A 57,179-nucleotide genomic window follows, 5' to 3' on the forward strand; every position below is an offset into this window, starting at 1 on the left:
CGATTCTAGGCGATGGCCCTCCCTTGCTTCTTACACCACGACTGTGCGCGCTACCTAACTAAGCATCAGGTTGGCGACTCTGAGCGCAAAATCTGTCCGAAAGGCCAAAATTGCCTGTTACTAAATTGGTGACAGTACTCATATTTGCCATATTTTGGCCGGGGCACCCTAAGAAGGGTGCCCCGGAGCTCCCCGTAGGGGAGCTCCGGGCTTCATAGGGGCACGAATAGCCTGCTCCGACCTGCGAAATCTGTACTCGCGATGCGAATGACGCCCCTAACCTTAAACTTTAGCTTGAACTTAGCTATAATGCGCTTCGTTCCTACCAGGCTGTGGTTGCGGACGGACGAAATGCCCGTCCTAGTCCAAGACAGACGCGGTCAAAGGGATCCACGTAAGCGACCGCGTGCGCGCGGCGCGATCATGGCGCGTCCTAGATGTAAGCCGCACCGTCCGTTCTACTTTCTTTGGGGCAATACCGCCTCGCGGGCGAGCGGGTCAGTCGTGAAGGTGGCTGCGGCCTCCCGAGCAAACACCCCGGTGCGCAAGTGTGGGGTCAAATACCAGGTCAGCTGGTGGGAACAATCTGATATTCCGCGCAACGCACGGATTGTATACGACACAGAAGGCAGGGTAGTGGACATGGTGAGGGGCAGCTTGATGCACGCGGCTCGGTTAGGTGCTGGGACCGCAGCGGTCATTGCCGTTTTGGGCCTGAGCGGATGCGCGTTCAACCCGCTGTCTACGTTCACGACTCCCACGATCGACCAGATCGAGTACGAGACCGTCACCCCTACGGTGTCGGACGATGCCCTGGTCACTTCCGGAACCCTGACGGTCGCCCTCGACACTTCCGATGCCCCGCAGGCCATGCAGGGCGCCGATGGCAACCTCACGGGCTACGCAGTTGACGCCGCCCGCGCCCTCGCAAGCCGCATGGGCCTTAAGGTCGCCTTTGTCGATGCGTCCTCGGCAGGTTCCGCGCTCGGCGACAAAAAGGCTGATATCTTTATCGGCGAGATCAACTCCACAGACGGGGACGTTAGCTCGCTCGGCACCTGCCTGTACGATGCCGCTTCTGTGTTCGGTAAAACCAGCGATGGTGGGTCGCTAAGCGTTTCCACCGATACCCTTAACACGTCTACCCTGGGTGTCCAGATGTCCTCGGCCTCGCAGGAGGCGCTTGCTAAGCAGAGCATCACCGCCAACCAAAAGACCTACTCCAACATCAACGAGTGCTTTGAGGCGCTCGAGTCCGGCGAGGTCGACTATGTGATCTGCGACTCCACAGCCGGCGGCTATCTTGCACGCCTGATGAGCGAGGTCTCCTATGTCGGTGCGCTCGAGGCGCCCTCGACGCTTGGTGTTGCGGGCCTCTCGTCCAATGACGAACTGTGCCGTGCCGTGAGCGATGCCCTCGACGGCATCACGGTCGACGGTACGCTCGAGGCAGTCCACTGCGTCTGGTATGGCAGGACGCCCTACGACCTCACCACTAAGACGGTTTCGGGCGCTAACGTGCAACCGGGCGACTCTGAGTCCAGTGAGACCACGTCCTCCGGCAGCGAGTCTTTCGATTCCAACAATGAGACCGCATCCTCCGAGGACAAATCGTCCAGCCAGGAAGGCACCATCACTGACGATGACATTAACAAACTCAATAGCTAGTTATTGCCAGGGGTGGTGTCTCCTATACGTTGGAAAGGACACCTCTTCACGGTTTCAACATGCACTGCCGGGCTTCCCCAATAGGGGAGCCCGGCTTTTTCATCCCTATAAAACCAGCAGGTCAAAGCCAATTTTCGGGACCAAATACAAATCTGTCGGCTCCCTCCTATAGCGCACTTTGCCATGGAAAAGTACGAGACTTCGGTATGCGGTATCAAGCAATCGTTATTCGGGTCTTTAGGAATCCGCGTGATTAAATGCACGGCAATGGGTACATAGCCAGTACAGTAAGTCCCCGAGGCAGATTGGAGCCACGTATGGATATCAAGGTTTCTGGACGCAAGACGACGGTAACCGATGCTCTGCGTGCGCATGTGGATGAGAAGATCGGCGAGGCGCTCAAGGTTTTCGATATCGAGCCCATGACGGTCGACGTTGTACTTCGCTATGAGAAGAACCCCTCGAACCCCAACCCGGCAATCGTCGAGGTCACGGTTCGTGCCCGCGGTTCGGTGATTCGCGTTGCCGAGCACGGTGCAGATATGTACGCCGCCATCGACCTCTCCGCCGATAAGGTCACCCGCCAGCTGCGCAAGTTCAAGACCAAGGTCGTGGACAACCGCCAGGGCGGTGCCAGCGCCGCGGATGTCGTGCCGGTCGAGCGCGTCGAGGATCTGGCCGACCTGCTGCTGCCCGAGGAGGAGGACGACCTGCTCGTCCGCGAGAAGGTCATCGACGTCACCCCGATGACTGAGGAGCAGGCGCTGGTGCAGACCGATCTGCTGGGCCACGACTTCTACGTGTTCGAGAACGCGACGACCGGTCTCATCAATGTGGTGTATCACCGTAAGAATGGTGGATATGGCATCATCAAGCCCCGTATCGAAACACTTGACGAGTAAAATACGTTAACTTGCATGAGTTAACGGTTGGCGGCCATCCCATGCGGGTGGCCGCCTTTTTACGTAAGGAGTCGCTTTGATGGACAAGGCCGCATCTACCGGTCATTCGGACCGTTGCCGCATCGTCGTCGATACCTGCTGCGACTTTAGCCCCGAGGTCGCCGCGAACCTCGATGTCGATATCCTGGGTTTCCCCTTCATTATCGATGGCGAGGAGCGCACGGATGACATCTGGTCGAGCATCACGCCCAAGGAGTTCTATGACCGCATGCGCGCTGGCGCCCGCGTGTCCACCTCGGCTGTGTCGCTCGGTCGCTATATCGAGTTCTTTACCGAGTGCGCCAAAGAGGGCACGCCCACGGTCTACCTGTGCTTTACCTCGGCGCTGTCGTCGAGCTACAACTCCGCGTGCCAGGCGGCGGACGCCGTGCGTGCCGAGTATCCCGATTTTGAGCTCTACGTGGTCGACAACGCTCTGCCCTGCGCGACTGGCGCGCTCTTGGCGCTCGAGGCCGTGCGCCAGCGTTCGGCGGGATTGATCGCCAAGCAGCTGGTCGATTGGGCAAACGAGGCAAAGACTTATGTCCACGGCTACTTTACGCTCGAGAGCTTCGATGCGCTGGCTGCCGGCGGCCGCATTCCGCCCGCGGCGGCGCAGCTCACGGCAAAGCTCGACGTCAAGCCCGAGCTCTCTTACGACCTTGCCGGCTCGCTGTCGCTGATCGGCGTCAACCGCGGCCGCAAGAAGGCGCTCAAGTCCATCCTCAAGTCGTTCCGCGAGAACTACGTGCCCGATCGCACCATGCCCATCGCCATCATGACGGCCGATGCCGAGAAGGACGGCGACTGGCTCGAAGCTGCCATCCGCAAGGAGGAGGGCTGCGCCGACGTCACGATCATTCGCAGCTCCGTGGGCCCTACTATCGGCTCGCACGTGGGCCCCGGCATGGTGGCCTGCGCATTTTGGGGTAAGAACCGCGCCGACAAGGCGTCGCTTTCCGACCGCATCGCCCGTCGCGTGCGCGGCCAGTAGGCAAACGTTGCGGCCGTAATCGACCCCAACTCACTGCCCAAACGCTGGCACCGAGTATTCAACCTGGTAACAACACCCAACCCAAAAGGAAAGGTTTCATGGCAAACAAGCTCTCTGTCGCATTTATCGGCACCGGAATCATGGGTGCCCCCATCGCCGGCCATATCCTGGATGCCGGCTATCCCGTCACGGTCAACAACCGCACCAAGTCCAAGGCCGCCGCGCTTATCGAGCGCGGTGCCGCCTGGGCCGATACGCCGGCCGATGCCGCGGCGAACGCCGATGTCGTCTTTACCATGGTGGGCTATCCCTCCGAGGTCGAAGAGCTCTACCTGGCGGGCGACGGCCTGCTCGCATGCACCAAGCCCGGCGCGGTTCTGATCGACCTCACCACGAGTTCGCCCGAGCTCGCGCGCGATATTGCCGAGGCCGCCCAGGTCACGGGCCGTATGGCGTTTGACTGCCCCGTCACCGGCGGCGAGTCGGGCGCTATCGCCGGTACGCTCACGGCTATCGTGGGCGCTACCGAGAACGACATCGCGCCGGTCCGCGACATCCTTGCCACCTTTGCGGCCAACATCTGCTGCTTCGACGGCGCCGGCAAGGGCCAGGCTGCCAAGCTCGCCAACCAGGTGTCGCTGGGCGCCTGCATGGTCGGCATGGCAGACGCCATGGCATTTGCCGAGTTGAGCGGCCTTGACCTGGAGAAGACCCGCCAGATGATCCTGGGCGGCACCGGCAAGTCCGGCGCCATGGAGAGCCTGGCGCCCAAGGCGCTCGACGGCGACTACAAGCCCGGCTTTATGGTCGAGCACTTCATTAAGGACCTGCGCTTGGCGCTCGCCTATGCCGACGACCGCGAGCTTGCGCTGCCCGGCGCCGACGTGGCCTTTACGCTCTATGACATGCTCGACGCCATCGGTGGTGCCAAGCTGGGCACCCAGGCCATCACGGTCCTCTATAAGGAGGAGGCCGACGCCATCGCCGCCGGTCTGGACTGGTCGCAGTATCGTCCCGAGGAGCATGGTGCTCACGAGGAAGGCTGCGGTTGCGGCGAGCACAGCGACGACCACGAGTGCGGTTGCGGCCACCACCATGGCGAGGACCACGAGTGCTGCGGCGGCCACGGCCATGACGACGGCCACGAGTGCTGCTGCGGCCACCATCACGGGGAGTAGCGCCCATGAGCTGGACGTTCGTGGTGCTTGCGCTGGTGCTCTTTCTCTTTGCGATCTACATTGGCTTTTTGTGCGGCCAGTGGGCGTGCGAAAAGCGCGTCATCACCAAGCGCGACTACTGGATTGCCAACTTTGCAGGAGCGGCGGCAGTCGTTCTGCTGACCTGGGTGTTCTCGCTGTTCCCGCTGGTGCAGTTTGCGCCGATCGGCTGGCTCGGCGGCTTTATCGCCGGCCTTAAGATGAGCTTTGGCGAGTCCGTCGGCCCGTGGCGCAAGCACGACGAGGTCTTTAACGTCAACAAAGCACACCGCGCCGCCGCCGACGCGGGCGATGCCGAGGAACGCCGCCGTGCGCGTCGCAATGGCGCTGCCGACCGACAGCTCATCTCGGTCACCGATGACAGCAAGGGTGCTGGCAAGCACGCTAAGAAATAGTAAGAAGAGGTAACTATGGCAGAAAACAAAGACGAACAGCTCACCGACGAGGAGCTGGCACAGCTTCAGCTGGCAGAGGAAAACGAGAACGCCGTCGACCGCCTGGTCAAGGAGCTCGGCTGCCCCACGCGCCGTATCCGCCAGTTTGCCGCCCGCGTGCTGCACCTGCTTGCCGAGCGCGATTCGCAGCGCGTCGTGCCCTGCGTGCCCGCGCTGATCGAGGCACTCGACCGCCCCGAGGCTCAGACCCGCTGGGAGGCCCTCGATGCCCTGACGGCGCTCGCCACCACCTGCCCCGAGCGGCTGGGCGATGCCTTTGAGGGCGCCGAGACCGCGCTGTTCGACGAGATTTCCTCCACGCTGCGCTATGCCGCCTTCCGCCTGCTGTGTGTGTGGGGCGCCACGAGCGTCGAGCGTTCGCGTGAGGCTTGGTCCATCCTGGACGAGGCCATCCAGTGCTACCACGGTGACCTCGAGTATCGCGACATGCTCGGTTGCCTGTACGAGTTTGGTCAGGGCGAGATTGACGCCGAGGTCGCCGAGAAGCTCGCGCTGCGCCTTAAGTTCGATGCCGAGAACGGCAAGGGCAGCTATCTCAAGGCCCGTTCGAGCGAGATTTGCGAAATGCTTGTTAAACGTTTTGGCCTGGATCTCTCAAAAAAGAAGAAGCGTGCTAGCGTTAAAAAATCTGACGACGCCGAAAACGAGGAGTAACAGATTATGGCGCACGATGTAGTCCTGATTCCCGGTGACGGTATCGGTCCCGAGATTACGCAGGCCATGCGCCGCGTGGTCGAGGCCGCCGGTGTCCAGATCAATTGGAATGTCCAGGAGGCCGGTGCCGGCGTCATGGACGAGTTTGGCACGCCGCTGCCCCAACATGTGCTCGATGCGGTCGCCGAGACCAAGGTTGCCATCAAGGGTCCCATCACCACGCCGGTCGGCACGGGTTTCCGCAGCGTCAACGTGGCCCTGCGCAAGCACTTTGACCTGTACGCCTGCGTGCGCCCCTGCCTGTCGCAGCCGGGCGACGGCTCGCGCTTCCGCGACGTCGACCTGGTCATCGTGCGTGAGAATACCGAGGACCTCTATGCCGGCATCGAGTTCGATGAGGGCGCTGCCGAGGTCGAGGAGCTCTCGCAGCTTGTCGAGCGCTCGGGTCAGAAGGTCTTCGCCGCCGATTCCGCCATCTCAATCAAGCCCATCTCTATCGCCAAGAGCCGCCGCATTGTGGAGTATGCCTTTGAGTACGCCCGCCGCTGCGGCCGCAAAAAGGTGACGGCCGTGCATAAGGCCAACATCATGAAGGCGACCGATGGTCTGTTCCTGCGCGTTGCGCGCGAGGTGGCCGCCAACTATCCCGATATCGAGTTCAACGACAAGATTGTCGACGCCACCTGCATGGGCCTGGTCCAAAACCCCAACGACTTCGATGTCCTGGTACTGCCCAACCTGTACGGCGACATCGTGAGCGACCTGTGCGCTGGCCTGGTGGGCGGCTTAGGCATGGCTCCCGGCTCCAACATCGGTGCCGATTGCGCCATCTTCGAGGCAACGCACGGCTCCGCGCCCGATATCGCTGGCCAGGATATCGCCAACCCCACGGCCGAGATTCTCTCTGCTGCGATGATGCTCGATCACCTGGGCGAGAACGACGCTGCCAATCGCATTCGCGCCGCCGTCTCTGCCACGCTCGACGAGGGCGAGCAGGTTACCGGTGACGTGCGTCGTGCTCAGACCGGCTCCGTCGAGGGCGCCGTGGGCACGCAGGCCTTTGCCGATGCCGTTATCGCGCACCTGGCCTAAGGCATGCGCGCTGCAAACGCCTAAATAGTACTTAAGTGTTTGCGTATAACCTAAGAATCAATACGCCCGGCGCTCTGTCGGGCGTATTCTATTGGGGACTATGTTTCCTAACAAGGAGTAACCGATATGGGTCTGATTCAAAAGAAGGACGAGAAGGACGAGATCGACGGCATCCAGATTATCGAGCGCGGCGAAGGCCCCGACGGTGACGAGGGCGAGAAGATCGATCTGGTCGCCGGTACGTCTGCCGAGCACATTGCCGCCGGCACGACGGCCGAGGAGGAGGACGCCCGTCTGGAGGCTCAGATTGCCGCGGACGCCGCTGACGAGAATCTGATGCCCGAGGCCCAGGATGAGGACGACTCCGATGAAGACGACCATGCATCCAAGCACAAGAAGACGATGATTGCCGCCTTTGTGGTCGCTATCGTGATCGCTGCTGTGGTCGGCTTCTTTATCGGCAACGGTGGTTTTGGCGGCAAGGGCGTCGGCTCGGCGACCCTGACCGAGGACCAGCTCGATTCGACCGTGGCAAGCTATAGCTACAACGGCAAGAAGAGCGATATCACCGCGCGCGAGGCCATCGAGAGCCAGTACAGCCTCGATACCGTCAAGGATAGCGATGGCAACTACACCGCTCCCTCTGCCGACGTCATCCTGTCCTACGTACGCAACAAGATTCTGCTCGATGCTGCCGAGGACGAGGGCATCACCGTCTCCTCTAAGGAGATGAAGAAGTACGCCGAGGATTCTATCGGCACTTCGGACTACGACACCATGGCCACGCAGTATGGCGTGTCCAAGGACCAGGCCAAGCAGATTGTCCGCCAGTCCGCGACGCTGCAGAAGCTCTACAATAAGAAGGTGGGTGATAGCTCCGCGACCATGCCAACTGCCCCGACTGAGCCTTCTGACGGCAACGAGGACACCGCGAGCAAGGACTACGCCGATTACATCATCAACCTTGCCGGCGACGAGTGGGATAGCGAGAAGGGCACTTGGAAGGACGCCGATAGCGCCTACGCTAAGGCCTTTGCCGACGATGCCTTTACGGCCGATAGCGCTACCTATAAGCAGGCCATGACCGCCTATTACACCGCCTACCAGCAGTATTCCTCGCAGGCTTCGAGCGCCAGCTCCAAGTGGACCGAGTACGCCAACGGCCTCTACGCCAAGGCCAACATCAGCATCTACGGCCTGTTTGCGTAAAGAGTTGCACGGCTCATCGAGCATCTAGCCGATAGACAGCAAGTAGCCCGCCAGTACGGAAGTCGTTCTGGCGGGCTATTTGCGTTGAGAGCGTGATCGGCAGTTTAATTATGGCTATTCATCTTTAAGCCCAAAAAGGCTATCGGCTTCATCGTCGGATATATATTCCAGTACATCGCCTGGTTGGCAGTCGAGTGCCCGGCATATCGCGTCAAGAGTTGAAAAACGTATGGCAGAAACCTTGCCCGTCTTAATGCGTGACATATTGACCTGGGAGATGCCCACACGTTCCGCAAGCTCTTTGGATGAAATCTTGCGTTCGGCGAGCATGCGGTCAAGCCGCAGAATAATCATGGATTCCCCCTAGAGCAACTCGTCATCTTGTTTTTGCAGGATATACCCGTAGCGGAAGATGCTGGCAATCAGGCAAATAATCAGGCCTGCAAAGAGCATGGAGGGCTCGAATAACTGGCCGACGAACGCATCCGTAAAGCTGCCGCCAAATCCTGAGAGTATCATTCCCGTGATTACGGCGCCAAGAAGCCTCACGGCAACGCCGCCGATAAGGAATAAATGTCCTACTCGACGAAGTGTCTGGTTACATTCAAGGTCAAAGGGCCTGCCTTCCTTTTCAATGTTGAAGAAAAGCCTGCGCACGCTTATCGCGATGGTAAGCGCGAGGCATGTCATCAAGAGGCTCCCTATGGCAGTGTGACCATCGTGTGCGACGAGCATAAGTGGGGCCTGCACATCGGTACCGACGATAGCAAGGCACGGCCCTTCGCCGGCTTGAAGTTCTACGGATTGGAGACACGGGCCTTGGGAGAGGCCAGGCAATATGAGTAGAAGGTCAATCGCAATGACTGCGAGGAGCCCCAGAGCGAGCGCGGTGGTAATGCAGATCGTGGCCCATTTGCAGATGCGAGCGAGCTTCCTCAGTTTGGCTATCGTCTGTTCGCGGCTGATGGTTTCATTCGATATAGATGCGTTTCGATGGACCATAACCCCTCCAATCGGCGTTTGGGATGAGACTTGTATCATATCAGAATTAACGATAAACGATAAATAATTACGGATACTGAGTATGTAATGATTGAAAACGATTAGCGTGAGCTATTAGCTCATTTTGGATGCCGGAGTTTGGCGCGTGGGGGATAAGGACAAATGCCAAAATTTCCTGTGATCGCGCAAGCGCTCCATCGCGTTTCCCTAATTCATCTGGGAAAACAACTGCAAACGATTGCAAGTAACCGGTGAACGGTCGAAAACTACCGTTCACCGATAATCTCAAAACTGGTTCTAACTGGTATTAAGTCAAAAAGACCAATTCACATATCTTCACAATGACCTGCAATTTTTCTACATGCTATTTTTAGCCGCCCTGCGTTGTTTAGACACAGGAAAAGATCCGATTTTTTGCCAAAGCATTTCGAAACGGTTTCAAAACCGCAGGTAGAAGTGTTAACGACCGGTAAACGGTCGATTTATCACCGTGAGCGGTGCAAAAACGTTTTACCGTATGAATCAACGAAAGCGACCTCTTCTGGGGTGATATAGTGACAACAACACGTCACGTGGTTATTACCAGTTTAGAAACCACTGGTCTTCAAAGAACGCTTTCTAAGAAGCTTTAAGGGCGAGTGCCCGCTGGCTTCCGAAAATCATCGGACTCAGATTGTACACACCTTCGGAAGGGAAATTTGAATGGTTGGCTTTATTCTTACCGGTCATGGACAGTTCGCACCCGGCCTTGCAAGCGCTATCGCTATGGTTGCCGGCGACCAGCCTGCTTTTACCGTCGTTCCTTTTGAGGGCGACCAGGCCGCATCCTACGGTGAGGATCTCCGCGCCGCTATTACCGCCATGCGCGAGGAGTGCGATGGCGTGCTCGTCTTTACCGACTTGCTCGGTGGTACCCCGTTCAACCAGTCGATGATGATTGCTCAGGATGTCGACAACGTCGAGGTTCTGACTGGCACCAACCTTCCCATGGTTATTGAGCTTCTGTTCCTCCGCGGCAATGCCACGCTCGCCGAGCTTGGCGAGCAGGCCGTGACCGTTGGCCAGACGGGCATCACCGCCCAGACGGTCGCATCCGTTGCCGGCTCCGACGAAGAGGATATCTTCGGCGACGAGGACGGCATCTAATGGCCGATTTCGGAGCCAACGTCCTGAGCTCCTCGGTCGCCCTTTTAGGCCTGCTTGTCATCATGGGCTTGATTTACACCATCTGGTCGCAAATCAACATGAAGAAGAAGCAGAAGTACTTCAAGGAGCTGCACACCGAGCTCAAGCCGGGTCAGGAGGTTCTTTTCGCCGGCGGTATCTACGGAACCGTCAAAGGCATCGAAGGCGAGAAGGTCCAGATCAAAGTCCGATCCGGAGCCGTCGTAGATGTTTCGCGTTACGCGATTCAGGAGATCAAGTAACTGTCGTCAGCAAATATCGAAAGGAAGCTGATCAACATGGCAGAACCCAACATTCTTCTTACCCGCATCGATAACCGACTGGTTCATGGTCAGGTTGCCACCCAGTGGAACTCCACTCTGGGCTCCAACCTCATCCTCGTCGCCAACGACGACGTGGCGTCCAACACCATGCGCCAGAACCTCATGAAGATGGCCGCTCCCGCCGGCGTCGCTACGCGTTTCTTCTCCCTGCAGAAGACCATCGACGTCATTGGCAAGGCGAGCCCGCGCCAGAAGATCTTCATCGTGGCCGAAACACCGGAAGACGTGCTTACGCTCGTCAAGGGCGGTGTGCCTATAAAGAAGGTAAACATCGGCAACATGCACATGTCGGAAGGAAAGCGCCAAGTCGCCACCTCCGTCGCAGTTAACGACGAGGATGTCGCTGCGTTTAAAGAGCTGCAGGAATTGGGGGTGGAGTTGGAGATCAGGCGCGTTCCGAGCACGCCTGTTGAGGACACGAGCAAGCTCTTCTCGTAATCCTCGTGATCCACGTTGTCAGGAGTGAAACCCTGACGTTCTGTACGTGATATCCAAAGTGCGTACATTCATTTTGAAAGGAGGAGCAAGATGGAATACTCGATCATCCAGATCGCTCTGGTCTTCGTCGTCACGTTCATCGCGGCAATCGACCAGTTTGACTTCCTCGAGTCTCTCTATCAGCCCATCGTCACCGGCGCCGTCATCGGTCTTATCCTTGGCGACCTCAACACCGGTCTTCTCGTGGGTGGTACCTATCAGCTCATGACGATCGGCAACATGCCGATCGGAGGCGCTCAGCCGCCTAACGCCGTCATCGGCGGCATCATGGCAGCCATTCTCGCTATCGCCACGGGCCTCGAGCCCAACGCGGCAGTCGGCCTCGCCATTCCGTTCGCTCTGCTTGGCCAGCTTGGCGTTACCCTGGTCTTCACGCTTATGTCCCCGCTTATGTCCACGGCCGATAACATGGCTCACAACGCGGACACCAAGGGCATCGAGCGCCTGAACTACTTCGCCATGGCTCTGCTTGGCCTGATCTTCGCTGTCGTCGTCACCCTGTTCTTCATCGCTGGCGCTACCATCGGTCAGACCATCGCTTCTGCCATCCCGACTTGGCTGCAGACCGGTCTGTCCGCTGCAGGCGGCATGATGCGCTTCGTCGGCTTCGCCGTCCTGCTCAAGGTTATGATGAACCGCGATATGTGGGGCTTCTTCCTCATGGGCTTTGGCCTCGCGCTCATCACCGTTGCCAACGATTCGCTGGCAACCCCTGCTCTGCTCATCCTCGCTCTCATCGGCTTCGGCATCGCTTTCTGGGACTTCCAGCAGCAGACCGAGCTGAAGGGTGCAGCTGTTTCTGACGGAGGTGACTTCGAAGATGGCATCTAATGAGTATGTGATCCCGGAGCACTACGAGGATCTCACTCCTGCTCCGCAGCTCGACCAGAAGACCCTCAACAAGATGGCTTGGCGCTCCTGCTTCCTGCAGGCATCGTTCAACTACGAGCGCATGCAGGCCGCTGGCTGGCTTTACTCCATCATCCCCGGTCTGGAGAAGATCCACACCAACAAGAACGACCTCGCGGCTTCCATGAGCCACAACCTGGAGTTCTTCAACACCCACCCGTTCCTCGTCACCTTTGTTATGGGCATCGTGCTTTCGCTCGAGCAGAACAAGGTTGACATCCCCACGATCCGCGCCGTCCGCGTCGCCGCAATGGGCCCGCTCGGTGGTATCGGTGACGCCCTGTTCTGGCTGACGCTCGTGCCTATCACGGCCGGCATCACCTCCAACATGGCCATCAACGGCAACGCCGCTGCGCCGATCATCTTCCTGGTGATCTTCAACGCCGTCCAGTTCGCTCTGCGCTTCTGGCTCATGAACTGGTCCTACAAGCTTGGCACCAGCGCTATTGACGCTTTGACCGCCAACATGCAGGCCTTTACGCGTGCCGCTTCCATCATGGGCGTCTTCGTCGTCGGTTGCCTGGTCGTCACCATGGGTGGCACCCAGATCAACCTCGAGATCCCCAACGGCACCACCCGTGGCCTCTCCGCTACGACCGTGATCGTCTCCGAGAAGGAGGCCGAGAACTTCACCGGTATGGAGGGCATCGATACCGAGACCGCTGAGGCCGGTACCATCGCCATGACTAATGAGGACGGCGACGCCCTCACCGCCACCGATGCCGACGGCAACCCTGTCGAGTGCGGCGTCACCGATCTGGGCAACGGCATGGAGTCCGTTACCTACGGCACCGTTACCGAGGATCCGGTCAACTTCTCTGTTGCCGACACCCTCAACACCATCGTCCCGAAGCTTGTCCCGCTTATGCTTACGCTGCTGCTTTACTACATGTTCGCTAAGCACAGCTGGACCCCGACCAAGGGCATTCTGCTGCTCTTCGTCCTTGGCATCCTGGGCGCTGGCCCGCTTGGTCTCTGGCCGAGCATCTGGTAAGGCTCTAGCTTGAGGGGTGTGTCCCTACGCGGCTCACACCCCGACCCCTTAAGCCATGTGTATGTTAAAAGCCGCGTGCTCGAAAGAGCGCGCGGCTTTTGTTTTCTTGATGATTCGGGTGTGGCAGACAGATAATGCTAAGCACCCTAGGTAGCTAGCCGAATTCGAGCAAAAGGGAGGATAGGATGGCGATCGGAGCGCGTAAGCAACCGCTGTACGATCAGCTGGTCGATATTCTGACCGAAAAGATCGACCATGAATATCGCGCCGGTGACATGATTCCTTCCGAGCGCGAACTTTCGGAGCGCTATGGTCTCTCGCGTACTACGGTACGCCTGGCTCTGCAGGAACTGGAGCGTTTAGGACTGGTGGTTCGGCAGCACGGTCGCGGTACCTTTGTGACCGACCGTTCGGCAAAGGCAACCAATCTTATGCAGTCCTACAGCTTTACCGAGCAGATGCGCGCGATGGGTCGCGACCCCGAGACCACGATTCTCGAGTTTTGCGAGATGGAGGCCGATAAAAATCTGGCCGAGCATATGGGATTGCGTATAGGTGATCGCATTTTTAAGCTTAAGCGCCTTCGTTCTGCCGACAACATGCCCATGATGGTCGAACGCAGCTATCTACCAGTTCGTCAATTTTTGTCCCTAAAGCGACCGCTGCTGGAGCGTAAGCCGCTTTACGATGTGATTGAGCAAGACTTTCAGCAAAAGATACGCGTGGCCGAAGAGGAGTTCTATGCGAGCATAGCCCGTCCCACCGACGCCCACCTTTTGGGAATTGTCGAGGGCTCGCCTGTGCTCGATTTGGTCAGGACTACGCATAACGAGTCAAACGAGGTTGTGGAGTATACACTCTCGGTTGCTCGTGCCGATCAGTTTAAATACAAGGTTTACCACCAGCGTAGCGACTAGTGTTCGCATCGTATCCATATGATGATTCTTTGCATTTAACTGGTTACTACCAGATAACCAACTGAAGTGTATAATTGCACGTCAGAGGATTACTTCTAGAGAGAGGTATTAGAAATGTTCGAGAAGAGTGTCGAGGAGCTCACCGAGCTCGGCGCCCAGATCACCACGGCCGAGATTGCTCAGCAGCCCGAGCTTTGGCGTGATACGCTCAACATCTATCGCGAGAACAAGGAGGCCATCGAGGCCTTCCTGGCCGAGGCTCGCGCTATGGGCGAGGGCCGTCTGTCCGTTGTCTTCACCGGTGCCGGTACGTCCGACTACGTTGGCGATACCTGCGCCCCGTACCTGCGTCACGCTGGCAACACTGATCTCTACGACTTTAAGCCCATCGCCACGACCGACATCGTGAGCGCCCCGCGCGACTTCCTACGCGCCGAGGATCCCACGCTCGTGGTTTCCTTTGCCCGCTCTGGCAACAGCCCCGAGAGCCTTGCCGCCGTTGCCGTTGCCAAGGAGCTCGTCCACAACGTCAAGTTCCTCAACATCACCTGCGCTCCCGAGGGCAAGCTCGCCGTCGAGTCTGCCGATGATCCCAACGCGCTGACGCTGCTCATTCCGCGCGCCAACGACAAGGGCTTCGCCATGACCGGTTCTTATTCCTGCATGACCCTGCTCTCCACCCTTATTTTTGACACTGCCTCTGACGAGCAGAAGGCCGAGTGGGTCGAGACCATCGCCAAGATGGGCGAGGAGGTCATCTCCCGTGAGCCCGAGATCGCCGATTACCTGGCTGGCGACTTCAACCGCGTGACCTACTTGGGTTCTGGCTCCTTCGGTGGCCTTGCCCAGGAGAGCCAGCTCAAGATCCTTGAGCTCGCTCACGGTCTGGTCGCTACTTCCTACGACACCTCCATGGGCTATCGTCACGGACCTAAGTCCTTCGTCGACGATAAGACGCTCGTCTTCGTGTTCGTCAACAACGACGCCTACACCCGTCAGTACGACATCGACATCCTCAACGAGATCGGTGGCGACGAAATCGCTCAGCACACCATCGCCGTTCAGCAGGAAGGTGCCACCGTCTACGAGGGCGAGTCCTTCACCTTTAAGGGCTACGAGGCACTTCCCGAGGGCTACCTTGCTCTGCCGTTCGTGATGTTTGCCCAGGCTATCAGCCTGCTCAACTCCGTGCGCGTGGGCAACACGCCCGACACGCCGAGCCCCACTGGCACGGTCAACCGCGTGGTTAAGGGCGTGACGATTCACCCCTTCACCGCTTAATCGCGTCCCCCTGTAAGGGCGCCCGTCCGCTCATAACGGCGGGCGGGCGCTTTTTGTTTTACGTGAGCTGGGTATAAGCATCACCACAGTCAACTGCTTTAGAAGCGAGGAGTGCATATGAGCACGTACGCAATTAAGGCTGACAAGTTCTTCTTGCCGGCAGGCCCGCAACTGGGCGGCTATCTTATGGTCGAGGATGGCGTCTTTGGCGCCTGGCAGGCCGACGAGCCCTCTTGCGAGATTAAGGACTACACGGGATCGTGGATCGCACCGGGTATGGTCGATACTCACATCCATGGCTTCTACAACCACTCAACTACCGATAACGATCCCGAGGGCATCAATATCAGCTCGACCGAGCTCGCCCGTCGCGGTACCACCAGCTGGCTGCCCACGACGTTCACCGATGGCGTCGAGCAGATCAAGGACGCCTGCGCCGCCATCGCTCAGGCGGACGAGGGTCGCGGCCCCGACTTCTGCGGTGCCCGCATTCAGGGCATCTACCTGGAAGGCCCCTTCTTTACCATGAAGCACGTGGGTGCGCAGAACCCCGCTTACCTGATCGATCCCTCCGAGGAGGTCTTCGATCAGTGGCAGGAGGCTGCGGGTGGTCGCATCGTTAAGAGCGCCATGGCGGCCGAGCGCGACGGTGCCGCTGCTTATGCGGCTGCTCTGAATGCCAAGGGTGTGGTGACCAGCATCGGTCACTCCGACGCCACCTACGATGAGTGCATCGCCGCCATCAACGCCGGTGCCAGCTGCTTTACGCATACCTATAACGGTCAGCGCGGGCTGCATCACCGTGAGCCCGGTGTCGTGGGCGCTGCCATGTCCACGCCCGAGACCTACGCCGAGATCATCTGTGACGGCAAGCACGTTAACCCTGCCGCCATCAAGGCGCTGCTGCAGGCAAAGGGCTGGCAACACACGGTGCTCATCACTGACTGCCTGGGTTGCGGCGGCATGCCCGAGGGCAGCTACACCAGTGGTGGCATGGACGTCATCATGAAGGACAACCTGTGCTGGCTCGCCGACGGCAAGAGCATTGCCGGCTCGGTGCTCACGCTTGCCCAGGGCGTCAAGAACATCGTTGACTGGGGCATCGCCAGCGCCGATATCGCCATTCGCATGGCAACCGAGGTGCCGGCACGCTCCGCGCACATCGAGGATAAGTGCGGCAGCATCATGCCGGGTCGCGACGCCGACTTTGTCGTGTTCGACCATGAGCTTACCCTCGTCGAGACGTATGTTGGCGGCCAGAGCGTCGGCAACGCCTTTACCGAGTAACGATAGAAAAAGACGGCGGGCCCGAATCTGCTCGGACCCGCCGTATGGGTTAAACGCTCAAAAGCACCTTCACAGTTACAGCTTGTTAGCGATCTTCTTTGCCGTGCGCTTGACGCCGGCCACCAGGCCTCCTGCAGGATGCTCCTTCTCGTATGCTAGGCGCTTCTCGCGCTTGGCGTACTCTTCGACGATGATGTCGCCATACTCGTCTTCGATCTTGTCGAAGAAGTCGACGGCGCCCTTAATTTCCTCAGCGGTCGGGTGTCCCTTTTGGACACCGCCGGTGAGTTTGAACGGCCCCCACGTATCAAAGCCGGGGCAGCCGTAGACACCCATAAAGATGGCCTGCCTCATGCGGCAGATGCCATCGATATCCTTGCCGTACCACTTGTTTTTGCCACCGTAGGTCATAAGGCCAAACACCTTGTCCTGCGGCTGCAGCACGTTCGTGAGCACGCGTGCCATGTCCTTGTCGATCTCGGAGTAATAGATGCCCGTGGCGACACCGATCAGATGATATTCGTGCAGGTTGGGATACTCGTTTTTACCGAGCGTCTTCACATCGAGGGTATCGATCTCGGGGTGTGCCTCGACGATGGCGTCCACGAGCTTTTTCGTATTGCCGTGATGGCGCGAGGCGTAGAGGATGATGGTTCGCATAAGAAGGCCTTTCAGCTGTAATTGCATCAATGTCTGTATGGTACCCCGTTACATGGCTGGGATACCGGACGCATCGATGAACGTGCGGGTTTGTCCTTTGGTTAGGGCCGAGACGGGTACTTGCGAGCAAAAAGCAGTTGTTCGAAAGGATGGGCAATGGAATACGCTCTCTCCAACGATTCGATTTCTATTAAGGTGTCCACGGCCGGTGGTTCGTTTACCTCGATCGAGGCCGGAGGTCGCGAGTATCTGTGGCAGGGCGATCCCGCCGTGTGGTCCGGCCAGGCACCGATTTGCTTCCCGATTTGCGGAGGCTTGCGCGATAACAACGCCATGACGTTTGCCGGGCATCATGTAAAGCTCGCCCGCCATGGGTTTGCGCGCAAACAGGAGTGGAAGCTGCTGAGCCAGAGCGAGAACGAGCTGGCGATGTGCCTGGCTTCGGAGGATAACGCCGCGCTGCTGAGCGATTATCCGTACCCGTTTAAGCTTGTCGCTCGTTATACGCTCGAGGACGCTGCCGTGCGCGTTTCCTACGAGGTCACCAACGAGGGCACCGAGGACATGCCGTTCTTTATTGGCGGTCATCCCGGCTTTAGGTGTCCGCTCGATGAGGGCGAGGCCTATACGGACTACGAGTTGCGCTTTGAGAAGGACGAGGCTGCGGAGCTCTGCACCGCTGTCCCTTCGACTGGCTTGATTGATGTGGACAGGCGCTCCAAGAACCCCATGGTGGGAAAGACACTGCCTCTGTCGCATGAGCTCTTCGATTTTGCGGAGACCATCTTTGATGTGCTCGAGAGCCGTCAGGTCACGCTTTCCAAGAAGGGCGAGGACAAAGGCGTTTGCCTGAGCTTTGAGGGCTTCCCGTATCTCATTGTGTGGAGTAAGCCCGAGGGCGATTTTGTGGCAGTTGAACCCTGGGGTGGCCTTTCGACCTGCTCCGATGAGGACGACGTGCTTGAGCATAAGCGCGGCTGCCTTGTCGCCAAGCCCAAGGAGACCGTCGTTCGCTCGTTCACGATTGAGATTCTGTAATTCCGTTTTGTCGACTCGTATCGCGAGGCACAAGGAGCCTGCGAGATAAGGAGCTAAAAATGATCCTCACCGTTACGATGAACCCGTCTGTCGATACGCGCTATCAGCTCGATGAGCTCATTATCGACGACGTTAACCGTGTGAAGCCCGAAAAGACCGCTGGCGGCAAGGGCCTCAACGTGGCCCGTGTGCTGGGTCAGCTGGGCGACGACGTTGTGGCAACCGGTCTGCTCGGCGGCCACATGGGCGCCTTCATGGCTGAGCTCATGGACGCCAACGGTATTAACAACGACTTTGTGCCCATCAAGGGCGAGACTCGCATTTGCCTCAACATCCTCCACGCCGGCAACCAGACCGAGCTGCTCGAGAGTGGCCCGACAATTGCCCCCGAGGAACTCGATGCCTTTACCGCCAAGTTTACTGAGCTTGCGGGCAAGGCCGACGTCGTCACCATTTCGGGTTCTCTGCCCCGCGGTGTCGAGGCAGACTACTATGCCAAGATCACGGGCATTGCCGAGAACGCCGGCGCCAAGGTATTGCTCGATACCTCGGGTGCCTCTCTCGAGGCTGCGCTCAAGTCCGAGGTCAAGCCCGAGCTGGTCAAGCCTAACCTGACCGAGATCAACGGCCTTCTGGGTACGAGCTTTACCACCGACGATGTGGATGAGCTCCGCGCCGCGCTCGCCTCTGACGCCCGCTTCTCCGATATCCCCTGGGTCGTCGTATCCATGGGCGCTGCCGGCTCCGTTGGTTTCCATAACGGCCGTGCGTTCCGCGCCAAGACGCCCGACATCCCTGCCGTTAACGCTACGGGCTCTGGCGATTCGACCATTGCCGGCTTCGCACATGCGATTGCTGCCGGAGCCGACGACGAGACGGTGCTGCGTACCGCCAACACCTGCGGCAAGCTCAATGCCATGGATCCCATGACTGGCCACTTGGTTATGGATCGTTGGGACGAGGTTTACAACGGCGTTGTCGTGACCGAGCTGTAGGAGCTTGTGCTGCGGCCCCGGCATCGGTTGCTAGCTCATGTCGACGACAAGTGCAGTAGCATTATGCCGGGGCGCGACGCCGACACTGTCGTGTTCAATCCCGACCTTACCCTGGTCGAGACGCATGTGGGTGGCAACAGCGTCGGTAATGCGTTTGCCGAGTAGCCGCCAAAGAAACGATCCGAGAGGGGATTTAGATGATTTACGGTGCATTGGGCGATATCGAGGAGTACCGTGGAATGCTCAAGGGCCTCGACGTGCTGATCGATTGGCTCGAGGAGAACGATCCGGCGAAGCTCGAGGTCGGCAGCCATCCGATTCTGGGCGACAAGGTCTTTGCGAACGTCATGGCTCCCACGACGCGTCCCGAAGCCGAGGCTCACTATGAGACGCATCAGCGCTATCACGACCTGCAGATCGACGTCGAGGGTCGCGAGGCCTTTAAGGTTGCCACGGGCAGCCTGACGCTGGTTCAGGAGTTTGACGAGAAGGACGACTACGATCTGGTCGATTCCGACGCCTCGATCGCCGGCGATCTTGCTGACGACAAGTTTGCGCTGTTTGTTGCCGGCGAGCCTCACATGCCCACGCTCGAGTTCCCGGGCGATGGCGCGCAGCCGGTCAAGAAGATCTGCTTTAAGCTGCTTGCAGACGCTTACTGGGAGGAGTAGCGCACTGCTCGTGAGCTAGCGTGGTTCCCCTTGGGGAGCGCGTTTAAGCCCTGCTGATCGTGGTTCCTTTGGGGATTGCGGTTGACGGGGCTTTTTGTTGAGTAGGGGAGTTGCCGGCGGCGTTGTGCCTGGATTGGCGGATGTGTGCCCGAAATCGGCAACAAAAAAGCCGCCCGAGGGCGGCTATCTTGTGCAATGGAGCCAGCGACCGGGCTCGAACCGGTGACCCCCGCTTTACGAGAGCGGTGCTCTACCAACTGAGCTACGCTGGCGGCCATATGATGACGCAACTGAGGCGTCAACGGCTGTCTATGATACGGGACATCGCACATCCGCGCAAGTGTTCTGACGGCTTTTCTCACTTTAAATGCACTAATATTGGAGACGCGATGTCTTGCTCTTACGGGTCTCAAACAGAATGGGGTGGCGATGGCTCAACCCAAGATTCTTCTCACACGCATAGACGACCGGTTTATTTGCGGGCAAGACATTGAGCTGTGGAACGAGGCGACTGGTTCCAACCTTGTCCTAATCGTCAACGATGAGATCGCGGCGGATTCGCGCCAATGGGCACCCATGAGGGTGGCGGCGCCAGAAGGCGTTTGGACACGGTTTTTCTCGGTGCAAAGGACCATCGATATCATTCATACCGCAACGCCGCGTCAATGGATTCTGGTCATGGTGGCCTCACCCGCAGATGCGCTCGCGCTGGTTAAGGGTGGTGTGCCGATCACCAAGATCAGCATCGGCCATATGCAGGCAGGGGAGGGCAAGCGTCCCATAACGCCCGCGGTTGCCGTGAGCGACGCAGATGTCGCTGCCCTCAAAGAACTGCAGGCGCTCGGCATGGAGCTAGAAATCCGCTATCTCCCCAGCTCCAATCCCGACCCCATCGGCAATCTGTTCAACTGATCCCTTGGGGACGGAGGAAAACGGATCATTTTGCCCTTGCGAGGGACGCGCGCGATGCCGCCTGTCAAAAACTATGTCCATTTACTACGTTTGAACGGCAATCGCCGAGCATGTCGAATTTGAGAAAAACAAAACCGCAGGTAGACGGCTCGCGAATTTAAAAAAACCGGTGCATGGTCGAGCCTCCCGGGCTAAACGTAGTAAATGGGCATAGTTTTGATATGTCACTCATACAGTCACAGCGAAAATGATCCTAAAAGATGGAAAAACGCCCGTCGGCGGTGGTGTCGGCGGGCGCTACTGTGCGATTTATTGCGTTATGGGCTTAGTGCCTCATAAAGTGGTACTCGATCACATTGCTATAGGGGTGACCCGGGCCCACAATGCCCTGTGGGAACAGCGGCTGGTGCGGCGTGTCGGGGTACATCTCGGCCTCGAGGGCAAAGCCGGCGCCCCAGCCATAGTTGGCATCGTCCTTGGCGTGCTCGTCGCCCAGCCAGTTGCCGGTGTAGAGCTGCACGCCCGGTGCGGTGGTGTAGTAGTCCAGCTCGCGACCGGTCCACATCTCCTCGACGTGCATCGCGCGGCGCAGGTTGCGACCGTACTGATAGCCATCGATGCACAGGCAGTGGTCGTAGCCACGGGCCTGCTTAATCTGCGGGTCGTCGGCCTCCATGCCAGGCGCGACGGGACGAAGCTCGCGAAAGTCAAACGGCGTGCCTTCGACCGGAGCGATCTCGCCGGTTGGAATGTTCTGGTCATCAATGGGCAGGTAGTGGGCAGCGTTGGTAACAAAGAAGTGCTCGCAGTCCATGCCGGCGTTATGGCCGGCAAGGTTAAAGTACGTGTGGTTGGTCATGGACACGTAGGTGGCGCGGTCGCTCTCGCAGCCATACTCGACACGAAAGACGCCGGTGCGCGTCACGGTAAACACGGCCGTAAAGGTGCGGTTGCCGGGGAGGCCCAGTTCGCCATCCTCAAGTGAGGTGGTCATGCGCACGGCGTTGTGGACCTCGTCGAGTTCAACATCCCACACGCGTTTATGCAGACCGTGCTCAAGATCGCTGTGCAGGTTGTTGGCGCCCTCGTTGGCGGGCATATGCCAGTCCGTGCCGTCGATGGTGATCGTGGCGCCCGCGGTGCGGTTTGCCACGGGGCCGATGGTCGCGCCAAAGCAGGCGGGGTTGTCAAAGTAATCCTCGAGCTTATCGAAGCCCAGCACCACATCGCGCACGTTGCCGGGGATGTCGGGCACGTCGATGCCCAACACGGTGGCGCCATAGTCCATAATGCGAACGCAGATCTCGGGCCCGTTGAGGGTGTAACGATGAACGGGGGTACCGCACGGCGCGGTGCCGAAAAGCTCGGAAGTGATCATTTGGTTCCTAACATCGAGGTATTTCCGACAAACTGTAACGCGAACAGGCAAGATTATCACTACACCCCACTAAAGCAGGGGGTATTTTTCTCAAAAAAGTGATGATTGGAGCTGTGCGGGCGTTCATTTCTGACGCGCGCGAGTCTGATACAATTTGTTCGTTATTGTTTGAATTGACGTGAGCGTGGAACAGCGAGGACTCATCGTGATTAAAGCGGAGCGACAGGATAAGGTTCGGCAGCTGCTCGAGGAACAGGGAACGGTCTCGGTCAAGGAGATTTCGGATGCGTTAGGTGTCTCGGATATGACGATCCGCCGTGACCTTGAGGAGCTTGCGAGCCTGGGCGAGATCGAGCGCGTGCACGGCGGAGCCCGCAGTGCGCAGGTCCGTCCACACGCTATGCTGCGCCATGAGTATTCGCACAGCGAAAAGCGCACGAAGCATGCCGAGGAAAAGTTGCAGATTGCGCGCCGTTCTGTGGAGCTTATCGAGGAAGGCTCGACCATCTTTTTGGGCACGGGCACCACGGTTGAGCAGATGGCCTCGATGCTGCCGGCGTTTCGCCTGCGCATCGTGACCAATTCGCTTTCGGTGTTTAACCTGCTCGAGGCGCGCGAGGACTGCGACCTGTGCCTAGTGGGCGGCATGTACCGTCGCCGCACCGCCGCTTTTGTGGGACCAACGGCCGAGGATACCCTGCGTGCGCTGGGCATCGACGCGGCGTTTATCGGTGCCAACGGCATTCTGGACGGCGACGTGTCTACATCCAATATGGAAGAGGGCCGCATCCAGCAGCTCGCCTTTAGCAAGGCCGACTCGCGCTATCTGATCGCCGACTCCAGCAAGATCGGCAAGCGCGACTTCTACACCTTCTGCCGCCTGGACAATTTGGACGCCGTGGTGTGCGAGCCGGGCATCGCCGCCGAGGATCGTGCCGCCATCGAGGAACACACGCGGGTCATCTGCTAGCTAATGCTACAGACGATACTTCTGCCCCTGCCGGCGCAGGGGTTATCGCTTCACAATGACGCGTAAATAACTTTGGGCAACAAGGATGAGGCTATTCTGGGATATGACTAGACTCCGTATTTCGTCTTTATGTCCCTTGAGAATGAATCGTAGTCTTCATAGAGCCCCTCTCTGCTTTCATCCTCGGCGTGGTTTACACGTTCAAGGAGCTTATCCTTTGGAGCCTCTTTTGTTATTGCGGCCTCGCTATCGGGTATTGTGGATTGCAAGAATAGTTCTAGAGCATGGACGTCTTTGAGTATGTAGCCCGTCGAACGACCCGCTCCTGTTTTTTCGATTGCGCTGCAACTAACAAGCTGACCGAGGGTTCGTTTAACGGTAACCTCGCTGATATCGGGGCAGTTGGATCGGATGTCGGATTTCTTAATGACGCCGGGTCTCTGTTGAAATAGAACGGCGATGCGCGCTTGCTTCGACATGGGACGAGTGCTTGATTCAATTAGGGTACGCTGCTCGAGCTGTCGGTAGGCGGCCAGGGTTGTTCCGAGCATGAAACGGATAAAGGGTGCTTCGGTGTTTTGATTTTCATTCCATCCAATGGAGCTTGCAGCGAGGGCGTTGTAGTAGAGCGCCTTGTTGTCTTCAATAAGTCGTTCGATGCTGATGTAACGCGCAACGTCGTATCCAGTCTTTTCGAGTAGCAGCGTTGTAAGGAGCCGGCTCATCCTGCCATTGCCATCGTTGAAGGGATGAATGCTGACAAAATCGAAGATGAAGCGGAATGATATAAGGAGGGGGTCGCAAACTTGACGAGATAAGGCGTCGTTGAGGGACCGACAGGCTTCTTCGATAAGTCCGGGGGTTGCTAGGGCCGAAGGCGGCCTAAAGCGCACAAATCGATTGCCTTGATCGTCGATGGAGATGATTTCGTTATCGCTATCTTTCCAATGGCCCCCATACGAGATTGCTGTGTGTACCATGAGGTCACGATGCAACTGCAAAATGACCGATGGCGTTACGGGAATGAAATCGTGCTGCTCGTGAATAAGCGACAGCGCATCTCGGTATCCAGCGATTTCTTCCTCTGCGCGGGAGCTTGGCTTGGCGGAATACGCCATGATTGCTTTGAGTCTTTTTTGGGTGGTAACAATTCCTTCAAGTCCGTTGGAGGATTGGGTGCTTTGGATCTTAGCTTCCTCCATAAGTGACGATAGAAGTTCGGGTTTGACTTGACTCAGAGCAAGCTGTCGGCCTTTATGCTCGCGTATCGAGAGGAGGAGGTTGGTGATTGGAGTTGCTTCGAGTTCCGCTGGGACTGTGGTGTAATCGAACTGGCGCATGCGGCTCCTTTCGGTATCACGAACATACTTTCGATATCATAATACCATTAAATGATACCGAAAGTATGTTCGTGATACCGAAAACTAGAAACCATGGTTCATAACTGCTTGGAAAGTTTGGATTTGACTATCTTATGGTCTTGATCTGTAACAGGTAGGCGGTCGAAAGTGGGCTACGTGTTACAGATTGAGATCTTTCAGCCCTGGTCGCCCGTTCGTCTAAATCTATAACAGTTAGGATTGAAAATCCCTGCTAGATGTTACAGATCGAGACAAATGATCCGCTCGGGCTCACCAAAAACAAAAAGGCCGCATGCGATCCCGTGGAGGGACTCACATGCGGCCGACAGGGGGTATGCGGCAAAAGTTAGGCCATAAGCAGACCGGTCTCCGCGACGTTCTTGTACCAGTACGCGCTCGCCTTGGGATAGCGCTTCTGGGTCTCAAAGTCGATGTAGAACAGGCCATAGCGCTTGTTATAGCCGTTGGTCCAGGAGAACTGGTCCTGCAGCGACCACACAAAGTAACCGTCGACGTTTACGCCGCCGTCGATTGCCTTGAGGATCCACGCGAGATGCTGACGCATGTAGTCGATACGAGGGGCGTCATCGATAAAGCCATCCTCGAAGTCGTCCTTATAGCCCATGCCGTTCTCGGTGATGTAGATCTTCTTGTAGTTGGGGTAATCGTTCTTAATGCGGAGCAGCAGGTCGTAGAGGCCCTCGGGATAGATAATCCAGTCCCAATCGGTGGTGGGTACGCCTTCGCGCACGCATGACTCGCCCACGCCCTTGAGGAACCAGCGCGAGGAGCCCTTGTCGCCGGTGCCATTGTGGTTGATGTCGTTTTCGCCCTCGGCGGCACGCAGGAACTGGCACTTGTAGGTGTTGACGCCCAGGCAATCGTTGTAGGGGAGCGCGGCGGTCAGCGCGGCGATGTCCTCGTCGCGGACGTCGAGTTCGCCGCCGGCGATATGGGCCAGCTTGGTCGCAGCCTCCATGGTGTCGGCTGCATAGTGGCCGCGGAAGGTGGCGTCGAGTACCCAGCGGTTGTTGATGACGTCGGCCATGCGAGCTGCCTCGCAGTCGGCGGCGTTGTTGGGGTCGAGGGGATACTTGGGCTCCAGGTTCTGGACAATGCCGATCTCGCCCTCAAAGCCGCCCTCATGGAAGGCGACGACAGCCTTGGCGTGGGCCACCATCATGTTGTGCATGAGCTGGAAGGCCTTGTCCAGGCGGTACTTCTCGCCGTGCGGCCAGTTGCCGACGATAAAGCTGCCCTCGGCGGTCGCGGGAATCTCGTTAAAGGTAAACCAGTGTTTGACCTCGGTGAACTCGGCAAAGCAGAACTTGGCGTACTCGACAAAGGCGTCGATCGTCGTGCGCGTCAGGAAGCCCTCGCCGCCGTTCTGGTAAAAGGCCTCGGGCGTATCAAAGTGATCGAGCGTGACATAGGGGATAACGCCGGCTTTATTGCAGGTGGCGAAAAGCTCGTGATAGAAGGCGACACCTTCGGGATTGATCTCGCCAGTGCCGTTGGGGAAGATGCGGCTCCAAGCGATGGAGACGCGGATACCGTTGATGCCAAAACGCTGGCACAGGTCGATATCGACCGGATACTTGTTGTAGAAATCGCTTGCGGGGTCGGGGGAGAAGCGACCCTGGGCAGCCAGGAAATCGTCCCAGGGCACTTTGCCCTTGCCGTGCGTGCGGGTCTCGCCTTCAACCTGGTAAGCAGCGGTGGCGCCGCCAAACACAAAGCCGTCGGGGAACTGCATGGGGTTGGTCATGAGTCATCCTTTCAGTGGGATACGGAATAGGGGGAGGTGCCCGAACTGGGGATCCGGGCACCAACAGAGGGAGGAAGCTAGTCGAGGTTCTCGCGGAGCCACTTGATGGCGCCAGCGGGGTCGCGAGTAAGGTCGATATATTCCTTACCGCGGGGAGCGAGCAGCTTAATGCCCAGACGATCGGTGTCGGCCTTCATGTCGTTGTAGTAGCTACGAACCTGCGGGGCGAGCACGATGACGTCGTACTGATCCATGATGGCAGTGTGCTGACCATAGGCGCCTGCGGAGGAAGCGATGTTCTCTCCGGTCTGTGCCGCACCTTCCTTGATGGCGTTGGCGAGCATGGCAGAGGTGCCGGCGCCGGCGCACAGGACGAGGACCTTCAGACCGTCGACATCCTTCTTGGCGGATGTGTCGGCGGCGGGCTCGGGCTGATCGGCGACAGGCTTGCTGTCGGCGGCAGCGGCGGTCGGCTCGACGGAAGCGGTAGTCTGCTCGACAGCGGGCGCAGGGGCGTTGGCAGCGATGGTGGCAGCACCATCGGACTCGAGACCCAGCTCGGCGGCGCGCTCGGCCTCCTGGTCGCAGAGCAGCTTATCGTATGCCTTTAAGAACGGCAGGTAGATGATGGCGTCCAGCAAGATGATGATCGCGACAAATACCAGGGCAATAAGCTGGAAGTTCGTGGTGATGAAGATGCCGATGGGGGCGGGGGTGGCCCAAGGCACCACGAAGGAGAAGCCGTTCATGCCCACGTTATCGATAAAGAACTTGGCAACACTCACGTTGACGCAGCCGGCGGCAACAAAGGGGATGAGCATGTAGGGGTTAAGGATCATCGGCGCGCCAAAGAGCAGCGGTTCGTTGACGGCGAAGGCAACAGGAACAATCGAGGCCTTACCGACGGCCTTGAGCTGCTTGGACTTCATAAAGAGAATCAGTAGAAGTGGCACGATGAACGTGGCGCCGGTGCCGCCGAACTCACCCACGAGCGACATGTTAAAGGTGAGGGAGTGGGCGGGGTGGCCGCCGGCCAGCAGAACCTGCAGGTTCTCGGCCTGGTTGGCAAGACGGATGGGGTCGATGCCCGGCTGGACAATCGAAGGACCGTGGACGCCGATGAACCAGAAGAACGCGGTGGCTGCCTGGATAAGGATAAGGCCAGGATAGGTTTCTGCAGCGGTAAAGAGCGGGGAGAGCAGCTTGATGAGCAGCTCGGAGAACGGAACGCCCATAAGGTTGCGCACAACCACATCGATGATGCCGCAGATGATGACGGCGCCGCCAAAGGGGATGATGTCGCGGAAGTTCTGAGCGATGGCGCCCGGGACCTCCTTGGGCAGCTTAATGGTCAGATCGCGCGAGACGCAGAACTTATAAACCCACACGGTAATGAACGCGGCGATATAGGCCGAGAACAGACCGCGCGTACCCATGCTGGTGCAATCGAAGACCGAAAGCTCGGAGCCGTTGAACTTGGTGGTGAACTGCGTAACAGCGAGCAGCAGCATGCTGCACTGGGCGGCAACCATGGTGGAGCCGTCGTTGAGCACCTTGCCGGCGGGCATGCGACGGTTCATGGAAGCCGTGAAGTTCTTTGCGGTGGTGCCGGCAACCATGATGCCCATGACGCCCATGGTGAAGTTGTACAGCTTGTTGCACCAGTCGATGAGCGGCTGGGGCAGCGTGATGCCAACTACGCCGGGAAGGGTGGCGATCAGCAGGAAGATCGAAGAGGTGAGGACGATGGGCATGCACCCAAGGAATCCGTCCTTAATAGCCTGGAGGTAGATGTTCCTCGAGATCTTCTCAAAGAACGGCTGATGCTTTTCGAGCATCTTTACGATGGCGTCCATAAAGCTCCTTTGCTACTTGATGCGCGATGCATGTGGATGGAACTGGTCGTCGATGGATGGTCAGGACTGCCCGGAAACCTTCCTGCTTAAGGAAGGCATTGCGAAATGACAACGTTGTCATTTCGTTAATGACAACGTAAGACATTTTTGGAAGAGCAACAAGGATTTACAGGTGAACGGTCGATATCGTCCGATAAACGGCTGATTTACTAGTCAGGCAGGTAGTGTATGCTAGAACGCAAAAAACAAGCGATAGAGAACCGAGTGGAGAAGCAGTGGCAACGATGGACAAGAAAAATGTCTCAATGAACGATGTGGCAGTTGCCGCGGGCGTTTCTCTCAAGACGGTGTCGCGCGTGATCAACGAGCCCGATAGCGTGCGAGAGTCGACACGCGATAAGGTCCATTCGGCAATGGAGGCGCTCGGGTTTCGAGCCAACTTTGCCGCGCGTTCACTCAAGTTGGGCCGTTACGGGTGCATCGGCGTGGTGATGTTCCACTTGTCGGGCGGCGCCGTGGACATGATCGACGGTATCGCCGATGCCGCCGAAGAGCGAGGCTTTGCTCTCACGATGATCAAAAAGCGGGCGGGGGAGAAGATGACCCTTGCCGAAGCGGCGCGTAGGATGTCGCAGCTTCCCGTCGACGGCATGATCTTCAACCTGCGTCAGATGGTCGATGACTTTGATAGCTTTGAGGCGCCGAAAGACCTCAAGACGGTGATTATTACGCCGATGGAGCATCCTACCTGCTCCACCGTCAGTGACGACCAAGAGGGCGGCGCTCGTATGGCGTGCGAGTACTTCTTGAATCGCGGGCACAAGAACGTGTACTTCGTCTCTGGTAAGGAAGAGTCGCTGTCGAGCCAGTGCCGTATGAAAGGTTGGCGTGCGGCGCTCGAGGCGCGTGGCATTGAGCCGCCCGAGCCTCTGCAAGGCGATTGGAATGCGGATAGTGGCTATGCCGCGGGCCTTGTGCTTGCCGATAAGCCCGATTGCACGGCGGTCCTCGCTGCTAACGACTGCATGGCAAACGGCGTGATGATGGCTCTACGTGACAAAGGGCTCAGTGTGCCCGATGATGTGTCCGTGATCGGCTTTGATGACGAGCTTTACAAGACGATTCCCAACTCGATTCTGACGTCGGTGAAGTTCCGTCACCGCGAGCTGGGCGTCCGTGCGCTTAACGAGGTCGTCGCAGGTCTGGAGGCCCCGAGCTCCAGAAGCCGTACGCTCGTCTCGGGTGTGCTGGTCGAGCGTTCCAGCGTGAAAGACCTGCGGGCGTAGACGTGCTCGGCCTGTTCGTCTAAATCTGTAATAGGTAGGGCCGAAAATCTCAGCTAGATGTTACAGATTTAGACAATTCGGTCCAGCTTATTCCGTTTGTCTCGATCTGTAACAACTAGACGGTCAAAAGTGGTCTACATGTTACAGATCGAGATTGTTCGGCCCGGGCCGCCCGTTCGTCTAAATCTGTAACAGCTTGGACCGAAAAACTCGGCTAGATGTTACAGATTGAGATGAACAGGAGGACGGGTGCGGTCTAAACAAAATGGCCCGCGCATCACACATCGATGCACGGGCCATTTATTGTCTGCGAGCGGCAGGTGGTGTCAGCGTCTTATGCCTCGAGGTTTTCCTCGATCCAAGCGACGGCACCCTTGGGATCCTTAGTGAGGTCGATGTACTGTTTGCCCTTGGGCGACAGCAGCGTGATGCCCAGGCGGTCGGTGTCGGCCTTCATCTCGTTGTAATAGGTGCGAACCTGCGGAGCCAGGACGATGACGTTGTACTGGTCCATGATGGCGTAGTGGCTGCCGTAGGCACCGGCGTTGGCGGTAATGTCGATGCCCAGCTCGTCGGCGCCTTCCTTAAGCGCGTTGGCGAGCAGTGCAGAGGTGCCGGCGCCAGCGCACAGAACCAGAACCCTCAGATCCTTGCCCTTAAGGGCGGACGGAGCTGCGGAGGCCTCGGTGGCAGAAGCGGTCTCGACAACAGGAGCCTCAACGGCGGGGGCGGCAGCGGTCTTGACGGCCTTGGTCTCCTCGGCCTCTTCTTCGGCCAGGGTCTCGGCCTCCTGCTTGCACAGGACGTTGTCGTAGGCCTTGCAGAACGGGTAGTAGATCAAGAAGTCAACGACCAGCAGGACGACAACCAGGACCAGAGAGATCGGCTGGAAGTTGGTGTCGATGAAGGTGCCGATCGGTCCGGGGAGTGCCCACGGCATGGCATAGATAAAGCCGTTCATGCCCAAAAAGTCGATGAAGAACTTACCAATGAGGACGTTGGCCACGGGGGCAAACAGGAACGGGATCAGGAAGTACGGGTTGAGGATGATGGGCGCGGCGAACAGCAGCGGCTCGTTGACGGCGAACATCACGGGCACGACAGAGGCTTTGCCGACGGCCTTGAGCTGCTTGGAGCGCATAAAGAGCAGGAAGATGATCGGGACAATGAACGTGGCGCCGGTGCCGCCGAGTTCGCCGATGTAGTTACCGAAGTTTTCGGTCAGGGCGAGGGCGGGGTGACCGCCGGCCTGCAGCGTGGCGAGGTTGGTGGTGATGTTGCCAAACAGCGCGGCGTTGAGGGCAGGCTTAACGACCGAGGGGCCGTGGATGCCCATGAACCAGAACAGCGGGATCATGAACCAGATGAGGGCGAGGCCGGCGTAGGAATCGGCAGCGGCGAACAGCGGGCTCACCAGCGTGGAGATGACGTTGGCAAACGGGACGGCCAAGCAGGTGCGGCAGATAACGTCGATGACGGCGACAAACAGGATGGAGAAGCTGAAGGCGAAGATGTCGCGGAAGTTCTGGGCGATGGCGCCGGGGACTTCTTTGGGCAGCTTGATGGTGATGTCTCGCTTAATGCAGAAGGCATAGATGTTGACCGTGGCAAATGCGGCGACAAAGGAGCTCAGCAGGCCCTTGGTGCCCATGTTGTCGGTAAAGAACACCGAGACATCGGCGCCGTCGATCTTGGCACTCGTCTGGGTAACGGCCAAGATGAGCATAGCGCACATGGCGGCGACCATGGTGCTCGTGGCGTTGATGGCCTTGCCGGCAGGCATGCGGCGGTTCTTGGAGCCGGTCAGCGCGCTTGCGGTGGTGCCGGCGACCATGATGCCCACGACGCCCATCGTGAAGTTGTAAACCTTGTTGCAGAAGTTCACGACGTCGACGTTCCACCAGTCGGGCAGCGTAAAGCCGCCGACCGTGGCGACAACGCCCGGCAGGGTCGAAATAAGCAGGAAGACAGAAGAAGACAGGATGATGGGCATTGCTGCCAAAAAGCCGTCTTTAATGGCCTGAAGGTAGATGTTCTTAGAGACCTTGTCGAAGTACGGCTGACCTTTCTCCAAGAACTTAACGATCGATTCCATAGTTCACGCTCCTCTTTGCATGAAATCTTAATGGCATGGACGTTGAAAACCTATATGGTCTCCCGCTTGCTAAAAGCCCGGGTGCAGGCGGGGTCGGTCCCAGGGGGAGAGAGGGGAGCGGCTGGGTTTGTATCGCATAGGGCCGCTCCCTTCTCGGGGGAAAGCGAGGCGATGCGCTACTGCGCGTCCGCCATAGTGTCGGCGAGCTCCTTGTACCAGAGTGCCGACTGCTTGATGTAGCGTTTTTGCGTGTCGAAGTCGATGTAGAACAGGCCGTAGCGCTTGTTATAGCCATTGGCCCACGAGAACTGGTCCTGCAGGCTCCAGATAAAGTAGCCCTGGACGTCGACGCCCTCGGCGCGCGCCTGGAGCACCTTCTCCATGTGCTGGTCGACAAAGTCGATGCGCTCGGGATCGGCGACGATGCCGTTTGCGTCGGGCTCGGGGTCCTTGTGGCCTAGGCCGTTTTCGGTGATATAGATGACGGGGAGGTTGGGATAGGTGGCGCTGATGTGCTTGAGCGTGTCGTAGAGGCCTTGCGGGTAGATGAGCCAATCCCAGTCGGTGGTGGGGATACCCGGCATATCGACCTGCTGCCCGACGCCCTTAAACTTAAAGCACGAGGTGCCCTTGTCTCCGGTGCCGTTAAAGCTGTTGGTTGACTCGCCATCGTAGGCGGCGATAAACGCCGACTGATAGTAGTTGAGGCCGAACATATCGTTGCGGGGCGCCGCCTTGGCGAGCTCCTCCATGTCGCTGTCCTCAACCGTAAGTGTGGCGTTGTTGGCACGCAGAATCTCGTTGATGAGTGAGAGGGTGCGCGCGGAGTAGTGACCCAGGAAGGCGCCGTCCATGATGAAGTCGGTGTAGAAGGCGTTGTACAGGTCGGCGGCGTGCTGGTCGGCGGGCGAGTCGGTGGCAGGATATGCCGGCGTCAGGACGTTGACCATGCCAATGCGTCCGCCCAGGTGCTCGGTCTCGTCAAGATCCTTATACAGGTTGACGGCGCGGGCGTGGGCAACGAGCTCGTTGTGCTGGCTCTGGATGCCGCTCGTCACATCAAAGTGATGGTTGGGCGGGAAGTTGCCTTGGATGTATTGGGAGTGCGAGAGGCTGATGAGCTCGTTGATGGTGAACCAATTTTTGACCTCGCGGAACTCGCGGAAGCAGAACTCGGCATAGCGCACATAGGCGTCGACGGTCTTGCGGTTGAGCCAGTCGCCCTGGTTGAACAGGGCGGCGGGGGAGTCAAAGTGATGCAGGGACACATAGGGCTCGACGCCATACTTTTTGCAGCAGGCGAACAGCTCGTGGTAGTGCTTAACGCCCTCGGCGAGGGGTTCGGCATCGTCGCCGTTGGGGAAGATGCGGGTCCAGGCGATGGACACACGAATGGCGTTGAGTCCATGCTCGGCAGAAAGGCGGATATCCTCCTCGTAGCGGTTGTAGAAATCACTGGCCGGGTCGGGCAAAAAGCGACCCTGGGCGACAAGGTAATCGTCCCACATGGTCTTACCCTTGCCTGCCACCTTCGTGGAACCTTCCGTTTGGTACGCGGCGGTTGCGGCGCCCCAAACAAAGCCCTTCGGCAGCTGCTGTACGCGGTTTAGCAAAGACATATGCATACACCCTCTCGTCTCGCTGTTCGATATTGTGCGTTTGCGCTCAGGAGGCTCCCTGATTAGCGTTCAGCGGTGAAAAAGCCCGATAAACACTATCTTAAAATGATTAGAACCAAAATGAGCACGTGAACATTTGACAATGAGCACGTTAACATCCGGCTGGGATGTATAGAAACAAAACAACTTCAAACAGCCGCGAACGGTTGTATTTGTTCGGTAAGCGGTTTTGATTGACAGAAGTTTTCATGTTGTGGTATATGGCTCGGGTATCATGAGCACGTTATCAATGTATGTACGATGCGCCATGGGCGCGGGGAATAGTTGGGAAGCAGGTTAGCGTGGAAGGCATGGATCAGCAGACAAGGAATGGTCGTTCGGCGAGCGCGGCAGAGGTTGCGGCGCTCGCTGGCGTGAGCCGCCAGACTGTGTCTCGCGTGGTCAACGGTATGCCCAACGTGACGGAAAAGACGCGCAAGCGTGTGCTGGCCGCCATGGAAGAGCTGGGCTTTCGTCCCAATTTTGCTGGAGCGGCGTTGCGCGGCGGGTCGTATCGTTCTATTGGCCTGTGCATGTACAACATCACACGTGTCGGTAACCTGGCGACGCTCGAGGGTATCATGCAAGCGGCGCGCGAGCACGATTTTGCCGTCACTATGATCGAGATGGGCGGCGACAAGCCCTATGCACTTGCCGATGCCTCGCGCCGCATGGTCGAGCGACCCGTCGACGGCATGATTCTCAACATGAACCGCATGGCTCCCGATTTTGAGGAGTTTGTTCCCCAGCCGGGAGTGCGAACGGTCATCCTGTCCATGTATGCGCATCCGCGCTGCACGACGATCGACTCCGACCAGTATGGTTCGTGCGAGCTGTTGACCAATTATCTGCTGGAACATGGTCACTCGAATATGCGGTTTGTGGCGGGTCCGGAAAACTCGATTTCCTCGCGTTTTCGTGAGGCCGGTTGGCGCGATACGCTGGGTCGTGCTCATGTCGATGCCGCTCCGATGCTGCGTGGCGATTGGAGTGCGGACAGTGGGTACGCCATGGGCGAGCGGATTGCGGCCGAGGTGCTTGCCGGCGGGTCGCAGACGCCGACTGCCGTGCTTGCGGCAAATGACCAGATGGCGCTGGGCGTTATCGCCGCGCTCGAGAACGCGGGCCTGTCCGTGCCCGACGACGTGAGCGTGGTTGGTATCGACGACGCACTCGAGGGACTTGTTCCTCACAATCGGCTGACGACGCTGCGATTTGATTTGCGCGGTGTCGGTAAGCTTGCGTTTGAGGCGGCGATTGGAGAGAGCTCGTCTATCGAGGCGATTCATGTGCCGAGCACGCTGGTCGAACGCTCGACTGTTAGGGACATACGGGGTTAGGTCCTACTCCGTTTGTCTCGATTTGTAACAGGTAGACGGTCAAAAGCGGGCTACGTGTTACAGATTTAGATTCTTCGGAAAGAGCAATCCTGTTCGTCTCAATCTGTAACAGCTAGGACCCAAAAACTCGGCTAGATGTTACAGATTGAGACAAACGGACCCCGAACCGCCCAAAAAGACCGGGGGCGGCGCGCCGTGTGACGTGCCACCCCCGGCTGAGAAATGGGGGACAGGTTATGTGGGCGGTGCAACTCCGCCAACCGCTCGTCGCAAGCCGCTAGTCCAGACGACGGGTCTGCGCCACGTGCTTATACCAGTATGCGCTTGCCTTGGGCGTGCGCTTCTGGGTTTCAAAGTCAACGTAGAAGAAGCCATAGCGCTTGTTGTAGCCATTGGTCCAGGAAAACTGATCCTGCAGGCTCCACAGGAAGTAGCCGCCCACGTTGACGCCCACCTCCATGGCCTTGAGCAACCAGCGCAGGTGCTGCTCGATGTAGTCGATGCGCGGCTGATCGTCCACAAAACCGTCCTTGTAGGGGTCCTTGTAGCCCATGCCGTTCTCGGTGATGAAGATCTGCTTGTAGTTGGGGTAGCGCTGCTTAATGTAGACGAGCAGATCGAACAGGCCCTCGGGATAGATGATCCAGTCCCAGTCGGTGGTGGGGACGCCGGGCTTGTTCACATGCTCGCCAATGCCCTTAACGCGCCAGCGGCCAGTGCCCTTCTCGCCCGTACCGTTGTGGTGCAGGTCGTTCTCGCCATCGTAGGCCTTCAAGAAGCGGCACTGGTAGTTGTTAACGCCCAGGTAGTCGTTGTAGAGCGCGGCCTCGCGCATGATTTCCAGATCCTCGTCTAGGATCTCGATGGTGCCGCCCGAGACGGCAGCCAAGCGGTTGGCGCACTCGAGGGTGTCGGGCGCGTAGTCGCCGCGGAAGGTGGCGTCGAGCAAGAACTGGTTCTGCAGCACGTGCTCGTTGTTGGCGGCTTTGATGTCGGCGGGGTCGTTCTCGTTGAGCGGATACTTAAACTCCAGCGACTGGATGACGCCGATCTTGCCCTTAAAACCGCCGTTGTGGAAGGCCAGTACTGCCTTGGCGTGGGCGAGCATCATGTTGTGCTCGCACTGGAAGGCCTCGGCCAGATGCGCCTTGACGCCGCCGGGGAAGGTGCCCTCGATGTAGGTGTTGGAGGCATCGGCCCAAATCTCGTTAAAGGTGAACCAGTAGGTTACCTGGTCGGCGTACTCCTTAAAGCAGAAGGTGGCAAAGTTCACAAAGGCGTCGATGGTCTCGCGGTTGAGGAAGTCGCCCTTCTCAAAGAGGGCAAGCGGCGTGTCGAAGTGATGCAGCGTGACAAACGGCTCAACGTGGTGCTTATGGCACTCGGCGAAGAGATCGTGATAGAACTGGACGCCCTCGGGGTTGATTTCGCCGGTACCGTTGGGGAAGATGCGGCTCCAGGCGATGGAGAGGCGGATGCCGTTGATACCGAACTCCTCGCACAGCTCCAAGTCGACGGGGTACTGGTTGTAGAAGTCCGAAGCGGGATCGGGGGAGAAACGGCCCTGGGCCTCCAGGAAGTCGTCCCAGGCAACCTTGCCCTTACCGTGAGTGCGGGTCTCACCCTCTACCTGGTAGGCAGCGGTGGCGCCGCCAAAGACAAAGTCCTCGGGAAACTGCGCAGGCGGGTTGGTGACGCTAGCAGGGTTAACGGACATGATGATCCAATCGTCTAAATCGAAGGGCCAGCCGGCTGTGGATGGTCGGCTGGCCCTAAGCGTTACTTACTTCGAAAGCTGTTCACTCACGAAGGCGAGAGACTTATCGCCGTTCTGGGAGAGCTCGATGTACTGCTTGCCACGGCAGGCGACGCACTTGTTGCCCACGCGCTCGCAGTCCTTCTGCAGGTCGGCCAGGTAACTGGCGGCCTGTGGGGCCAGGACGACCAGGTCAAAGTCGGGGAGCATGTCAACGTGGTTGCCATAGGCCTCGGCAGCGGTCTCAAGATTGATGCCGCGCTCTTTGGCGGCCTTGGCCAGCGCGTTGGCGAGCAGGCCCGAGGTGCCGCCACCCTGGCAGAGCACGAGCACGCGCTTGCCGTTGAGGTCACTGGCGGTCGTTGTCTCAGTGGCGACAGCGGCGGGAGCGTCGGCCTTCACGGACTCGGCAGCAGCGCCGGCGGCAACGCTCTTGGCGTCAGCCTTGCCCTGGAAGGCATCGTTGAGCTTAGCGGCCTTCTCGGCGTTCTTGGCGGCGAGCTCCTCCTGGGAGATCTCGGCCTCCTCGGCGCACTTCTGGGCGTCATAGGCGCGGAAGAACGGATAGTACAGAGCGAAGTCGACGACCAAGATAAGGGCGAGCATCACAAAGGCGAGCGGCTGGAAGCCCAGGCCCATGATGGTGCCGATGGGGCCGGGGACGGTCCAAGGCAGGGTGTACATAAAGCCGTTCATGCCCAAGAAGTCGATAAAGATCTTGAGGATCCAGATGTTGGCGATCGGGGCAAAGACAAACGGGACAAAGAAGACGGGGTTGAGCACGATGGGTGCGGCGAACAGCAGCGGCTCGTTGACGGCAAAGCAGACCGGGACGATGGCGGCCTTACCGACGGCGCGCATCTCCTGGGACTTGGCCAGGAAGCAGAACATAAAGACCAGGACGAGCGTGGCACCGGTACCGCCCATGCAGACGACGAAGTACTGGGCACCCTGGGTCAGGACAGCGGAAGCGTGCTGGCCAGCCTGGAACGCAGCTAGGTTGTCGGTCATGTTGGCAACGAGAGCGGCGGCGATGGCGGGCTCGACGATCGAGGGGCCGTGGACGCCCACGAACCAGAACAGGCTCATGGCGCCGTAGATCACAGCGAGGCCGATGTAGCCATCGGCAGCGGTGAACAGGGGCTGGAACACCTGGATGACGCCTTGGGCAAAGCAGAAGCCAAAAGCAGCGCGGAAGACGATGTCAAAGACCCAAAAGACGGTGATGCAGACGGAGAAGGGGATGATGTCCTTGAAGGTCTGCGAGATGTTGGGCGGAACCTGCTCAGGCATCTTGACGGTGATGTTGCGCTTAATGAAGAACTTGTAGATGATGCCGGTCACAAACGCAGCGATGAAGGCGGTCAGCAGGCCCTTGGAACCAAGGTAGGTGGTGTTGAAGCCGCTGGCGGCGTCCGTGGCGATGGTGTCGCTCGAAAGGAGCAAGAAGCCGATGATGGCCGCGCACATGCATGAGATAAAGTTGATCTGGTTGTTCTTGGGCAGATCGCGGTTCTGAGCGTCGGCGAAGTGCTTGGCCGTGGTGGCGGCGCAGGCGATGGCCAGGATGCCCATGGAGTAGTTGTAGCACTTCCACAGGGCGTTGTTGATGTCATCGGGCCAGTAGAAACCCCAGATGTTGGGAACCGAGGCTACCAGGCAGAAGATGGACGAGAAGATGATGATGGGGATGACGGAGATAAAGCCGTCGCGGATCGCCTTGAGGTACTTGTTGCGGGCGATCGCGTTGAAAAAGGGCTGGCCCTTTTCGATGATGGCGATAAGTTGCTCCATGCAATGCTCCTAAGAGTCGGTGGGTTAGCAACGATGGTAGCTTTTGGCGTTCGGTTGCCAAAATGTTGACGTTGCCATTTTGTGACACAAAAAAAAGAAGCGAACCGGTGGTTCCTGTGCCTGCGAACCGTCGATTCCTTACGCGTAAACGTTTGAGCCGCCCGGTGGCTCTGTGTTTGCACAATGGCAACGTTAACATTTGGGCGCTAAAAGCCGTTCGGGGAAGCAAAAATGTCGGTGAACGGTAGGTTTTGGGTGGTGAGCGTATGGTGGGGGAGGCGTTGGATATACTTGAAGACGTTTCATTTGAATGCGCAGGGTGCCACCAATGGCATCGTTGACATAGAAAGATCGATCTATGGCCGCTGTTAAAAAATCGGTATCCGTCAAAGACGTAGCGCGCCTCGCGGGCGTCTCGGAGCAGACAGTCTCGCGTACGGTGCACGATTCGCCCAGCGTGCGCCCCGAGACCAAGGAACGCGTGCGTGCCGCCATGCGCGAGCTGGGGTATCGCCCCAATTTTGCCGGTCGATCGCTGCGCCGCGGTAAGTTTAAGACCGTCGGCGTCGCCATGTTCAACATTACTGGCACCGGCAACCTCGACCGTATGGAGGGCTTTGCCGCCGCGGCCGACAAACACGGCTATGCCATCACCCTCACTAAAGTAGATGGACACCCCTATACCCTCGAGAGCGCATCGTCGCGCATGAGCGCACTGCCGGTGGATGGCATGGTTGTGATTATGAACCGCATGCCGGCGGACTTTGGAACCTTCGAGCCGCTGCCCGGCATGCAGACGGTGCTCGTTACGATGTTGGAGCACCCGCTCTGTTCAACGGTCGATAACGACCAGTTCGATTGTTCGCGCCAGGTGGTCGAGTACTTGCTGGGACGGGGGCACAAAACCGTGCACTTTATCTCGTGTCCCGAGCGCTCGCTTTCGGGCATGCGGCGCGAGGAAGGCTGGCGCGAGACATTGCGTGCGCATGGCATTGAGCCCCCGCAGCTCGTGCGCGGCGATTGGACGGCACAGAGCGGGTATGCTGCCGGTCAGGCTCTGGCGGACGATCCGACCTGTACGGCCATTTATGCCTCCAACGATGCCATGGCATATGGCTGCATCCGTGGGCTCGAGTCGCGCGGGAAGCGCGTGCCCCAGGACGTGAGCGTGGTGGGTGTTGATGACAGTCTGGGCGACATCGTGCCCGATTGTCGCCTGACTACGGTGCGCTTTGACAACAAGCGCGTCGGCATGTGGGCGGTCGACAAGATTGCCGGCGCCGAGGGCGTTGAACCCGGTGTGGAGCACATGCTGTTTCCGGGCGTGCTCGTCGAGGGCGATACGGTGCGCGATGTACGCTAGGGCGCGGATCTGTTTGGGTTGCCGCTAATTGTGTTCGATATTGTTCAAATTGGTTTAAAAACCGTTCACGGGCGAAAAGTGACCGTTCATAGCTCGAAATTACGTTTTGCGCTGTTCTTTTTTGTTTGAATGTTATTGTTTCTGTCATACACAACGCAGCGCGTATGCCCGGACGCGATGCTCTCCATTGGTTCATATGTGAAAGGAACGCAACATGGCAACCAAAGAAGAAATCTCGATGGTTGGATTCGAGATTGTCGCATACGCGGGCGACGCCCAGACTGATCTGCTTGCAGCGCTCGATGCTGCTCGCGAAGGTGATTTTGAGAAGGCTGAGCAGCTGCACAAGGATGCCAGCGATGCACTTATCGGCGCCCACGACACGCAGACCAAGCTGCTTTCGCAGGAGGCCGGCGGCGGCGAGATGGAGATGACCTTCATCATGGCCCATGCTCAGGATACTCTCATGACCACCATGATCCTGGAGAAGCAGGCCCGCTTTACCATCGATGCCTACAAGCGCATCGCCGAGCTCGAGGCCAAGCTCGCCTAACGAGCCCTCACAACCAAGTCCCCTTCCAAAAGCTCTGCCGCTACCCGCGGCAGGGCTTTTTCTGTCCTCCTCCAAGTTGCGGTGAAATAGAGACTGAATAGGGGCCGGCGGGCACAAAACAATCCCTATTCCACCGCAACTCATCCCGAGATAGTCATTGGGGACGTTCTTAAACGACTAGTCGTTGGGGGCAGTCTTGGAGCTTCTGCACGCCCTTCCGTTCGGTTTTTCGATGGGTGGGTATACTTCCATCCGCAATGCAGGCCGGAATGAGGAGGTGTCCAAATGCCGGACAACGGATTGATTCAAAAGACAGATGCGCACGAGATGGCTCATGGGCGTCCTGTCCAGATAACCGAGCATACGACGGTAACCGAGCTGCAGCCCAGCCTGTCCGATGTCGTGTGCGCAAACAAAAAGCTGCAGATTGGCTTTATCGTTGCGCTCGTGGTACTGGCGCTGTTGTCGGGCTTTGTAGCTCGTCCGCATTTTGCCGATACCAAGACTTGGGACTCCACCATCGAGGTCATCGATCAAAAGAAGGGCAATGTTTTGGCGCTCACAACCTCGTGCGTCGCCCTATCTGCGGGTATCACTGCGCTGCCGGGCGATACGGGAACGCCAGTTGCCGAGCAGCTCGCGCAGCTTTCGGGAAACTTGGGTATCGTGCTTGCCGTGCTCTACCTCGAAAAATATCTGCTGACCATTTTATGGTCGGTCGGGCTGGGCATCCTGATTCCGTTCTCGCTCGTACTCTTCGCGGTGTCGCTTGGCATTCACGGACGCTGGAGCACGAGCGCGGTCATTCGCCGCGTAGCAACGCGTGTGCTGGTGGTCGCCATAATTGGCATGGCGTTGGTGCCTGCAAGCGTTTGGGTGTCGCAGAAGGTCGACGAAACGTATCACGTTAGCATCGAGGCGGCCGAGCAAAAGGCGGCCGACGCTGCGAGTGCGGCAAATAGCGATAGCTCCAAAGCAAGCAAGAAAAATACTGGGTCCACAGAGTCCAAGAACGTGCTTGAGCAGCTTGCCGACGGCGCCTCGGGTCTCGTCACGTCGGTGACCAGCGGCGCCAAGCAGATGACCGATGAAATTGTGCAGCAGGTGACCGACCTTATCGAAGGCGTCATCGTGATGATCGTGACCTCGTGCGTGATTCCATTGCTGGTGCTCGCGGCGTTTTTGTGGCTGGGGCACACCCTGCTGGGGATTGATATCTCCGGTCCCGCGAACTATTTGACGGGCCGCTTCCTGAGTGCTCCGTCCAAGCATACCAAGAAGGGCGGGCAGTCCGAGTAACTAAAACAGCTGTATATACCGGGGCATACTGCCGAAGGGCGGCCGAGACACGTTCTCGGCCGCCCTTTTGTTTGTTGAATACGCGGTCGCTACGTCCGCGCCGGGTCCAGACGGTCGGCAATCATTCGTGAACGGTATTTGTTCAAAAAAGAACAAAGATAAACAAATAATTCTTGCAGTTGATGTTCGAATGTGTTCAAATAAACATGAACAGTGAAGAACCGCACATTCAGATGCCCGGACCTGAACGCGATTCAACACTTCCAAACAGAAACTACGCACCTGCGTATCTCTCAAGGAGGATGTCATGAGGGTTGTAATCGCTTCCGATGCCGACGGTATGTCGATGAAGGAGTCCATCAAGGAGATGCTCATCGCCGACGGTCACGAGGTCGTCGACTATTCCGAGACCCCTGCCGCGGACTTTGTCGATTCCGCGACCGCCGTTGCCAAGGACCTGCTGGAGCACAAGGATTCCCAGGGCTTCGCATTCGATAAGTACGGCGTCGGCTCCTATATGGCCGCCGTCAAGATTAAGGGCATGGTCGTCGCCAACATTTCCGACGAGCGTTCCGCCTACATGACCCGCGAGCACAACGGCTCGCGCATGGTCACCATGGGCCCGGGCGTTGTGGGCACCGAGGTCGCCAAGAAGATCGCCCGCGAGTTCCTGCGCGCCCAGTACGCCGGCGGCCGTCACCAGATCCGTGTCGACATGCTCAACAAGATGGCCTAACGAGAGCCACCGAGAACTCGAACTTCTACCTCAACTTGTGAATTCAGACGAAAGGACGTTCTGATGAAGAAGACCATCGCAATCGGTTGCGACCATATCGTTACGGACGAGAAGATCTATCTGGCCGACCGCCTGGAGCAGGCTGGCTACAAGGTGCTCGACTGCGGCACCTACAGCCACACCCGTACGCACTATCCCATCTACGGTAAGGCCGTGGGCGAGGCTGTTGCCAGCGGCAAGGCCGACTTTGGCGTGGCCCTGTGCGGCACCGGCATCGGCATCACCAACGCCGTCAACAAGGTTCCCGGCGCCCGCTGCGCCCTGGTCCGCGACATGACCTCTGCCCTGTATGCCCGTCGCGAGCTCAACGCCAACATCGTGGGCTTTGGCGGCAAGATCACCGGCGAGTTCCTGATGGCCGATATCATGCTTGCCTTCCTGGAGGAGCCCTACGAGAAGACTCCCGAGCACGATGCCCTGATCGCCAAGATCGATGCCTGCAACAAGGCCGACGCCGAGGCTCAGGCTGACCCGCACTTCTTTGACGAGTTCCTCGAGAAGTGGGACCGCGGCGAATACCATGATTAGCGGGTATCCGGCGTAATTAACTAGTCCGTTGACGGCTCGCGTTTCTGTGAGGGGGCGCGGGCCGGTTTTCTATCAGCCCAATTGGCCCAGCGGGCTGGACGTGCATTGTTCTTTTGTTTGCGGCGCTGCCTCATTACCTTTCTGCTAAAGGCACGACGTTCACAATGGATCGTGCGAGATGATATGTGAAGGAGAAGATTCCCATGGAGTTTGTTCTTGATAACGGCTCTGTCCGCATTGCGTTGAGCACGGCTGGCGGATCGTTCACTTCTATTACGGCCAACGGCCGTGAGTACCTGTGGCAGGGCGACCCGGCGGTGTGGTCGGGCCAGGCACCCATTTGTTTCCCGATCTGCGGCGGCCTTCGTGACGGTCGCGCAATGACCATGGGCGGCCGCGAGGTCAAGCTCGCCCGCCACGGCTTTGCTCGCAAGCAGGAGTGGAAGCTCGAGGAGCAGAGCGACAACATGGTTGTGCTGAGCTTAAGCTCTGCCGACCATGCCGAGTTGCTCGAGCAGTACCCGTATCCGTTTAAGATCGTTGCTCGTTACACGATCGATGTGGAGAAGGTGGCCGTGTCGTACGAGGTGACCAATGAGGGCACCGAGGACATGCCGTTCTTTGTGGGCGGTCACCCTGGCTTTAAGTGCCCGCTTGACGAGGGCGAGTCCTACGACGACTACGAGCTCCGTTTTGAGCAGCGCGAGGCCGCCGAGCTCTGTACTGCCGTTCCCTCGACGGGCCTGATTGATGTTGAGCATCGCAGCAAGAACCCGATGGTTGGCCATGACCTGCCGCTGACCCACGAACTCTTTGACTTCGCAGAGACCATCTTTGACGTGCTCGAGAGCCACGTGGTTACGCTTACCAAGAAAACCGAGGACAAGGGCGTGCGCCTGACGTTCCCCGATATGCCATACCTGATTGTGTGGAGCAAGCCCGAGGGCGACTTTGTGGCCGTGGAACCGTGGGGTGGTCTGTCCACCTGCTCCGACGAGGACGATATTCTGGAGCACAAGCGCGGCTGCCTGGTGGCCAAGCCGGGAGAGACCGTCACCCGCGGCTTTGAGATCGAGATCCTTTAACGAGCTATCGTATGTTTGGGGCGGGTTATGCCGCCCCGGAACAGGAGTTCAACATGATTCTGACCGTTACCATGAACCCGTCGATTGATACGCGCTATCAGCTCGACAAGCTGATCATCGACGATGTTAACCGTGTGACACCCGAAAAGACCGCTGGCGGCAAGGGCCTCAACGTGAGTCGCGTGCTGCTGCAGCTGGGTGACGACGTGCTCGCGACCGGCCTGCTCGGCGGCCACATGGGTGCCTATATGGCCGAGCTTATGGATGCCGACGGCGTCAAGAACGACTTTGTGCCCATCGCCGGTGAGACGCGCATTTGCCTGAATATTCTGCACGAGGGTAATCAGACCGAGCTGCTGGAGAGCGGCCCGCAGATCGCTCCGGCCGAGCTCGAGGCCTTTACGGCCAAGTTTGCCGAGCTTGCAGCGAAGGCGGACGTTGTGACGCTTTCGGGCTCGCTGCCGCGTGGCGTCGATGCCGGCTACTATGCCGAGCTCGTCAAGATCGCCGAGGAGGCGGGCGCCAAGGTGCTGCTCGACACTTCGGGTGCATCGCTGGAGGCCGCGCTGGAGTCCGACGCTAAGCCTGAGCTCGTAAAGCCCAACCTGACCGAGATTAACGGCCTACTGGGTACGTCCTTTACGACCGATGATGTCGATGCCCTGCGCGAGGCGCTTGCCGCCGATGACCGTTTTGCCGGTATCCCCTGGGTTGTCGTTTCGATGGGCGCTGCCGGTTCGGTTGGCTTCCATGAGGGCCGCGCGTTCCGCGCCAAGACGCCCGCGATTGCGGCTGTGAACGCAACGGGTTCCGGCGACTCGACCATCGCTGGCTTTGCGCATGCCATTGCGGCTGGTGCCGACGACGTCACGGTGCTCAAGACCGCCAATACCTGCGGCAAGCTCAACGCTATGGATCCCAAGACCGGTCACCTGGTCATGGACCGCTGGGACGAGATCTACAACAACGTTGAAGTAACGGAGCTTTAGAGTTACGGCGTCGAGTTACGGCGTTTTACCAAACGCCGTAACCTACCGACGCTGCGCGGGCCGCATTTGGACAATCTGACGTTCAACTTCAAGGGCGCGACCAGAAGGTCAGCGCCCTTTCGTTTCACGTCACCTTGTCTCAAATGCGGCCCGCTCGCTGTCGTTTCCAAGACATCGGCGTTGCCTTGCTTCGGGAATGCGGCAGATAGGGACGTTCCTTTTCTGCCGGCAGTTTGGGACACTCCTTACGGGACACCCCCTCCACAGCGCCTATGCCAGCTTGTCGATTTGCCCAATCTCCCAGAGCGGAATGTTGACGAGCGTGCCCTCCACTCTATATGCCGCTAACGATGTTCTCACGCAGCGCTCGAGCTTGAACTTCTCGCAGGCAATTCTCAGGCTCTTTGCTTTGAGATTCTCTGCCGCCTTGACCTCGAGCGGAAGCACGGTCCCCGCATGGTCGATGGCAAAGTCAGTCTCTGCATTGCCGGAGGAGGATGACCAATACGCGGGAGTTTTGCCTTGGAGCAAAAGCTCCTGTGCGACGTATTGCTCGGTCAGCGAGCCTTTGAACTCCGTAAAAACAGCGGGCCCGTTCAGAACAATGGCCGGCGAGAGGCCGGAGAGTGCTCCGAGGATGCCGGTGTCGATGCAGAACAGCTTGAAGCCCGAGAGATCCTCGTAGCTTGTGAGCGGTGCTCTTAGGGCGGAAACACGTGGTACCTTATGAACGATTCCATAGTCCATGAGCCACTGGAGGCTTTCCTCAAAATCGCGTGCGCGCGCCCCGGGACGAAGCGCGCCGTAGACGAACTTCTTGTTTTCCTTTGCGAGCTGGCCGGGAAGGGATTTCCAAACCAGCCTCATGCGCTCGACGATGCGGGCTGGCGCATGCTTGCCAAAATCGGATTCGTAAGCTTCGATGATTTGCTGCTGAAGCCTGCGGGCCTCGATGAAATCGTGGGAGGCGGCGAAAGCGGAGACAACTTCTGGCATGCCACCGACAACGAGGTATTCCTTGAGCAGGCGCTCGAGCTTTTCGGAAACATTCGCCAGCAGGTCCATGTCTGCGGCAAGGATGGCATCTGCGAGCGGATCGCCATCGACGGCACGAACGAACTCGACAAACCCCATGGGGCGCATGGTAAGCTGGTCGATCTTGCCGACGGGGAACGACTCGTTTTCGCGTCGGAGCGCGAGCCCCATATAGGAGCCGGCTGCCATGATATGGTATTCCGGCGCCAGCTCGTTGAAGTATTTGAGCGAGGTGATGCCACGCGGTGCCTCTTGGATTTCGTCGAAGATGATGAGCGTGTCTGTCGGCGTTATGGTCTGGCCGCGCAGGAGCTCTATCTGGGAGATGATGCGTTTGGGGTCAAGGCTTCCGTCGAACAGCGAACGTGCGCCCGGTTCGAGCATAAAGTCAAAACGGATGACGTTTTGATACTGCTGGCCTGCGAATTCGTTGAGAAGCCAGGTTTTTCCCGTCTGGCGGGCCCCCTTAAGCAGGAGGGGCTTGCGGTTTGCCCTAGATTTCCAAGCGATGAGTTCGTCCATTAGCTGTCGCTGCATACTGCCCCCTAACGATCATGGTTAGTATAAGACCGTCTTGGTCTTTCCATCGAAAAATGTGGGAGTAAACCACGTTTTTCCATCGAATAATGTGGGAGGTAACCACGTTTTTCCATCGAATAATGTGGGGTTTAGGTCGGCACCTGGGGCGCTCCTTCTCTGCCGGCAGTTTGGAACACTCCTTGTTTTGGTGCAAATTAGCTACCCTTGCATCAGAAAACGGCGCCCGCCGGCGATGTTGCCGGCGGGCGCCGTTGTCGTGTAGGTGGCTATGTCGTGGGGGCTGCCGTTGAGCGTCCGGGTCCGTGCTCTATAGCGAGTCGATAAAGCGCTGCTGGGCGGCGCGGCCGGCTTCGTCCCACTTAAAGACGCCGGCGTTGTCGAGCACGTGGCCAAACACCACGCCGGCCTCCTCGTGCAGGATATCGATGGCGTTGTCGGCCGTAAGCTCGTCGGCGCGGCGGGCAAAGATGTCCTCGGCCCATGCGGCGTGGCTGCGGCAAAGGTCGTCGCCCTCGAGCGCGCTGGCAAGATCGTAGCTGGCATCGGCTTTGGCCGCCAGCAGATGCTCACGGACAGCGCCAAGCTCGGGAACCAGGCGCGGCGGCAGAATGGCAAGGCCCATGACCTCGATCAGGCCGATGTTCTCCTTCTTGATGTGGTGGTACTCAGCATGCGGGTGGAATACGCCCAGCGGATGCTCGTCGGTCGTGATGTTGCAGCGAAGCGCCAGGTAGGCCTCGTAGATTTCGCCGCCGGCATTGCCGCGGGAGTCGACGCGGCGGATGACGGGCGTCACGGTGTTGTGCGCCACGCCGTCGGCTGTGTGCGCGATGACGCCCACCGACTCATCGGTCCACTCGCGCCAGGCGAGGATAATCTTCTCGGCGGCGTCGAGCAGCTGGGCGCGGTCGTGCGAGCGCAGCCGCAGCACCGAAAGCGGCCACTGCAACACGGTACCGCTGACCTGGTCAAAGCCGGGCACGCTAAACTGCGAGACCTCGGCGGCATGCATCATGGGGAACTCGTGCGCGCCGCCCTGGAAGTGGTCGTGCGACAGAATCGAGCCGCCCACGATGGGCAAGTCGGCGTTGGAGCCAATAAAGTAGTGCGGGAACAGGTCCACAAAGTCGAGCAGGCAGGTCAGGCCCTTGCGGTCGACGTGCATCGGACGATGCTCGGAGCTCATGGCAATGCAGTGCTCGTTAAAGTACGCGTACGGGCTGTACTGGAAGCCCCAGCGCTCGCCATTAAGCTGAATGGGAATAACGCGCAGATTCTGGCGGGCGGGATGGGCGCCGCCGTCGGCTGCGGCGGAGCGTCCGGGATAGCCCTCGTTTTCGATGCAGAGCTGGCAGGCGGGATACTTCTCGCCCGTGTTCTTGGCTGCACCTGCCACAGCGATATCTCGCGGGTCCTTCTCGGGCTTGGACAGGTTGATGGTAATCTCCAGGTCGCCCCAGTTGGTTGGGGTGTTCCATTTGATGTTGCGCGCGATGGCGGCACGGCGCACGTAGCCGGCGTCGCAGCACAGGCCGTAGAACCAATCAGTCGCGGCGCGGGGCTCGTTGACGCCCATGCGGCCGTTGAATTCCTCGTTTACAACCGAAGGCCTCGGCATCAGCACGCCCATGATGCGCATGGCGATGCGGTCGCGGCCCGATACCGTGTCCTCGGCAGCACCGTTGGCAACAGCCGCCTCGGCAAGCGCGGCAAGTGTGCCTTCAAGGTCAAAGTTGGGCAGGGTATCGGGGTGCAAGAGCGAGAGTTTCTCGACCTGGAGCGCCCAGGCCATGTCGAGCGCCGGGCCCGTGGCGCCGATGCACTCCAAAATGGTGTTGTAGGCCCAGATGCGATCGTCCTGGCCGATCATCGATCGGTGGATAGCGTATTCGATCAGGTTCTGCGCGGCCTCGCGCACGTCGGTCATTACAGCCATGCCGCGTAGGCCCCCTTGTCAGAAATTGCGTAGTGGCGGGCAGAGCCCTCGCCCAGCCAGCCGTTCATCTTGGTGATAAAGGTGCCGACAAGCTCGAGCGGTACGAAGGCCTGGATGGTGCCACCAAAGCCGCCGCCGTGGATGCGGACGGCGCCACGGCCGTCGAGCACATGCTCGGCCAGTGCCAGGGCATACATCGAAGGCTGCTCGGAGCCCAGCTTGGCAACGACATTCTGCAGGTACATGGCAGAGCTGGCGCCGGACTCGCGCGTCAGGACCAGGAACTGATCGATGTCGCCGGCGTTCAGGGCCGCCCAGCGCTTATCGACCAGGCCGTTCTCGTACCAGTAGTGAACGGCGCGCAGGCAGGCACGGTCGCCCAGCTTGGCGCGCAGCTCGGGGAGCTTGGCGTCAAAGTCCGCCACGTTTACCTCGCACAGGCGTGCCTTGCCAAACTCGGCAGCGACGTCCTGCATCTCGCGCGGAACGGCGGCGTAGTCGTCGGTAGCTGCCACATGGTCGGCGCCAACCTTAACGAGCACGAGCGCATAACCGTGATCCTCAAAATTGAGCTCGAGCTTCTGGGTTTTAGGCTGAGCCTGGTCCTCAAAGTCCATGTAGGCAAGGCCGCCCAGGCACACAGCGGCCTGGTCCATCAGACCGCAGGGCTTGCCGTAATAGTTGTTCTCGGTGCGCTGGCTCATCTGGGCGAGCGCGACGGGCTCGATGGCGGGTGCGCCCCAGAGGGTTTCCATGGCGCGACCGTACGCGGCCTCGACAGCAGCGGAGCTGGAAAGGCCGCCGCCCGAGGGGACAGAGCAGGTGAAGGCGAAGTCGAAGCCCTGGGGCTCAACGCCCAGAGCAGCGATTTCGTGGGCCATGCCGCGGACGAGGCTCGCGGACGTGCCCTTCTCGGACTCCTGAACGTCTAGCGTGTCGAGCGCGATTTCAAACGTGGGATAGCCCTCGTCGGCTACGCGAACCTTGTTGGAATCGGTTGCCACGGCGATGCCGTCGACGGCGACATCGAGCGAGCCGGCGATAACGTGGCCGCCCTCGTGGTCGGTGTGGTTGCCACTGATCTCGGAACGGCCGGGCGCGTGCACATAGAGCACCTGGCGGTCGCCGATGGGGCCAAACTCCTCCTCAAACAGTTTGGTGAGCGTGGCGAATGTCTTTTCGTCGGGGGTGGTCATGGGAGTCCTTTCCTTGGTGCGCACGGGCGAGTTTTGCGTCGTTATGAGTACGTTAACAACTTAAAGCGGCATGAACCAAGTGTTCACGATACCGCACGTTACGGGCTATGTTAACGTACTCATAACACAACTCTTGTCACTATTTGAGAATCTGGTAATCGGTAGAAATTCAGCCGTGAACGGTATTGCCGTATGGACTTATAAAGCAGAAGAGATGCAGATAGAAAAAGTAGAGTACGTTAACATGCGTCCGACGATAGCGGGCCTCGGCGCGGGATGTATTTCTGCCCGGGCCGGCATTCACGCTATTCATATCTCGCAAGGGTGAAGGTGATTTTGTGGCAAGGCGCCCTTCCAACGATACAGGTACGCGTCCGGTATCCATGGCTGACGTTGCCCGCGCTGCCGGTGTTTCGCAGCAGACGGTTTCGCGCGTTGCCAACGGATTGCCCAACGTCAACGAGCAGACGCGCCAGCGCGTGCAGGCCGCTATGCAAGAGCTCGGCTTTCGTCCGAGTTATGCCGGTCGCTCGCTGCGCGACGGCCGTTACCATTCGGTAGGCCTATGCATCAACGATGTCACCAAGTTTGGCAACCTCTCAATGATCGACGGCATCGCCAGCGCTGCTCGCGAGCATAATTGCGCCATCACGCTGGTCGAGATGTCCAAGACCGAGGAATTCTCGCTTGCCGAGGCCACGCGTCGTATGGCCGCATTGCCGGTGGACGGCATCATCATCGGCATGAGCCGCATGGCGCCCGATTTTGAGACGTTTGATCCACTGCCGGGCATTGGCACGGTCATCGTTACCATGTACGCGCATCCGCGCGTGACCACGGTCGATTCCGACCATTACGGCTGCTCGCTATTGCTTATGGATCACCTGTTTGAGCTGGGGCACGAGCAGATTCGCTATATTGGCGGCCCGTCGTTCTCGGTCGACGAGCAATTTCGTCGCGCCGGTTGGCAAGATGCACTCGAGCGTAAACACATCGAGCCGGTAGAGCCGCTCGAGGGTGACTGGTCTGCCAACAGCGGTTACGAAGCCGGCAGGTATCTGGCCGAGCACGACCGCACCATGACGGCGATTTACGCGGCAAACGACCAGATGGCAAATGGCGCGATTGCCGCGCTGCGCGATAGCGGTCTGCGCGTGCCCGAGGACGTGAGCGTGGTGGGTGTCGACGATTCGCTCGATGATTTTGTCGCGCATAACGAGCTTACGACCGTTCGATTCGACTTGCATCAACGTGGGCGCGAGGTGTTTGAGCATGCGGTTCCCGAGGCGGGTACGGCGGGCAAAACCGTTGCCATTCGTATTCCCGGCCAGCTCATTATTCGACATAGCACGGCGATACTGCGCGCATAGTTTGTGCAGGTCAACGGCAGTATATTCCGCCTCAATTACAATCGGTAAGGATGCTGACGGATAGCCGTGGCTATGAAGACGAGTGTTATGATAGACGGGTTCTTTTGTCTATCTAGGAGGCTTTGCCTGATGGAGATCACCAAAGATATCCGCTACATCGGTGTCGACGATCACGACATTGACCTGTTCGAGGGCCAGTACGATGTGTCCGAGAACGGTATGGCATACAACAGCTACGTTATCTTGGGCGAAAAGATCGCTGTCGCCGATTCAGTCGACGGCGGTTTTGTTGACGAGTGGCTCGGCAACCTCGAGGCCGCGCTCGACGGCCGTACGCCCGACTACCTGGTCGTCCATCACATGGAGCCCGATCACTCCGCCGGCATCGCCGCCTTTATGGAGCGCTATCCCCAGGCACAGATTGTGGCCAGCATGGGCGCCTTCCGCATGATGGTCAACTACTTTGGTACCGACTACCCCGAGCGTAAGATGGTCGTCAAAGAGGGCGACGTGCTCGACCTGGGCGGCCACAGCCTGACCTTTATCGGCGCCCCCAACGTTCACTGGCCCGAGGTGATTTTCTCCTACGAGTCCACCGACAAGGTGCTCTTTAGTGCCGACGGCTTTGGCAAGTTTGGCGCCAACGACATCGAGGACCCGGAAGGCTGGGCTTGCGAAGCGCGCCGCTACTACTTTGGCATCGTCGGTAAGTTCGGCAAATTCGTGCAGACCGTGCTCAAGAAGGCCGCCGATCTGGATATCCAGATCATCTGTCCGCTCCATGGTCCTGTTCTTACCGAGAATCTGGGCTATTACCTCGACACCTACAACACCTGGTCGAGCTATCAGCCCGAGGACGAGGGCATCACGATTGCCTATGCGAGCGTGTACGGCCATCTGAAGGCTGCCGTTGAGGAGCTTGCATCTGCGCTCGAGGCCCGCGGCCAGAAGGTTTCCGTCTTTGACCTGGCTCGCGACGACATGGCCGAGGCCGTTGAGGACGCGTTCCGCTACGACCGCCTGGTGCTCGCCTCCATCACCTATCAGGGCGAGATCTTCCCGTGCATGAGCACCTTTATCCACACGCTCGCCGAGCATGCCTACCAGAACCGCACCGTGGCGCTTGTCGAGTCCGGTTCCTGGGCGCCTGCAGCTGCCAAGGTTATGACCAAGGAGCTCGAGGGCATGAAGGACATCACCCTGACGCAGAACAAGGTGACTGTGCTGGGCTCGCTCAACGACGCCTCGCGCGCTCAGATCGAGGCCCTTGCCGACGAGCTGTCCAAGTAGCGACACTTTCACTTTTGACGCTCAAACCACCACAAAGGGGACAGGCACCTTTGTGGTGGTTTTTGTTTTTAGATGCGGGCGATGACGAGGGCTGGACGTGCGCTGTCAGTGGCTTCGGCGATTGATGTGGCGACGGCATCGTCGGGATCACGGTCCATCACGATGGTGTCAACGTCGGCAAGCTCGGCAAAACGGTACATGCCGCGTCCGTTGACCTTACTGGCGTCCATGAGGGCGACGCTTTGATGGGCCGCGGCGATCATAGCCGTTTTGGTCTCGGCCATCTGGGGAAAGTCGGTCGTAAAGCCGCAGCTGGGGACAAAAGCGCCAGGGCACATGACGGCAAGATCGGCATGGACCATTTGGAGCGCTTGCATAGTGAGCGGTCCGTACAAATAACGATGGCCTTTGCGCAACGCCCCGCCCAGCATGACGACATCGACCGAGGGCATGCTCTCGTCGATGTAATCGGCAATGGTAATGTCTGCTGTGATGACGGTGATACCGTCGCGTTGATCGAGGAGCCGGACGAACTCGAGCGCCGTGGTGCCCGAGTCGACGAGCAGCGTGTCGCCGTCATTGACGAGCTCGATGGCGCTTTGCGCGATGGCCTGCTTGGCGGCGACGTTGACATTGATGCGGCGATCCTGCGTGGAGACGGTCAGACGTTTGTGGAGTGATACGGCACCGCCGTGCGTGCGGCGCAGCTTGCCTGCTTCGGCGAGCGCGTCCAGGTCGGCGCGGGCGGTGACGGAGGACACGCCAAAGGTCTGGGCGATTTCTGCTACCTGCACCGAGGCGTTGTGCTCGAGCATTTCCATGATGGCGGCGCGGCGTTCGTCGGCAAAAGCACGGTTGGTAGCTTGGGTCATGTCTGCTCCATTCTCGGCTAAATTTGCAGGAATTGTGTTGACTCTATTTTCGTTCATTTTCTTTTTGAGTAAGAAAACACCTTTCGATTACTTATCTTTTCTATAAAAGAAAGACGCTCAACGCCCAAAATTCAATATCGAACACGCCCACTCGGCTCCAATTCCTTCCGTTTACTTTTCAAAAATGACGGTATTGACCTGCATGGGCTCAATATCTCGCACGTGCAAAGACGCTGAATTTCATACAATGAGCGCAGTAAAACGCAAGGTAAAACGCCTTGTGAACAACTACGCCCGATGTCCAGATGCGGGCGAGGGAGAGGAGCAAACGCTCATGGCACTTGTTACCACCGAAAAGATGCTCAAGGACGCTCAGGCCGGCCACTACGCCGTCGGCGCGTTCAACGTTGAGAACCTCGAGTTTGTTATGGCCGTTCTGGCTGCTGCCGAGGAGACCAAGTCCCCCGTCATCATGCAGACCACCCCGGGCACCATCAAGACCGCTGGTCTGGACTACTTCTACGGCATGGTCAAGGCTGCCGCCGAGCGCGCTTCCGTGCCCGTCGCTCTGCACCTCGATCACGGCGATGGCTATGACCGCTGCATGCAGGCTTTCCGCACTGGCTACACCTCTGTCATGATTGACGGTTCGCACGAGTCTTTCGAGGACAACATCGCTCTGACCAAGTCCGTCGCCGACGCTGGCCGCGCCATGGGCGTGCCCGTCGAGGCTGAGCTCGGTAAGGTTGGCGGCAAGGAGGACGACGGTCCCGCGGTTGAGGGCGAGAGCCCCTACACCGATCCGGCCGAGGCCAAGGAGTTCGTCGAGCGTACCGGCTGCACCTCCCTCGCAATTGGCGTTGGCACCAGCCACGGTGTGTACACGAGCGATCCGCACATCGAGCAGTCCGTGGTCAAGGCCATCCGCGACGCCGTCGACGTGCCGCTGGTCCTGCACGGCACCTCCGGTGTGCCCGATGAGCAGGTTGCCGAGGCTGTGAAGAACGGCATCTGCAAGGTTAACTACGCCACCGAGCTGCGTCAGGCCTACACCAAGGGCTTCATGGCCTACATGGCCGAGAACCCCGCCTGCTTCGATCCCAAGAAGCCGGCCAAGGAGGGCATGCGTGAGATCACCGAGCTGGTTAAGATCCGCATGACCAACCTCAACTCTGTGGGCAAAGCAGAGTAACAGCAAGGGTGCTCTGATCCCACCGGACGGCTTGGGCGGGTCCCCGTACTTAGTTTCCAAAACGTCCTCGCGCATGAAGGCCCCCGTTGCCTCGCTTCTACGAAGCGTTGGCAACGGGGGCCTTCGCGCTGCGGAATGATTTTGGAAACTAAGTACGGGGACCCGCCCAAGCCGTCCTGCTCGATCGCCCTTGTGGCGTTGGGGCGGAAAGGATGGGGCGCGAGGGGCGCTTTGTTGATGAGGGGTTAGTATGCCCGGGCTTGGTTGGGGAATGACTTGTTTAGGGATGCTTGGAGCTTATCGAAGGATGCTCGCAGGTTGAGCTCCTGGTCGGTTGAGCGTTTGGCTTTTGTGGTGGGGGAGTCGAGGAGGCCGTTTCTCTGTGTCGGGGGGAAGGAGAAAAGGTCTGCATGTTTTAGGGATGGCTGCCGTGTTACGGCATTGGAAGAATGCATGCTTATGCGGCCTCCTCGATGTCCACCGAAAGGTTGCGCACGGGGTGTGCTGCTAGGTCCCGTGCGCTGGCAGTATTATGCCGCGGCTGCTGCAAAGAAGCGCTAAAGAAAGGCTTAACCTGGTTTGGTGTTACGATGAAACTGCAGGTCAGAGGTATCGAGTAACACTCTTGAAAGGTTTTGAGCTTAAGGACTTTCTAAGGTTTGTGACGCGGATATGGCTCGCCTGTGTGAGGCGTGTGGGCGGCTCGTTCCTAGCGCTGCGGCTCTGCGGCGCGCACCTGCTCGATGACCTTTTCCATCGTGGCGTCGATGCGGTCTTTTTTGAGCTCGCATTCCCAGATGGTTATGGGTGTCCAGCCCATTTGAGTGAGCGCTGCCACGGCAGCGCGGTCGCGCTCGACGTTGCGACGGAACTTTGCCTCCCAAAACTCAACGTTGCGCTTGGGCTGGCTAGGGTTGCACTTGGGGCAACGGTGCCAAAAGCAGCCGTTGACGAAGATGGCGATCTTGCGCCCGGGAAAGGCGATGTCGGGCTTGCCGGGAACCTTCCATTCCAAACGATAGCCCGTAAGGCCTGCGGCGCGCAGGCGCTGGCGAACGAGCAGCTCGGGCTTGGTGTTCGCACGCTTGTTGCCCTTCATGGACTTTTTGATGGCGGCGCGACGGCGCACGAGCTCACGCTCGTCAGCGGAAAGGTCCGAGGTGTCGATGCCGTCCAGCAGGCCGGGCTTGGGACGCTTTTTGCTACGGCGCTTAGGTGTGCGCTTGGTCTTGGTGGCGGGTTTGTCGGCTGTGTTGGGCGCGGCCTCATCGGCGGAGCTTGCCTCGAGCCGGTCTTCCTTCAGCTCAATCAGAGCATCAATGAGCCCTTTGTCGGCGGGCATCCACTCAACCGTGGCAAGCGAGGTGCGCGGAATCCAGCGGATATCGAGCTGGCGGTCGTGCTTCTGAGGCTCATCGGATTCATCGGCGAGCGAGCAGTAGTAGCACTCCATGGAGAGATGAAAATCTGGGTAGTCGTACTCAACGGTATAGAAATCGCGCAGGTTGGTGACTTTAACCTGCAGCTCTTCCATGAGCTCGCGGCGTACGGCGTCCTCGGGCGTCTCGCCGCGCATGAGCTTGCCACCGGGGAACTCCCAAAGTCCCAGCATGTCGCCATAGCCGCGCTGCACGGCAAGCAGCTCGTCAGATCCTTCCTTGCGAATGATCCCAGCGGCAACATGAACAGTCTTCAACAGGAGTCCTCTCTCAACATCAACGCGTGGTAGGCTAGCTACCCGTACCTTACACAACGGTAAGGCAAGCGTAAGCCATATCGATGGTAGCTGACTCGTCTTCTTGCGACTATAGATGCCGTAGACTAATCGCAAGAAAGGACTCGGTATGCAAAGCACGCACATGGCGACCCCGGTACTGGAGGTCGCGCATCTCGAAAAAGTATATGGAGCGCTGGGCAACGTGACCCGCGCGCTCAACGACGTCAGCTTTACCGTCAATCGCGGCGAATTCGTTGGCATCATGGGCGCTTCGGGCTCGGGTAAGTCGACGTTGCTCAACTGCGTCTCGACCATCGATAGCGCCACGAGCGGCACCATCCGTATCAACGGGCAGGACGTAACACGCATGAAGCAGGCTAAGCTTTCGCAGTTCCGCCGCGAGGAGCTCGGCTTTATCTTCCAGGACTCCAACCTGCTCGATACGCTCACGGCACGCGAGAACATCGCCCTGCCGCTCACCATCGCCCGCACAAACTCGGCAGAGATCTCAACCCGCGTGCAGGATGTGGCAGCGCGCCTGTCCATCAGCCAGGTGCTCGACAAGTATCCCTACCAGATGTCCGGCGGTCAGCAGCAGCGCGTTGCCGCGGCTCGCGCGCTCGTTACCGACCCCACCATGATCATGGCCGACGAGCCCACCGGCGCCCTCGATTCTAAAAGCGCTCGTCTGCTGCTCGAGAGCCTGGAGGCCCTCAATCGCCGCTTGCGCGCGACCGTGCTCATGGTCACGCACGACAGCTTTGCCGCCAGCTACACGAGCCGTGTGCTGTTCATTCGCGACGGCAAGATTTTCACCGAGCTGCGCCGCGGCGATACCGACCGCCGAGAGTTCTTCGACCGCATTATGGAGGTCGTTGCCATGATGGGCGGTGAGGGCTCCGATGCTCTGTAAACTCGCTTGGGGCAACGTCCGCCGCGCCGGCCGCGACTACCTCGTCTACCTTTTGACGCTCACCCTGGGCGTCACGGTCTTCTATGCCTTTAACACCATCTCGATGCAGGTCGACATCGCCGGCATCGATGAAAAGGGCTTGGCACAGGTTATGGGCAGCATGCTCGGCGACCTGACGTACTTTTTGGCCGGTGTCATGGCCTTTTTGATGGTGTATGCCAATAACTTCATCATGAAACGCCGCAAGAAGGAGTTTGGCCTGTACCAGGTGCTCGGCATGGGGCGCGGGCGCGTCGCCACGATCATGGCGCTCGAGACGGTGATCGTTTCGGTCGTGGCCT

Annotated in this window: 51 protein-coding genes and 1 tRNA gene (1 of these 52 running past the window's edge); 35 read left to right on the forward strand and 17 right to left on the reverse strand. The window is 58.7% G+C overall.

What is annotated here, in order from left to right; translation table 11 throughout:
* The first annotated feature begins 642 nt into the window (after positions 1-642).
* The 8 genes from JMJ97_RS05925 (at position 643) to JMJ97_RS05960 (ending at position 8,230) form a co-directional block, all read left to right on the forward strand.
* Entirely contained in the window at positions 643-1,668 is a 1,026-nt protein-coding gene (locus JMJ97_RS05925; protein WP_260699545.1) for a substrate-binding periplasmic protein, read from the forward strand.
* Positions 1,669-1,985: 317 nt separating this feature from the next.
* Positions 1,986-2,570, forward strand: coding sequence for a ribosome hibernation-promoting factor, HPF/YfiA family (gene hpf / locus JMJ97_RS05930; protein ID WP_260699507.1), 585 nt, complete (start codon positions 1,986-1,988; stop codon positions 2,568-2,570).
* A gap of 79 nt (positions 2,571-2,649) precedes the next feature.
* Complete coding sequence (locus tag JMJ97_RS05935; RefSeq protein ID WP_260699509.1) at positions 2,650-3,603, forward strand: DegV family protein; 954 nt, start codon at positions 2,650-2,652, stop codon at positions 3,601-3,603.
* A gap of 98 nt (positions 3,604-3,701) precedes the next feature.
* On the forward strand, positions 3,702-4,781 hold the full coding sequence (locus JMJ97_RS05940; protein ID WP_260699510.1) for an NAD(P)-dependent oxidoreductase: 1,080 nt from the start codon (positions 3,702-3,704) through the stop codon (positions 4,779-4,781).
* 5 nt (positions 4,782-4,786) lie between these two features.
* On the forward strand, positions 4,787-5,215 hold the full coding sequence (locus JMJ97_RS05945) for a hypothetical protein (protein ID WP_055310425.1): 429 nt from the start codon (positions 4,787-4,789) through the stop codon (positions 5,213-5,215).
* Positions 5,216-5,230: 15 nt separating this feature from the next.
* Positions 5,231-5,929 carry a HEAT repeat domain-containing protein gene (locus JMJ97_RS05950; RefSeq protein ID WP_260699512.1) on the forward strand — a complete coding sequence of 233 codons (699 nt, stop codon included), beginning with the start codon at positions 5,231-5,233 and terminating at the stop codon, positions 5,927-5,929.
* Between the two features lie 6 nt (positions 5,930-5,935).
* Positions 5,936-7,021 (forward strand): isocitrate/isopropylmalate dehydrogenase family protein, encoded by a 1,086-nt coding sequence (locus JMJ97_RS05955; protein ID WP_260699513.1) that lies wholly within the window; start codon positions 5,936-5,938, stop codon positions 7,019-7,021.
* Between the two features lie 126 nt (positions 7,022-7,147).
* Positions 7,148-8,230, forward strand: a complete 1,083-nt coding sequence (locus JMJ97_RS05960; RefSeq protein WP_260699514.1) for a hypothetical protein — start codon at positions 7,148-7,150, stop codon at positions 8,228-8,230.
* A gap of 114 nt (positions 8,231-8,344) precedes the next feature.
* On the opposite strand, the gene JMJ97_RS05965 is transcribed toward JMJ97_RS05960, so the two are convergent.
* Positions 8,345-8,584: a helix-turn-helix domain-containing protein gene (locus JMJ97_RS05965; protein ID WP_118388347.1), complete on the reverse strand. Its 240-nt coding sequence runs from the start codon at positions 8,582-8,584 to the stop codon at positions 8,345-8,347.
* 9 nt (positions 8,585-8,593) lie between these two features.
* Positions 8,594-9,232: a DUF2975 domain-containing protein gene (locus tag JMJ97_RS05970; protein ID WP_260699515.1), complete on the reverse strand. Its 639-nt coding sequence runs from the start codon at positions 9,230-9,232 to the stop codon at positions 8,594-8,596.
* Between the two features lie 702 nt (positions 9,233-9,934).
* Between JMJ97_RS05970 and JMJ97_RS05975 the strand changes: the two genes are divergently transcribed.
* From JMJ97_RS05975 to nagA, 8 genes are all read left to right on the forward strand, one after another.
* Positions 9,935-10,378: a PTS sugar transporter subunit IIA domain-containing protein gene (locus tag JMJ97_RS05975; RefSeq protein ID WP_117743271.1), complete on the forward strand. Its 444-nt coding sequence runs from the start codon at positions 9,935-9,937 to the stop codon at positions 10,376-10,378.
* The gene (yajC, locus tag JMJ97_RS05980; RefSeq protein WP_022094612.1) at positions 10,378-10,659 is read left to right on the forward strand and encodes a preprotein translocase subunit YajC; all 282 of its coding nucleotides are present in this window, start codon (positions 10,378-10,380) and stop codon (positions 10,657-10,659) included. The genes JMJ97_RS05975 and yajC overlap by 1 nt, the downstream gene beginning before the upstream one ends.
* Positions 10,660-10,695: 36 nt before the next feature.
* Positions 10,696-11,178: a PTS N-acetylgalactosamine transporter subunit IIB gene (gene agaV / locus JMJ97_RS05985; protein WP_022094611.1), complete on the forward strand. Its 483-nt coding sequence runs from the start codon at positions 10,696-10,698 to the stop codon at positions 11,176-11,178.
* A 90-nt stretch (positions 11,179-11,268) separates the two neighbouring features.
* Positions 11,269-12,069: a PTS mannose/fructose/sorbose/N-acetylgalactosamine transporter subunit IIC gene (locus JMJ97_RS05990; RefSeq protein WP_022094610.1), complete on the forward strand. Its 801-nt coding sequence runs from the start codon at positions 11,269-11,271 to the stop codon at positions 12,067-12,069.
* A complete protein-coding gene (locus tag JMJ97_RS05995; protein ID WP_055310429.1) occupies positions 12,059-13,141 on the forward strand; it encodes a PTS system mannose/fructose/sorbose family transporter subunit IID in 1,083 nt (360 codons plus the stop codon). Before JMJ97_RS05990 ends, JMJ97_RS05995 begins: the two co-directional genes overlap by 11 nt.
* 185 nt (positions 13,142-13,326) lie before the next feature.
* Entirely contained in the window at positions 13,327-14,058 is a 732-nt protein-coding gene (locus JMJ97_RS06000) for a GntR family transcriptional regulator (RefSeq protein WP_260699517.1), read from the forward strand.
* A 114-nt stretch (positions 14,059-14,172) separates the two neighbouring features.
* Positions 14,173-15,339, forward strand: coding sequence for an AgaS family sugar isomerase (locus JMJ97_RS06005; protein ID WP_035137674.1), 1,167 nt, complete (start codon positions 14,173-14,175; stop codon positions 15,337-15,339).
* Positions 15,340-15,456: 117 nt separating this feature from the next.
* On the forward strand, positions 15,457-16,626 hold the full coding sequence (gene nagA, locus JMJ97_RS06010; protein ID WP_260699518.1) for an N-acetylglucosamine-6-phosphate deacetylase: 1,170 nt from the start codon (positions 15,457-15,459) through the stop codon (positions 16,624-16,626).
* A 75-nt stretch (positions 16,627-16,701) separates the two neighbouring features.
* On the opposite strand, the gene JMJ97_RS06015 is transcribed toward nagA, so the two are convergent.
* The gene (locus JMJ97_RS06015; RefSeq protein ID WP_117648434.1) at positions 16,702-17,286 is read right to left on the reverse strand and encodes an NADPH-dependent FMN reductase family protein; all 585 of its coding nucleotides are present in this window, start codon (positions 17,284-17,286) and stop codon (positions 16,702-16,704) included.
* 156 nt (positions 17,287-17,442) lie between these two features.
* Between JMJ97_RS06015 and JMJ97_RS06020 the strand changes: the two genes are divergently transcribed.
* From JMJ97_RS06020 to JMJ97_RS06030, 3 genes are all read left to right on the forward strand, one after another.
* Positions 17,443-18,324 carry an aldose 1-epimerase family protein gene (locus tag JMJ97_RS06020; protein WP_117746075.1) on the forward strand — a complete coding sequence of 294 codons (882 nt, stop codon included), beginning with the start codon at positions 17,443-17,445 and terminating at the stop codon, positions 18,322-18,324.
* A 59-nt stretch (positions 18,325-18,383) separates the two neighbouring features.
* Positions 18,384-19,319, forward strand: coding sequence for a hexose kinase (locus JMJ97_RS06025; RefSeq protein ID WP_117746074.1), 936 nt, complete (start codon positions 18,384-18,386; stop codon positions 19,317-19,319).
* A 197-nt stretch (positions 19,320-19,516) separates the two neighbouring features.
* Positions 19,517-19,990 (forward strand): NanQ anomerase/TabA/YiaL family protein, encoded by a 474-nt coding sequence (locus tag JMJ97_RS06030; protein WP_117629886.1) that lies wholly within the window; start codon positions 19,517-19,519, stop codon positions 19,988-19,990.
* A 196-nt stretch (positions 19,991-20,186) separates the two neighbouring features.
* Here JMJ97_RS06030 and JMJ97_RS06035 read toward each other — a convergent pair.
* Positions 20,187-20,262 (reverse strand) — tRNA-Thr (locus JMJ97_RS06035).
* A gap of 157 nt (positions 20,263-20,419) precedes the next feature.
* Here JMJ97_RS06035 and JMJ97_RS06040 point away from each other — a divergent pair.
* Positions 20,420-20,902, forward strand: a complete 483-nt coding sequence (locus tag JMJ97_RS06040; protein ID WP_260699519.1) for a PTS sugar transporter subunit IIB — start codon at positions 20,420-20,422, stop codon at positions 20,900-20,902.
* Positions 20,903-21,227: 325 nt separating this feature from the next.
* Here JMJ97_RS06040 and JMJ97_RS06045 read toward each other — a convergent pair whose 3' ends face one another.
* Positions 21,228-22,280, reverse strand: coding sequence for an aldose epimerase family protein (locus JMJ97_RS06045; RefSeq protein ID WP_260699520.1), 1,053 nt, complete (start codon positions 22,278-22,280; stop codon positions 21,228-21,230).
* Positions 22,281-22,485: 205 nt separating this feature from the next.
* Here JMJ97_RS06045 and JMJ97_RS06050 point away from each other — a divergent pair, with 205 nt between their 5' ends.
* Positions 22,486-23,250, forward strand: coding sequence for a DeoR/GlpR family DNA-binding transcription regulator (locus JMJ97_RS06050; protein ID WP_260699521.1), 765 nt, complete (start codon positions 22,486-22,488; stop codon positions 23,248-23,250).
* Between the two features lie 107 nt (positions 23,251-23,357).
* On the opposite strand, the gene JMJ97_RS06055 is transcribed toward JMJ97_RS06050, so the two are convergent.
* The 3 genes from JMJ97_RS06055 to JMJ97_RS06065 all read right to left on the reverse strand — a co-directional run bounded on the left by JMJ97_RS06055 (position 23,358) and on the right by JMJ97_RS06065 (position 28,235).
* Positions 23,358-24,590, reverse strand: coding sequence for a Fic family protein (locus JMJ97_RS06055; protein ID WP_161115038.1), 1,233 nt, complete (start codon positions 24,588-24,590; stop codon positions 23,358-23,360).
* A gap of 367 nt (positions 24,591-24,957) precedes the next feature.
* On the reverse strand, positions 24,958-26,379 hold the full coding sequence (gene lacG / locus JMJ97_RS06060; RefSeq protein WP_260699522.1) for a 6-phospho-beta-galactosidase: 1,422 nt from the start codon (positions 26,377-26,379) through the stop codon (positions 24,958-24,960).
* Positions 26,380-26,456: 77 nt separating this feature from the next.
* The gene (locus tag JMJ97_RS06065) at positions 26,457-28,235 is read right to left on the reverse strand and encodes a PTS lactose transporter subunit IIBC (RefSeq protein WP_260699523.1); all 1,779 of its coding nucleotides are present in this window, start codon (positions 28,233-28,235) and stop codon (positions 26,457-26,459) included.
* A gap of 284 nt (positions 28,236-28,519) precedes the next feature.
* Between JMJ97_RS06065 and JMJ97_RS06070 the strand changes: the two genes are divergently transcribed.
* Entirely contained in the window at positions 28,520-29,521 is a 1,002-nt protein-coding gene (locus JMJ97_RS06070; RefSeq protein WP_260699525.1) for a LacI family DNA-binding transcriptional regulator, read from the forward strand.
* Between the two features lie 334 nt (positions 29,522-29,855).
* Here JMJ97_RS06070 and JMJ97_RS06075 read toward each other — a convergent pair whose 3' ends face one another.
* Together JMJ97_RS06075 and lacG (JMJ97_RS06080) are read right to left on the reverse strand one after the other, a co-directional pair.
* Positions 29,856-31,616 carry a PTS lactose transporter subunit IIBC gene (locus tag JMJ97_RS06075; protein WP_022094682.1) on the reverse strand — a complete coding sequence of 587 codons (1,761 nt, stop codon included), beginning with the start codon at positions 31,614-31,616 and terminating at the stop codon, positions 29,856-29,858.
* A 176-nt stretch (positions 31,617-31,792) separates the two neighbouring features.
* A complete protein-coding gene (gene lacG, locus JMJ97_RS06080) occupies positions 31,793-33,235 on the reverse strand; it encodes a 6-phospho-beta-galactosidase (protein WP_022094683.1) in 1,443 nt (480 codons plus the stop codon).
* Between the two features lie 350 nt (positions 33,236-33,585).
* On the opposite strand from lacG (JMJ97_RS06080), the gene JMJ97_RS06085 reads away from it, so the two are divergent.
* Entirely contained in the window at positions 33,586-34,614 is a 1,029-nt protein-coding gene (locus tag JMJ97_RS06085) for a LacI family DNA-binding transcriptional regulator (protein WP_055285449.1), read from the forward strand.
* A 277-nt stretch (positions 34,615-34,891) separates the two neighbouring features.
* On the opposite strand, the gene lacG (JMJ97_RS06090) is transcribed toward JMJ97_RS06085, so the two are convergent.
* The gene (lacG, locus tag JMJ97_RS06090; protein WP_260699527.1) at positions 34,892-36,331 is read right to left on the reverse strand and encodes a 6-phospho-beta-galactosidase; all 1,440 of its coding nucleotides are present in this window, start codon (positions 36,329-36,331) and stop codon (positions 34,892-34,894) included.
* A 66-nt stretch (positions 36,332-36,397) separates the two neighbouring features.
* Positions 36,398-38,164, reverse strand: coding sequence for a PTS transporter subunit EIIC (locus tag JMJ97_RS06095; RefSeq protein ID WP_260699528.1), 1,767 nt, complete (start codon positions 38,162-38,164; stop codon positions 36,398-36,400).
* 358 nt (positions 38,165-38,522) lie between these two features.
* Between JMJ97_RS06095 and JMJ97_RS06100 the strand changes: the two genes are divergently transcribed.
* The 7 genes from JMJ97_RS06100 (at position 38,523) to JMJ97_RS06130 (ending at position 44,777) form a co-directional block, all read left to right on the forward strand.
* Positions 38,523-39,527 (forward strand): LacI family DNA-binding transcriptional regulator, encoded by a 1,005-nt coding sequence (locus tag JMJ97_RS06100; RefSeq protein WP_260699529.1) that lies wholly within the window; start codon positions 38,523-38,525, stop codon positions 39,525-39,527.
* A gap of 214 nt (positions 39,528-39,741) precedes the next feature.
* Positions 39,742-40,080 (forward strand): PTS lactose/cellobiose transporter subunit IIA, encoded by a 339-nt coding sequence (locus JMJ97_RS06105; protein ID WP_055252615.1) that lies wholly within the window; start codon positions 39,742-39,744, stop codon positions 40,078-40,080.
* A gap of 285 nt (positions 40,081-40,365) precedes the next feature.
* Positions 40,366-41,379 (forward strand): hypothetical protein, encoded by a 1,014-nt coding sequence (locus JMJ97_RS06110; RefSeq protein WP_215673638.1) that lies wholly within the window; start codon positions 40,366-40,368, stop codon positions 41,377-41,379.
* Between the two features lie 307 nt (positions 41,380-41,686).
* Positions 41,687-42,115 (forward strand): galactose-6-phosphate isomerase subunit LacA, encoded by a 429-nt coding sequence (lacA, locus tag JMJ97_RS06115; RefSeq protein WP_006234830.1) that lies wholly within the window; start codon positions 41,687-41,689, stop codon positions 42,113-42,115.
* Between the two features lie 63 nt (positions 42,116-42,178).
* Positions 42,179-42,703 (forward strand): galactose-6-phosphate isomerase subunit LacB, encoded by a 525-nt coding sequence (gene lacB / locus JMJ97_RS06120; protein ID WP_006234831.1) that lies wholly within the window; start codon positions 42,179-42,181, stop codon positions 42,701-42,703.
* A gap of 203 nt (positions 42,704-42,906) precedes the next feature.
* Complete coding sequence (locus JMJ97_RS06125; RefSeq protein WP_260699532.1) at positions 42,907-43,788, forward strand: aldose 1-epimerase family protein; 882 nt, start codon at positions 42,907-42,909, stop codon at positions 43,786-43,788.
* Positions 43,789-43,841: 53 nt separating this feature from the next.
* A complete protein-coding gene (locus JMJ97_RS06130; protein ID WP_195361267.1) occupies positions 43,842-44,777 on the forward strand; it encodes a hexose kinase in 936 nt (311 codons plus the stop codon).
* A gap of 270 nt (positions 44,778-45,047) precedes the next feature.
* Here JMJ97_RS06130 and JMJ97_RS06135 read toward each other — a convergent pair whose 3' ends face one another.
* From JMJ97_RS06135 to JMJ97_RS06145, 3 genes are all read right to left on the reverse strand, one after another.
* A complete protein-coding gene (locus JMJ97_RS06135; RefSeq protein WP_260699534.1) occupies positions 45,048-46,349 on the reverse strand; it encodes an ATP-binding protein in 1,302 nt (433 codons plus the stop codon).
* 310 nt (positions 46,350-46,659) lie between these two features.
* The gene (locus tag JMJ97_RS06140) at positions 46,660-48,288 is read right to left on the reverse strand and encodes a UDP-glucose--hexose-1-phosphate uridylyltransferase (protein ID WP_260699536.1); all 1,629 of its coding nucleotides are present in this window, start codon (positions 48,286-48,288) and stop codon (positions 46,660-46,662) included.
* Positions 48,279-49,484, reverse strand: coding sequence for a galactokinase (locus tag JMJ97_RS06145; RefSeq protein WP_260699538.1), 1,206 nt, complete (start codon positions 49,482-49,484; stop codon positions 48,279-48,281). Before JMJ97_RS06145 ends, JMJ97_RS06140 begins: the two co-directional genes overlap by 10 nt.
* Positions 49,485-49,867: 383 nt before the next feature.
* Here JMJ97_RS06145 and JMJ97_RS06150 point away from each other — a divergent pair, with 383 nt between their 5' ends.
* Positions 49,868-50,854, forward strand: a complete 987-nt coding sequence (locus JMJ97_RS06150; RefSeq protein WP_260699546.1) for a LacI family DNA-binding transcriptional regulator — start codon at positions 49,868-49,870, stop codon at positions 50,852-50,854.
* Positions 50,855-50,983: 129 nt separating this feature from the next.
* On the forward strand, positions 50,984-52,144 hold the full coding sequence (locus JMJ97_RS06155; protein WP_260699539.1) for an FprA family A-type flavoprotein: 1,161 nt from the start codon (positions 50,984-50,986) through the stop codon (positions 52,142-52,144).
* Between the two features lie 68 nt (positions 52,145-52,212).
* Here the strand turns inward: JMJ97_RS06155 and JMJ97_RS06160 are convergent, their stop codons facing one another.
* Positions 52,213-53,016, reverse strand: coding sequence for a DeoR/GlpR family DNA-binding transcription regulator (locus JMJ97_RS06160; RefSeq protein WP_260699540.1), 804 nt, complete (start codon positions 53,014-53,016; stop codon positions 52,213-52,215).
* Positions 53,017-53,350: 334 nt separating this feature from the next.
* Here JMJ97_RS06160 and JMJ97_RS06165 point away from each other — a divergent pair, with 334 nt between their 5' ends.
* The gene (locus JMJ97_RS06165) at positions 53,351-54,208 is read left to right on the forward strand and encodes a class II fructose-bisphosphate aldolase (protein WP_022095149.1); all 858 of its coding nucleotides are present in this window, start codon (positions 53,351-53,353) and stop codon (positions 54,206-54,208) included.
* 709 nt (positions 54,209-54,917) lie between these two features.
* Here JMJ97_RS06165 and vsr read toward each other — a convergent pair.
* Positions 54,918-55,904, reverse strand: a complete 987-nt coding sequence (gene vsr, locus JMJ97_RS06170; RefSeq protein ID WP_260699541.1) for a DNA mismatch endonuclease Vsr — start codon at positions 55,902-55,904, stop codon at positions 54,918-54,920.
* Positions 55,905-56,052: 148 nt separating this feature from the next.
* Between vsr and JMJ97_RS06175 the strand changes: the two genes are divergently transcribed.
* Positions 56,053-56,838: an ABC transporter ATP-binding protein gene (locus JMJ97_RS06175; RefSeq protein WP_276550570.1), complete on the forward strand. Its 786-nt coding sequence runs from the start codon at positions 56,053-56,055 to the stop codon at positions 56,836-56,838.
* Positions 56,828-57,179: the start of an ABC transporter permease gene (locus JMJ97_RS06180; protein ID WP_260699542.1), read on the forward strand. It continues 1,886 nt past the right edge of the window; 352 of the gene's 2,238 nt are visible here — the first part of the coding sequence; its start codon is at positions 56,828-56,830; its stop codon lies beyond the right edge, outside the window. Before JMJ97_RS06175 ends, JMJ97_RS06180 begins: the two co-directional genes overlap by 11 nt.

The organism is Collinsella aerofaciens, assembly GCF_025289055.1.
GTDB lineage: Bacteria > Actinomycetota > Coriobacteriia > Coriobacteriales > Coriobacteriaceae > Collinsella.

Coding starts and splice junctions, on each gene's coding strand:
- JMJ97_RS05925 (WP_260699545.1), top strand. CDS start 643: ATGGTGAGGGGCAGCTTGATGCACGCGGCTCGGTTAGGTGCTGGGACC.
- hpf (WP_260699507.1), top strand. CDS start 1,986: ATGGATATCAAGGTTTCTGGACGCAAGACGACGGTAACCGATGCTCTG.
- JMJ97_RS05935 (WP_260699509.1), top strand. CDS start 2,650: ATGGACAAGGCCGCATCTACCGGTCATTCGGACCGTTGCCGCATCGTC.
- JMJ97_RS05940 (WP_260699510.1), top strand. CDS start 3,702: ATGGCAAACAAGCTCTCTGTCGCATTTATCGGCACCGGAATCATGGGT.
- JMJ97_RS05945 (WP_055310425.1), top strand. CDS start 4,787: ATGAGCTGGACGTTCGTGGTGCTTGCGCTGGTGCTCTTTCTCTTTGCG.
- JMJ97_RS05950 (WP_260699512.1), top strand. CDS start 5,231: ATGGCAGAAAACAAAGACGAACAGCTCACCGACGAGGAGCTGGCACAG.
- JMJ97_RS05955 (WP_260699513.1), top strand. CDS start 5,936: ATGGCGCACGATGTAGTCCTGATTCCCGGTGACGGTATCGGTCCCGAG.
- JMJ97_RS05960 (WP_260699514.1), top strand. CDS start 7,148: ATGGGTCTGATTCAAAAGAAGGACGAGAAGGACGAGATCGACGGCATC.
- JMJ97_RS05965 (WP_118388347.1), bottom strand. CDS start 8,584: ATGATTATTCTGCGGCTTGACCGCATGCTCGCCGAACGCAAGATTTCA.
- JMJ97_RS05970 (WP_260699515.1), bottom strand. CDS start 9,232: ATGGTCCATCGAAACGCATCTATATCGAATGAAACCATCAGCCGCGAA.
- JMJ97_RS05975 (WP_117743271.1), top strand. CDS start 9,935: ATGGTTGGCTTTATTCTTACCGGTCATGGACAGTTCGCACCCGGCCTT.
- yajC (WP_022094612.1), top strand. CDS start 10,378: ATGGCCGATTTCGGAGCCAACGTCCTGAGCTCCTCGGTCGCCCTTTTA.
- agaV (WP_022094611.1), top strand. CDS start 10,696: ATGGCAGAACCCAACATTCTTCTTACCCGCATCGATAACCGACTGGTT.
- JMJ97_RS05990 (WP_022094610.1), top strand. CDS start 11,269: ATGGAATACTCGATCATCCAGATCGCTCTGGTCTTCGTCGTCACGTTC.
- JMJ97_RS05995 (WP_055310429.1), top strand. CDS start 12,059: ATGGCATCTAATGAGTATGTGATCCCGGAGCACTACGAGGATCTCACT.
- JMJ97_RS06000 (WP_260699517.1), top strand. CDS start 13,327: ATGGCGATCGGAGCGCGTAAGCAACCGCTGTACGATCAGCTGGTCGAT.
- JMJ97_RS06005 (WP_035137674.1), top strand. CDS start 14,173: ATGTTCGAGAAGAGTGTCGAGGAGCTCACCGAGCTCGGCGCCCAGATC.
- nagA (WP_260699518.1), top strand. CDS start 15,457: ATGAGCACGTACGCAATTAAGGCTGACAAGTTCTTCTTGCCGGCAGGC.
- JMJ97_RS06015 (WP_117648434.1), bottom strand. CDS start 17,286: ATGCGAACCATCATCCTCTACGCCTCGCGCCATCACGGCAATACGAAA.
- JMJ97_RS06020 (WP_117746075.1), top strand. CDS start 17,443: ATGGAATACGCTCTCTCCAACGATTCGATTTCTATTAAGGTGTCCACG.
- JMJ97_RS06025 (WP_117746074.1), top strand. CDS start 18,384: ATGATCCTCACCGTTACGATGAACCCGTCTGTCGATACGCGCTATCAG.
- JMJ97_RS06030 (WP_117629886.1), top strand. CDS start 19,517: ATGATTTACGGTGCATTGGGCGATATCGAGGAGTACCGTGGAATGCTC.
- JMJ97_RS06040 (WP_260699519.1), top strand. CDS start 20,420: ATGGCTCAACCCAAGATTCTTCTCACACGCATAGACGACCGGTTTATT.
- JMJ97_RS06045 (WP_260699520.1), bottom strand. CDS start 22,280: ATGATCACTTCCGAGCTTTTCGGCACCGCGCCGTGCGGTACCCCCGTT.
- JMJ97_RS06055 (WP_161115038.1), bottom strand. CDS start 24,590: ATGCGCCAGTTCGATTACACCACAGTCCCAGCGGAACTCGAAGCAACT.
- lacG (WP_260699522.1), bottom strand. CDS start 26,379: ATGACCAACCCCATGCAGTTCCCCGACGGCTTTGTGTTTGGCGGCGCC.
- JMJ97_RS06065 (WP_260699523.1), bottom strand. CDS start 28,235: ATGGACGCCATCGTAAAGATGCTCGAAAAGCATCAGCCGTTCTTTGAG.
- JMJ97_RS06070 (WP_260699525.1), top strand. CDS start 28,520: ATGGACAAGAAAAATGTCTCAATGAACGATGTGGCAGTTGCCGCGGGC.
- JMJ97_RS06075 (WP_022094682.1), bottom strand. CDS start 31,616: ATGGAATCGATCGTTAAGTTCTTGGAGAAAGGTCAGCCGTACTTCGAC.
- lacG (WP_022094683.1), bottom strand. CDS start 33,235: ATGTCTTTGCTAAACCGCGTACAGCAGCTGCCGAAGGGCTTTGTTTGG.
- JMJ97_RS06085 (WP_055285449.1), top strand. CDS start 33,586: ATGGATCAGCAGACAAGGAATGGTCGTTCGGCGAGCGCGGCAGAGGTT.
- lacG (WP_260699527.1), bottom strand. CDS start 36,331: ATGTCCGTTAACCCTGCTAGCGTCACCAACCCGCCTGCGCAGTTTCCC.
- JMJ97_RS06095 (WP_260699528.1), bottom strand. CDS start 38,164: ATGGAGCAACTTATCGCCATCATCGAAAAGGGCCAGCCCTTTTTCAAC.
- JMJ97_RS06100 (WP_260699529.1), top strand. CDS start 38,523: ATGGCCGCTGTTAAAAAATCGGTATCCGTCAAAGACGTAGCGCGCCTC.
- JMJ97_RS06105 (WP_055252615.1), top strand. CDS start 39,742: ATGGCAACCAAAGAAGAAATCTCGATGGTTGGATTCGAGATTGTCGCA.
- JMJ97_RS06110 (WP_215673638.1), top strand. CDS start 40,366: ATGCCGGACAACGGATTGATTCAAAAGACAGATGCGCACGAGATGGCT.
- lacA (WP_006234830.1), top strand. CDS start 41,687: ATGAGGGTTGTAATCGCTTCCGATGCCGACGGTATGTCGATGAAGGAG.
- lacB (WP_006234831.1), top strand. CDS start 42,179: ATGAAGAAGACCATCGCAATCGGTTGCGACCATATCGTTACGGACGAG.
- JMJ97_RS06125 (WP_260699532.1), top strand. CDS start 42,907: ATGGAGTTTGTTCTTGATAACGGCTCTGTCCGCATTGCGTTGAGCACG.
- JMJ97_RS06130 (WP_195361267.1), top strand. CDS start 43,842: ATGATTCTGACCGTTACCATGAACCCGTCGATTGATACGCGCTATCAG.
- JMJ97_RS06135 (WP_260699534.1), bottom strand. CDS start 46,349: ATGCAGCGACAGCTAATGGACGAACTCATCGCTTGGAAATCTAGGGCA.
- JMJ97_RS06140 (WP_260699536.1), bottom strand. CDS start 48,288: ATGGCTGTAATGACCGACGTGCGCGAGGCCGCGCAGAACCTGATCGAA.
- JMJ97_RS06145 (WP_260699538.1), bottom strand. CDS start 49,484: ATGACCACCCCCGACGAAAAGACATTCGCCACGCTCACCAAACTGTTT.
- JMJ97_RS06150 (WP_260699546.1), top strand. CDS start 49,868: ATGGCTGACGTTGCCCGCGCTGCCGGTGTTTCGCAGCAGACGGTTTCG.
- JMJ97_RS06155 (WP_260699539.1), top strand. CDS start 50,984: ATGGAGATCACCAAAGATATCCGCTACATCGGTGTCGACGATCACGAC.
- JMJ97_RS06160 (WP_260699540.1), bottom strand. CDS start 53,016: ATGACCCAAGCTACCAACCGTGCTTTTGCCGACGAACGCCGCGCCGCC.
- JMJ97_RS06165 (WP_022095149.1), top strand. CDS start 53,351: ATGGCACTTGTTACCACCGAAAAGATGCTCAAGGACGCTCAGGCCGGC.
- JMJ97_RS06175 (WP_276550570.1), top strand. CDS start 56,053: ATGCAAAGCACGCACATGGCGACCCCGGTACTGGAGGTCGCGCATCTC.